34 protein-coding genes, 1 tRNA gene and 3 pseudogenes are annotated in these 44,223 nt (G+C 70.0%); 19 read left to right on the top strand and 19 right to left on the bottom strand.

Translation table 11 applies throughout. The features are described 5' to 3' along the window. The first annotated feature begins 163 nt into the window (after positions 1-163). Positions 164-1,171 (top strand): porphobilinogen synthase, encoded by a 1,008-nt coding sequence (hemB, locus tag CIK81_RS16130; protein WP_096165388.1) that lies wholly within the window; start codon positions 164-166, stop codon positions 1,169-1,171. A gap of 136 nt (positions 1,172-1,307) precedes the next feature. Beyond that, positions 1,308-2,630: a glutamate-1-semialdehyde 2,1-aminomutase gene (gene hemL / locus CIK81_RS16125; RefSeq protein ID WP_114355889.1), complete on the top strand. Its 1,323-nt coding sequence runs from the start codon at positions 1,308-1,310 to the stop codon at positions 2,628-2,630. Positions 2,631-2,792: 162 nt separating this feature from the next. Here hemL and CIK81_RS16120 read toward each other — a convergent pair whose 3' ends face one another. Then, positions 2,793-4,559, bottom strand: a complete 1,767-nt coding sequence (locus CIK81_RS16120; RefSeq protein ID WP_114355888.1) for a DUF222 domain-containing protein — start codon at positions 4,557-4,559, stop codon at positions 2,793-2,795. A 568-nt stretch (positions 4,560-5,127) separates the two neighbouring features. On the opposite strand from CIK81_RS16120, the gene CIK81_RS16115 reads away from it, so the two are divergent. The 4 genes from CIK81_RS16115 (at position 5,128) to CIK81_RS16100 (ending at position 7,393) form a co-directional block, all read left to right on the top strand. Beyond that, a tRNA-Met gene (locus CIK81_RS16115) sits at positions 5,128-5,201 on the top strand. A gap of 103 nt (positions 5,202-5,304) precedes the next feature. Beyond that, on the top strand, positions 5,305-6,198 hold the full coding sequence (locus tag CIK81_RS16110) for an SDR family NAD(P)-dependent oxidoreductase (protein ID WP_096166767.1): 894 nt from the start codon (positions 5,305-5,307) through the stop codon (positions 6,196-6,198). 103 nt (positions 6,199-6,301) lie between these two features. After that, positions 6,302-6,964, top strand: a complete 663-nt coding sequence (locus tag CIK81_RS16105) for a pentapeptide repeat-containing protein (protein ID WP_096166768.1) — start codon at positions 6,302-6,304, stop codon at positions 6,962-6,964. Positions 6,965-7,036: 72 nt separating this feature from the next. Next, complete coding sequence (locus tag CIK81_RS16100; RefSeq protein ID WP_114355887.1) at positions 7,037-7,393, top strand: glyoxalase/bleomycin resistance/extradiol dioxygenase family protein; 357 nt, start codon at positions 7,037-7,039, stop codon at positions 7,391-7,393. Between the two features lie 83 nt (positions 7,394-7,476). Here CIK81_RS16100 and CIK81_RS16095 read toward each other — a convergent pair whose 3' ends face one another. The 4 genes and pseudogenes from CIK81_RS16095 to CIK81_RS16080 all read right to left on the bottom strand — a co-directional run. Continuing rightward, positions 7,477-7,995: a CoA-binding protein gene (locus tag CIK81_RS16095; RefSeq protein ID WP_096166770.1), complete on the bottom strand. Its 519-nt coding sequence runs from the start codon at positions 7,993-7,995 to the stop codon at positions 7,477-7,479. After that, the gene (locus tag CIK81_RS16090) at positions 7,992-9,329 is read right to left on the bottom strand and encodes an O-acetylhomoserine aminocarboxypropyltransferase/cysteine synthase family protein (RefSeq protein ID WP_096197483.1); all 1,338 of its coding nucleotides are present in this window, start codon (positions 9,327-9,329) and stop codon (positions 7,992-7,994) included. Before CIK81_RS16090 ends, CIK81_RS16095 begins: the two co-directional genes overlap by 4 nt. After that, positions 9,326-10,564: a dimethylsulfone monooxygenase SfnG gene (gene sfnG, locus CIK81_RS16085; RefSeq protein WP_114307518.1), complete on the bottom strand. Its 1,239-nt coding sequence runs from the start codon at positions 10,562-10,564 to the stop codon at positions 9,326-9,328. Before sfnG ends, CIK81_RS16090 begins: the two co-directional genes overlap by 4 nt. 34 nt (positions 10,565-10,598) lie before the next feature. Further along, positions 10,599-11,885 (bottom strand): annotated as a pseudogene (locus CIK81_RS16080) (AMP-binding protein); the annotation flags it as partial. Positions 11,886-11,937: 52 nt separating this feature from the next. On the opposite strand from CIK81_RS16080, the gene CIK81_RS16075 reads away from it, so the two are divergent. After that, entirely contained in the window at positions 11,938-12,972 is a 1,035-nt protein-coding gene (locus CIK81_RS16075) for an IS30 family transposase (RefSeq protein WP_096166919.1), read from the top strand. Here the strand turns inward: CIK81_RS16075 and CIK81_RS16070 are convergent. From CIK81_RS16070 to CIK81_RS16055, 4 genes are all read right to left on the bottom strand, one after another. Next, a complete protein-coding gene (locus CIK81_RS16070; protein ID WP_114355886.1) occupies positions 12,908-13,423 on the bottom strand; it encodes an MptD family putative ECF transporter S component in 516 nt (171 codons plus the stop codon). The genes CIK81_RS16075 and CIK81_RS16070 overlap by 65 nt on opposite strands. 237 nt (positions 13,424-13,660) lie before the next feature. Next, on the bottom strand, positions 13,661-14,923 hold the full coding sequence (locus CIK81_RS16065; RefSeq protein ID WP_073884835.1) for an MFS transporter: 1,263 nt from the start codon (positions 14,921-14,923) through the stop codon (positions 13,661-13,663). A gap of 85 nt (positions 14,924-15,008) precedes the next feature. Continuing rightward, positions 15,009-16,748, bottom strand: a complete 1,740-nt coding sequence (locus tag CIK81_RS16060; RefSeq protein WP_073884834.1) for an ABC transporter ATP-binding protein — start codon at positions 16,746-16,748, stop codon at positions 15,009-15,011. Continuing rightward, a complete protein-coding gene (locus CIK81_RS16055) occupies positions 16,745-18,562 on the bottom strand; it encodes an ABC transporter ATP-binding protein (protein ID WP_073884833.1) in 1,818 nt (605 codons plus the stop codon). The genes CIK81_RS16060 and CIK81_RS16055 overlap by 4 nt, the downstream gene beginning before the upstream one ends. A gap of 171 nt (positions 18,563-18,733) precedes the next feature. On the opposite strand from CIK81_RS16055, the gene CIK81_RS16050 reads away from it, so the two are divergent. Next, positions 18,734-19,438 carry a hypothetical protein gene (locus CIK81_RS16050; RefSeq protein ID WP_073884832.1) on the top strand — a complete coding sequence of 235 codons (705 nt, stop codon included), beginning with the start codon at positions 18,734-18,736 and terminating at the stop codon, positions 19,436-19,438. 298 nt (positions 19,439-19,736) lie between these two features. Beyond that, the gene (locus tag CIK81_RS16045; RefSeq protein WP_096166919.1) at positions 19,737-20,771 is read left to right on the top strand and encodes an IS30 family transposase; all 1,035 of its coding nucleotides are present in this window, start codon (positions 19,737-19,739) and stop codon (positions 20,769-20,771) included. A 7-nt stretch (positions 20,772-20,778) separates the two neighbouring features. On the opposite strand, the pseudogene CIK81_RS16040 reads toward CIK81_RS16045, so the two are convergent. The 4 genes and pseudogenes from CIK81_RS16040 to CIK81_RS16025 form a co-directional block, all read right to left on the bottom strand. Next, positions 20,779-21,666: pseudogene (locus CIK81_RS16040) on the bottom strand (AMP-binding protein); the annotation flags it as partial. After that, entirely contained in the window at positions 21,663-22,529 is an 867-nt protein-coding gene (locus CIK81_RS16035) for an ABC transporter permease (protein WP_114307649.1), read from the bottom strand. The pseudogene CIK81_RS16040 and the gene CIK81_RS16035, both read right to left, overlap by 4 nt. Beyond that, the gene (locus tag CIK81_RS16030) at positions 22,526-23,554 is read right to left on the bottom strand and encodes an aliphatic sulfonate ABC transporter substrate-binding protein (RefSeq protein WP_114307650.1); all 1,029 of its coding nucleotides are present in this window, start codon (positions 23,552-23,554) and stop codon (positions 22,526-22,528) included. The genes CIK81_RS16035 and CIK81_RS16030 overlap by 4 nt, the downstream gene beginning before the upstream one ends. Positions 23,555-23,664: 110 nt before the next feature. Further along, entirely contained in the window at positions 23,665-24,510 is an 846-nt protein-coding gene (locus CIK81_RS16025; RefSeq protein ID WP_114307654.1) for an ABC transporter ATP-binding protein, read from the bottom strand. Between the two features lie 568 nt (positions 24,511-25,078). Between CIK81_RS16025 and CIK81_RS16020 the strand changes: the two genes are divergently transcribed. Continuing rightward, positions 25,079-25,957, top strand: a complete 879-nt coding sequence (locus CIK81_RS16020) for a C40 family peptidase (RefSeq protein WP_114355885.1) — start codon at positions 25,079-25,081, stop codon at positions 25,955-25,957. A gap of 147 nt (positions 25,958-26,104) precedes the next feature. Here CIK81_RS16020 and CIK81_RS16015 read toward each other — a convergent pair whose 3' ends face one another. From CIK81_RS16015 to CIK81_RS16005, 3 genes are read right to left on the bottom strand one after another with little or no spacing between them, the layout of a single operon-like run. Continuing rightward, positions 26,105-26,740 carry a GNAT family N-acetyltransferase gene (locus CIK81_RS16015; protein WP_241964225.1) on the bottom strand — a complete coding sequence of 212 codons (636 nt, stop codon included), beginning with the start codon at positions 26,738-26,740 and terminating at the stop codon, positions 26,105-26,107. A gap of 27 nt (positions 26,741-26,767) precedes the next feature. Further along, positions 26,768-27,883: a glycosyltransferase gene (locus tag CIK81_RS16010; RefSeq protein WP_114307652.1), complete on the bottom strand. Its 1,116-nt coding sequence runs from the start codon at positions 27,881-27,883 to the stop codon at positions 26,768-26,770. A gap of 10 nt (positions 27,884-27,893) precedes the next feature. Then, positions 27,894-29,042 carry an NAD-dependent epimerase/dehydratase family protein gene (locus CIK81_RS16005; protein WP_096197477.1) on the bottom strand — a complete coding sequence of 383 codons (1,149 nt, stop codon included), beginning with the start codon at positions 29,040-29,042 and terminating at the stop codon, positions 27,894-27,896. 257 nt (positions 29,043-29,299) lie between these two features. Here CIK81_RS16005 and folP point away from each other — a divergent pair, with 257 nt between their 5' ends. Next, entirely contained in the window at positions 29,300-30,112 is an 813-nt protein-coding gene (gene folP, locus CIK81_RS16000; protein ID WP_241964224.1) for a dihydropteroate synthase, read from the top strand. Positions 30,113-30,423: 311 nt separating this feature from the next. Then, positions 30,424-31,673 (top strand): annotated as a pseudogene (locus CIK81_RS15995) (integrase core domain-containing protein). 246 nt (positions 31,674-31,919) lie between these two features. Here the strand turns inward: CIK81_RS15995 and CIK81_RS15990 are convergent. The 3 genes from CIK81_RS15990 to CIK81_RS15980 all read right to left on the bottom strand — a co-directional run bounded on the left by CIK81_RS15990 (position 31,920) and on the right by CIK81_RS15980 (position 36,301). Next, the gene (locus tag CIK81_RS15990) at positions 31,920-32,981 is read right to left on the bottom strand and encodes a glycoside hydrolase family 38 C-terminal domain-containing protein (RefSeq protein ID WP_241964226.1); all 1,062 of its coding nucleotides are present in this window, start codon (positions 32,979-32,981) and stop codon (positions 31,920-31,922) included. Beyond that, positions 32,875-35,199 carry an alpha-mannosidase gene (locus tag CIK81_RS15985; RefSeq protein ID WP_241964223.1) on the bottom strand — a complete coding sequence of 775 codons (2,325 nt, stop codon included), beginning with the start codon at positions 35,197-35,199 and terminating at the stop codon, positions 32,875-32,877. Before CIK81_RS15985 ends, CIK81_RS15990 begins: the two co-directional genes overlap by 107 nt. 235 nt (positions 35,200-35,434) lie before the next feature. After that, positions 35,435-36,301, bottom strand: a complete 867-nt coding sequence (locus tag CIK81_RS15980; protein WP_241964222.1) for a serine hydrolase — start codon at positions 36,299-36,301, stop codon at positions 35,435-35,437. Between the two features lie 348 nt (positions 36,302-36,649). Between CIK81_RS15980 and CIK81_RS15975 the strand changes: the two genes are divergently transcribed. From CIK81_RS15975 to CIK81_RS15945, 7 genes are all read left to right on the top strand, one after another. After that, positions 36,650-37,387: a L,D-transpeptidase family protein gene (locus CIK81_RS15975; RefSeq protein WP_241964221.1), complete on the top strand. Its 738-nt coding sequence runs from the start codon at positions 36,650-36,652 to the stop codon at positions 37,385-37,387. Positions 37,388-37,711: 324 nt separating this feature from the next. Then, a complete protein-coding gene (locus CIK81_RS15970) occupies positions 37,712-38,434 on the top strand; it encodes a DUF3662 and FHA domain-containing protein (RefSeq protein WP_096166663.1) in 723 nt (240 codons plus the stop codon). 7 nt (positions 38,435-38,441) lie between these two features. Further along, the gene (locus CIK81_RS15965) at positions 38,442-38,969 is read left to right on the top strand and encodes an FHA domain-containing protein (RefSeq protein ID WP_096166662.1); all 528 of its coding nucleotides are present in this window, start codon (positions 38,442-38,444) and stop codon (positions 38,967-38,969) included. Then, complete coding sequence (locus CIK81_RS15960; protein ID WP_096166661.1) at positions 38,966-40,357, top strand: PP2C family serine/threonine-protein phosphatase; 1,392 nt, start codon at positions 38,966-38,968, stop codon at positions 40,355-40,357. Before CIK81_RS15965 ends, CIK81_RS15960 begins: the two co-directional genes overlap by 4 nt. After that, positions 40,357-41,748: an FtsW/RodA/SpoVE family cell cycle protein gene (locus tag CIK81_RS15955; RefSeq protein ID WP_096166660.1), complete on the top strand. Its 1,392-nt coding sequence runs from the start codon at positions 40,357-40,359 to the stop codon at positions 41,746-41,748. Before CIK81_RS15960 ends, CIK81_RS15955 begins: the two co-directional genes overlap by 1 nt. Beyond that, entirely contained in the window at positions 41,745-43,190 is a 1,446-nt protein-coding gene (locus CIK81_RS15950) for a penicillin-binding protein 2 (protein WP_096166659.1), read from the top strand. The genes CIK81_RS15955 and CIK81_RS15950 overlap by 4 nt, the downstream gene beginning before the upstream one ends. Then, on the top strand, positions 43,187-44,223 hold a 1,037-nt coding region (locus tag CIK81_RS15945; RefSeq protein ID WP_147272367.1), incomplete at its 3' end, for a serine/threonine-protein kinase. The genes CIK81_RS15950 and CIK81_RS15945, both read left to right, overlap by 4 nt.

Raw genomic sequence — 44,223 nt, 5'->3', positions numbered from 1 at the left:
GAGCTGCACCGTCGGGCCCGCCGTCGCCACTTCCCTCAGCCGCACCGTCGACCCCGCCGTCGGCCGCACCGTCGACCCCGCCGTCGGGCCCACGCTCGACCCTGCCGTCGACCCCGCCGTCGGCCCCTGACCTTTCCTGAACCGTCTCTCCTGAAGGAGCATCATGACCGCCCCCCTCGACCGTCCCCGTCGCCTGCGCTCCACCTCCGCGATGCGCTCGCTGGTGCGCGAGCACACCCTGCGCCCGGCAGACCTCGTGCTGCCGATGTTCGTGCGCGAGGGCGCCGAGGAGAGCGCGCCGATCAGCTCGATGCCGGGCGTCGTGCAGCACTCGATGGACTCGCTGGTCCGTGCGGCGACCGAGGCCGTCGAGCGCGGGGTGGGCGGCGTGATGCTGTTCGGCGTCCCCGAGCACAAGGACGCCATCGGGTCGGGCGCCACCGATCCCGACGGCATCCTCAACCGTGCCCTCGCCCGCCTGCGCTCCGAGCTGGGCGACGACACCGTGATCATGGCGGACCTCTGCCTGGACGAGTTCACCGATCACGGCCACTGCGGCGTGCTCGATGCGGCCGGCCGAGTGGACAACGACGCGACCCTGCTGCGGTACCGCGAGATGGCCCTCGCCCAGGCCGAGGCCGGTGCGCACTTGCTGGGCCCCTCGGGCATGATGGACGGCCAGATCGCGGCGATCCGCGACGAGCTCGACACCGCCGGCCGCCAGGACACCGCGCTCTACGCCTACACCGCGAAGTACGCCTCGGCGTTCTACGGCCCCTTCCGCGAGGCGGTGGACTCCTCGCTGCAGGGCGATCGCCGCACCTACCAGCAGGATCCGGCGAACAGCCACGAGGCCCTGCGCGAGCTGGAGCTCGACCTGGCCGAGGGCGCCGACCTCGTGATGGTCAAGCCCGGCATGCCCTACCTCGACGTGCTGCGCGACGTCGCCCAGGCCTCGCCCGTCCCGGTGGGCGCCTACCAGGTCTCCGGCGAGTACGCGATGATCGAGGCGGCCTCCGCGAACGGCTGGATCGACCGCGACCGCAGCGTGCTGGAATCACTGCTGGCCTTCCGCCGGGCCGGCGCCTCGACCGTGCTGACGTACTACGCGAGCGAGGTCGCCGGCTGGTACCGCGACGGTCTGCCCGCGCACCTGCGCGAGTTCCTGTGAGCACTGCGGCGCTCTAGTCGGCATCGGCCAGTCGATATCAGATAGTCGGCATGAGCCAGTCGGCATCAGGCGGCCTCGCCCCACCCTCGCCCCCTCGTTCCTCTCGGCCCCTCGTTCCTCTCGAAGGAGTTCCCTCATGACCAGCACTTCCTCTGCAGACCTCTTCGCCCGCGCCCAGCAGGTCATCCCCTCCGGCGTGAACTCGCCGGTGCGTGCCTTCGGCTCGGTGGGCGGCACCCCGCCGTTCCTCACCGATGCCAAGGGCGCCCTGCTGCACGACGCGGACGGCAAGGAGTATGTGGACCTGGTGGGCTCGTGGGGCCCGATGATCCTCGGCCACGCGAACGAGCAGGTCGTGGAGGCCGTGCGGGAGGCCGCCGGCCGCGGACTCTCCTTCGGCGCTCCGCAGGCCGGCGAGGTCACCCTCGTCGAGGAGGTCGTCTCCCGCGTCGGCCCGGTCGAACAGCTGCGCCTGGTGAACTCCGGGACCGAGGCGACGATGAGCGCGCTGCGCGTGGCCCGTGCGGCCACCGAGCGCGAGGTGATCGTGAAGTTCGCCGGTTGCTACCACGGGCACGTCGATGCCCTGCTGGCCGAGGCGGGCAGCGGCGTCGCCACGTTCGCGATGCCGGGTTCGGCCGGCGTGACGGCATCGACCGCGCGGGAAACCGTGGTGCTGCCCTACGGGGATCGGGACGCGGTCGCGGCGCTGTTCGCCGAGCGCGGCTCCGAGATCGCCGCGATCATCACCGAGGCGGCGCCCGCGAACATGGGTGTCGTCCCGCCGCTCGAGGCCGACGGCATCGGCTTCAACCGCTTCCTGTCGGAGACCGCGCATGCCCACGGCGCGCTCCTGATCAGCGACGAGGTGCTCACCGGGTTCCGTGCGAGCCGCGAGGGCTACTACGGCGTGGACGGGCCGACGGGAACCGACGATGCCTGGGCACCCGATCTGATGACGTTCGGCAAGGTCATCGGCGGAGGTCTGCCGGTCGGTGCGTTCGGCGGCCGGAAGGACCTGATGGGCCTGCTCGCCCCGGCCGGCCCCGTCTACCAGGCAGGCACGCTGTCCGGGAACCCGCTGGCCACGGCCGCCGGCATGGCGACCTTCGCCGGGCTCGACGCCGCCGCCTACGAGACCCTCGGCTCGGCCTCGCGCACCCTGCAACAGCTGGTGGCCGACGCGCTCACCACTGCCGGGGTGCCCCACGTGATCCAGACCGCAGGGACGCTGTTCTCGGTGTTCTTCCGCGAGGAGCCCGTGACCGGTTACGAGGACGCGAAGAACCAGGACACGGCGGCCTTCACCCGGTTCTTCCACGCGATGCTCGACGCGGGGGTCTACCTGCCGCCGTCGGCCTTCGAGGCCTGGTTCGTCTCCACCGCGCACACGGAATCGGTGCTGGACCGCATCGCCGCCGCACTGCCCGGCGCCGCGAAGGCTGCCGCGTCGGCGTGAGCTGATCGGCCGCGCCTCGACGGCGCCCTGAGGGCGATGACGACCGCGGCGACCACCAACGTGATCAGCGCGAGCAGGCTGACGAGGAACAGGACCCGCGCCCACGGCGAACGGTCGGCGCCGCTGATCAGGGGGTGAGGGGTCATCCGGAGCTGGGCCTGCTCAGCCGGGTTCGCGACCTGCGTCCGGGGCGATCTCTCCTCGTCCGGAGGAACGTCGGACGATGCGCCGCCGGACCGATCCGGAGTGCCTGCGCGCGTTCCGCAATCGACGCGCGAGGCTGATCCGGTGTTCGGGGGGATCGAAGCGGTGGGCGTCCTCAGCGGGGCCGACATCGTCGGCGGGGGCGCTGTGCTCCGCCCCAGCGGTGTTTTCGAGGCCCCTTGACTCCGGTGACTGCGGTGACTGCGGTGACTGCGGTGACTGCGCATGATCATCAGCCACCCGCTCGTCTGCCTGGTCCGGCAGGGAGAGCGGCTCGGCCGTGGTGGTGCGAGTGACGCCGGTGCTGCTGGTCCAGGTGACGCGGTGCCCGGAGTCGGCAGGGTCGCCGGACCGCTCGACGCTGCGCACCTGGTTCTCCTTGTCGTTGCAGAACGCGCAGGTGCCCTCGCCGTTGTCCGAGCAGGTCGGGCCACCGGCCGCATAGGGCCGGATGTGGTCGGTCTGGCGGATCGGGGCATCGCAGAAGGGGCCACGACACGTGACGTCGCGCCAGAGGATGAACCGGGCGAGAGCCGGTGGGAAGGCGCGGCCAACGGAATCCATCGCCACCAGCTCCCCGGTGGTGGGGTGGGTGTAGAGGCGCCTGAGGTCGGCGCGGGCAGCGGGCCCATCCTGGCCGAGGGCGGAGTCCATCTGCTGCTTCCGCCTGCTCAGCGTGCTGCGCAGCTCTTCACGGAGGGACTCGGAGGGGACGGGTCCATATCCCTCGATCCGCGCGAGGTCTCCGCGGCTGGGTGAGAACAGGGCTCGATCGGTGATGATCACCCCGATGTCGAGGCGGGTGGGGTCCATGCCGTCCTCGCGGCCCAGGAGAGTGTCCATGAAGGTGTCGGCCTGGATCGCCTGGTGTCCTCGTCGATCACCATGGGCGCGCAGGCGCTCCGACTCGAGGGAGAGGCGCTTGCGGATCTTCGCAGCGTCCAGAGCAGGGATGTGCGCGGAGACCGTCGCCATGCCGTGCTCGCCGGGACGCACCGTGACGTGCCGCTTGGTGCGCGCGTGCTGGTGCCGACGCGCCGCGCCGGTGGGGTCCGAGGCCTCGATCTGTGCGGTGACCTCGCGCTTCCAGCGCTTCACGCCGGCGCCGTCGAGGGAGGGCAGCCGACGGGCGAGTCCACGATCGACCTCTTTTCGCTGCGCCGGGGACAGAGGCGCCACGGAAACGGCCGCGCTGCGGACCTTCTCGGGCGCCGCCTGCCCGGTGGCCAGGGCGTGGAGCATCTCGGGCATCGACTCGACCAGTCGGCGGCTCCTGCCGAGGGTGCGCCCAGCACGAGCGGGAGAGGCTCCCGTGATCATGGAGAGTTCGCGCGTCGCGGTGCGCTCGGCCCGCTCGTCGGTCGCCTTCGGTGCCGGAGCGGCCTCGGGCTCCTGCGCCGCGTTCGCCATGGCGTCTGCCCGTGCCTTTAGCCGGATCGCATCGGCGAGGCCGACGACGGCACGCGCTTCGAGTGCCTCCAGGGCCGCCTGCTGTTCGTGCAGACGGCCGACCACCGCGGAATAGTGCTCCGGCGTGTGCGCCTCTTCTCCCCCACCGGCGGCGTCGAACAGGATGCCCGGTTGCGTGGCGAGCTCGATGAGGAGAAAGGCTTGATCACCGAGCAGTTCGGCGAGGGCGAGAGGCCCTCGGCCCCGCACGGCGTCGAGCAGCTGCCGGGTGGGGTCCCCGGCTTCCGCGTCATCGCCCTGCAGTGTCTCCGTCATGCTCCTATTCTCCCGGGCACCCCTGACAAAAGAAGAGCGAAAGAGCGATTGTGGATAACTGCCATTGGGGAGGAAAGGTGGTCGCACAAAGAAGCGGGAGAGGATCGGTGTCGACAGGCCGATCCAGCGGTGGCGGTCACGCTTCAGCGCACCCCACGCTCGTCGCACGTGACCACAGAGCACCCTGGGGGCCCGTCCACTCAATCCACCCCCTCTCGCAAAGTCAGGATCACCGCAGGTTAACGGCACTTCTTACGCACGGGGGCTGCCCCCAGTCCTGTCGGGCGCGCGCTCGCGCGCACCAGATTCCCGCTCCGCAGGACGCGCCATCACACTCGGCCCACAACACCCCACGCACACCCACAGAATTCACCCTCGACAATGACACTCTGCGAATTGTGGATAACCCTCACGCGTGGAGGAAACATCAGCCGACAGCCCCGGCACGAAGAATGCTGATCACGCCCGAAGTCAGCATGCGACGTTTCATGACGAGAAGGTCGACAGCGCGACGTCCGGCCCTTCACCATGGGAGCTCGCCGGCCGCGGAACTCCCCCACCGGCGCATCGCTCCGTAGCTCAGTCCGGTAGAGCAGCTCCCTCATATGGAGCGCGTCGCAGGTTCGAATCCTGCCGGAGCGTCGAGGCGGTCCAGGACCGCACCCGGGCCTGTCGCCCCTGGTTAAGCTGGCCGCGGCGATGCGCTCACCGCCGTGCGCTCACCGCCGCGACCGCAGGAGGATGCATGTCTCGCACAGCCCCGGATCCGTCCCTCGTGCGCGGAGCGACCGTGCTGATCACCGGCGCCGGGCACGGGATGGGCGCTCTCTATGCCCGACGAGCCGCCCGCGAGGGCGCCGCGTCCCTCGCGCTGTGGGACCGGGACACCGTCGCGATCGAGCAGCTCGCCGCCGAGCTCTCCGCGCAGGGGGTGGATGCCCGCGCCTACCCCGTCGACATCTCGCAGCAGCAACAGATCGCGTCGGCCGCCGCAGACACTCGGGCAGACCTCGGCACCCCCACCCTCCTCGTGAACAATGCCGGCATCGTGCGCGGTGCGATGTTCTGGGAGCACGATCCCGAGCGCGACATCGAGCAGACCGTGCGCATCAACTCCCTCGGCCCGATGTGGCTGACCAGGGAGTTCCTCCCTGACATGATGGCCGACGCCTCCCGGCCACGACGCATCCTGAACGTCGCGTCGGCCGCCGGGACGATGCCGAACCCGCGGATGAGCGTCTACGCGGCCTCGAAGTGGGCGCTGTACGGCTGGAGCGAATCGCTGCGGCTCGAGCTCGAGCGTTCAGGGCATCGCCACCTGGCCGTGACCACCTTCTGTCCCAGCTATATCTCCACCGGCATGTTCGACGGAGCCCGCGGCCCACTGCTCACCCCGGTCATGACCCCGGAACGCGCCGTCGAGAAGGCCTGGATGGCAATGCTGCGGGGCACGCCGGTCGTTATGACGCCGTGGACGGTCAAGAGCGCCTCGATGCTGCGCGGAGTGCTGCCCACCCGAGCGTGGGACCTGATCGCCGACAGGATCTTCCACGTCTACTCCTCGATGGACCAGTTCACCGGTCGCCGCACGCCGGATCGGAGCGACCGGCCGACGGAACCCGGCATCGGGCCGTCCTGAGCGGCCTCGCGGGACGGAACCGTCCGTCGCACCCGCCCCGTACTCTCGGACGAGCCGTCCACAGCTGCCCGGACGGCTCCGCCCCCACCTCCTGAGGAGCCCCGTGCGCCGGTCCGCCACCACCAAGAAGCCCGTGCTGGGCCGACTCGTCCTGCCCGGTCTCGAGGACGCCGACGCCGAACAGCTCGAGCCGCACGAGAGCTACGAGGGCTTGCGCATCGAGGGCGGTGACCTCTCCGGGCGCGATCTGACCGGCACGACCTTCACCGAGTGCGAGCTGGTGGGCGTCACCGCGCACACCACGATCCTCCAGCACGGCCGGCTCGTGGAGACCCGCCTGGAACGGCTGAACGCACCGGTGCTGGACGCCACCCGCTCCACCTGGCGCGATGTCGAGCTGCTCGGCTCCCGGATCGGCGCCCTGGACATCTACGACGCGCAGATCCGCTCCACCCACGTCGTGGGCAGCAAGTTCGACTGGATCAACCTGCGCTCCTCGACGCTCGAGGACGTCCTGTTCGAGGACTGCACGATCGACGAGCTGGACCTCGGCGGGGTCACCGCCACGCGGGTCTCCTTCGTGAACTGCCGCGCCGGCAGCGTCTCCCTCGCGCACGCCCGGCTGACGGACGTGGACCTGCGCGGGCTCGAGGTCGGCTCGATCAGCAACCTCGAGGGGATGTCCGGCGCGACGCTCGACGCCCAGCAGGTGACCGCCCTCGCCCCGGCCTTCGCGAGCCATCTCGGCATTCGGGTGGAGGGCTGAGAACGCCTCTCGATCGCGAGGGAAGCCCCATAGGCTGAGACCCGAGCACCCACCCGACGAAGGAGTCGACCGATGACCGGCATCCGCGCTCTCACCCTTGTCCTGGACGACCCATCAGCCGCAGCGACAGCCCTGCGCGACGCCGCCGGCTGGACCCTCGACGCCGACTACGGCAGCTTTGCCTCGCTGACCGCCCCGAACAGCATTCCGCTGTGGCTCAACGCCCCGGCCGACGGCGAGACGACCGCGCAAGGGATCGTCCTCCACTTGGAGTGCACGGACGTCGACGCAGCCTTCGAGCACGCCGTGTCTCGCGGTGCGATCGCCGTCCGGGAGCCGACGGACATGGACTTCGGCGAGCGCTCAGCGTGCGTGCGCCTGGACGCCGCACCGGGAGTGACGATCGACTTCTCCCGCCCTCTCGGGTGAGGCGAGCGGTCTCGGCGCGCCCCCGCACAGCAGAACGCGGGCCGAGGTGATCCCCGACCCGCGCCTGAACGGCCAGCCTAGCCTCAGCCGCGTCCGCTGAGGCGCTGCTTCTTCGAGGTGATCTCGCCGGTGTTGAAGCCCGCGAGGTGCAGCCCGCCGTGGAAGCGCGCATGCTCGATCTTCACGCAGCGGTCCATCACCACGTCGAGCCCCGCGTTCTCCGCGATCGCGGCCGCCTCCTCGTTCCACGAGCCCAGCTGCAGCCACAGGGTCTTCGCGCCCGCGTCGACGGCCTCCTGGGCCACGCCCGGCAGGTCGGCGTCCTTGCGGAACACGTCGACCACGTCCGGCGCCACCGGGAGGTCGGCGAGCGAGGCGTAGGCCGGCTGGCCGAGGATCGTGTCCGCGCGGGGGTTCACGAAGTACACGTCGTACGGAGCGCTGGAGAGCAGGTAGGTCGCCACGAAGTAGCTGGCCCGCGCCGGGTTCGCCGACGCGCCCACGATCGCGATGGACTGAGCCCGGCGCAGGATCGCCAGGCGCTCCGGGGCCGACGGGCCCTGCCAGGTGCGCTGGGGCTGGATCTGGGTCTGGTCGCTCATCGCTCCACTCCTGTCGCGGCCGTGATCGCCTGGTCGAGATCCCACAGGATGTCCTCGACGTCCTCGAGGCCCACCGAGATGCGGATCAGGTCCGCGCGCACGCCGCCCTCGAGCAGCTGCTCGGGGCTGAGCTGCTGGTGGGTGGTCGAGGCCGGATGGATGACCAGCGTGCGGGCATCGCCGATGTTCGCCAGGTGCGAGGCGAGCTGCAGGTTCTCCATGACCTTCTCGCCGGTGGCGCGGGCCGCGGCGGCCTGCTCCTCGGCGGTCTCGAACTCGCCGACGGGCGTGACGCCGAAGGCGAAGACGGCGCCCGGGCCCAGCGGCAGGTACTTCGCGGCCCGCTCGACGTGGGGGTGCGAAGGCAGCCCGGCGTAGGTCACGAAGGAGACGCGCGGATCCGTGTCGAGCCAGTGCGCGACCTCGCGGGCGCCCGCGAGGTGGGCGTCCATCCGCTGAGGGAGCGTCTCGACGCCCTGCAGCAGCTGGAACGCGGCCTGCGCCGAGAGCGACGGGCCGATGTCGCGCAGCTGCTCGGAGCGCAGCTTGGTGAGGAAGCCGTACTCGCCGAAGTTGTCCCACCACTTGATGTCGCCGTAGGACGCGACCGGCTCGGTCATGCTGGGGAACTTGCCGTTGCCCCAGTCGAAGCGGCCGGATTCCACCACCACGCCGCCGAGCGTGGTGCCATGCCCGCCGAGGAACTTCGTGGCGGAGTGGATGACGATGTCCGCCCCGTGCTCGAGCGGACGCACCAGGTACGGGGTAGCGAGCGTCGCGTCGACCACGAGCGGCACACCGTGCTCGTGGGCCACCGCGGCGAGTCCCTCGAGGTCGGCGATCTCCCCGGAGGGGTTGCCGATCATCTCGACGTAGAGCACCTTGGTCTCCTCGCGGAAGGCCGCGCGGAAGTCCTCCGGGTCCGAGGAGGGCACGAAGGTGGTCTCCACGCCGAAGCGGCGCAGGGTCACGTCCAGCTGGGTGACGGTGCCGCCGTACAGCTGGGCCGAGGAGACCACGTGGTCCCCGGCGCCGACCAGGGCGGCGAAGGTGATGAACTCCGCGCTCATCCCGGACGCGGTCGCGACCGCGCCGATCCCGCCCTCGAGCGAGGCGATGCGCTCCTCGAACGCGGCGACCGTGGGGTTGCCGATGCGGGAGTAGATGTTCCCGTACTTCTGCAGCGCGAACAGGTTCGCCGCGTCGGCCGCGTCGTCGAAGACGAATGAGGTGGTCTGATAGATCGGGACCGCGCGGGCGCCGTGCTGCGCGTCGGGCGTGCCGCCCGCGTGCAGGGCGCGGGTGCGGAATCCGAAAGTGCGCTCCGCGCTCATGCCGCTGCCCCCGTCCTGGACGGGTGGTCGGCCGGGAGGGTCTCGGCGGTCGCCGCGGCGGCCTCCTGCGCGCTCACGCCGGGCACGACGGGCAGCAGGTCCGTGTTCAGCTCGGTGCCGCGCGCACGGGCGAGGTCCTTCTCCTTCTCGCGCACGATGGGCAGCACGTCGCGGCCGAAGGCGGCGATCTCCTCCTGGAAGTGGAGGTAGCAGGTCAGCATGAGGTTCACTCCTACCTTCTTGTACTCGATGATGCGATCCGCGATCTCCTCGGGGGTGCCGATGAGGCGGGTCTTGAAGCCGTCGTTGTACTGCACGAGGTCCTCGAAGGAGGAGCCGGCCCACATGCCCTTGCCGTCCTTGGTGGAGGCGCCGGCCTCCTGCACGGACTTCCGGAACCCCTCGACGGCGGGGCGGTGCGCCTTGTCGACGATCTCGCGCAGGGTCTCCTCCGCCTCCTTCCGCGACTCCCGGGCGATGACGAAGCCGTTCAGGCCGAAGCGCGGCGAACGGCCGGCCTGCTGGGCGGAGGCCAGCACGCCGGCGACGTTCTCCTCGTAGCCCTCGAGGGTGCGACCGTTGGAGAAGTACCAGTCCGCGACGCGACCGGCGGTGTCCTGCGCGGCGGTCGAGTTGCCGCCGAAGAAGATCTCCGGATGGGGCCGGCCGGGCACGTCGACCGGCTTCGGGTTCAGGGTGAAGTCGTCGATGGAGTAGTACGAGCCGTCCTGCGAGTAGCCGTTCTCGGTGAGCAGCCCGCGCAGAGCGTTGATGAACTCCTCGGTGCGCACGTAGCGCTCGTCGTGCTCGAGCCAGGGCAGGCCGAACTTCACGAACTCGTCCTTGAGCCAGCCGGAGACGATGTTCACGGCGGCACGGCCCTCGGAGAGATGGTCCGCGGTGATCAGCCACTTCGCGAGCACGCCCGGATGCCACATGCCGGGGTGGAAGGCGGCGATGACCTTGAGCCGCTCGGTCGCGCCGAGCAGCGCCAGGGAGAAGGCGGAGGCCTCGTGCTGCTTGTCTGCGCCGTAGCTGGCGGCGTAGCGGGTCTGCGTGAGCGCGTAGTCGAAGCCGGAGTTCTCGGCGATCTGGGCCAGGCGCGCGTTGTACGGCAGCTGCCAGTCGGTGCGCTGCTCGATGGTGGAGACGACGAGGCCTCCGGAGACGTTCGGCACCCAGTACGCGAACTTCAGCGGCGTCTCGAAGCTCGAGGCGGGAACGGTGGTGGTCATAGGTCCTCCAGGGTCGGATCCGTCGGGGAGTCTGTCAGCTCAGCCCGGCGACGGCCGGGTCGTCCGCGGGCAGGGACGCGAGCGCGGCGGCGACGGCGGCGACCGCCTCCGGGTTCTGCAGGGACGTCGTGTCCCCCAGCGGTGTCGGCTCGCGGCCGGCGCGACGGTCGCGCTCGGCGTGGACCAGCTCGGCGAGCAGGCGGCGCATGATCTTCCCGGAGCGGGTCTTGGGCAGGTCCGGCACCTCGATCACGTGCCGGGGCTTGGCGATCGGTCCGATCTCGCGGGCCACCCGGGCACGCAGCGCGGCGTGGTCGAGCTCGGCGCCCCCGCCGCTGGGCACCTCGGAGTCGCCGCCGCTGGGCATGAGGAACACCGCCACGGCCTGGCCGGTCAGCGGATCGTGCACCCCGGCGGCGCCCGCCTCGGCGACGGTCGGATCCGCGACCAGCGCTGATTCGATCTCGATGGTCGACAGCCGGTGCCCGGAGACATTCACGACGTCGTCGAGGCGGCCGAGGATCCAGAAGCAGCCGTCGGCGTCGACCGTCGCGGAGTCCCCGGCGACGTAGTAGCCGCCGTGCTCGCCGCGGCCGGCGTAGTCCTTCCAGTACGAGTCGCGGTAGCGCGCGGGGTCGCCCCACACGGTGCGGGCCATCCCGGGCCACGGCCGACGGGCCACCAGCGTGCCGGCGACGCCCGCGGGCTGCTCGTTCCCCTCCGCGTCGACGACGGCCATGTCGATGCCGGGCAGCGCCACGGTCGCGGAACCGGGCTTCAGCGTGGTCACGCCCGGCAGCGGGACGAGCATCGAGGCGCCGGTCTCTGACTGCCACCAGGTGTCGATGATCGGCAGCTCACCGCGCCCGAAGGTGCGATGGAACCACACCCAGGCCTCGGGATTGATCGCCTCGCCGACGGTGCCCAGCAGGCGCAGCGAGGAGAGGTCGTGGCCGGTGGGCAGCTCGTCCCCGAACCACGACATGAAGGTGCGGATCAGGGTGGGGGCGGTGTAGTAGACGGTCACGCCGTAGCGCTCGATGATCTCGAGGTGGCGCTCACGGGTGGGCTCACCGGGGGTGCCCTCGTAGATCACCTGGGTGAGGCCGTTGGAGAGCGGCCCGTAGATCTCGTAGGTGTGGGCGGTGACCCAGGCGAGGTCCGCGGTGCACCAGTGGACATCGTCAGCCTTCGCGTCGAAGTGCGCCCAGTGCGACCACGAGGTGTGGGTGAGATAGCCGCCGGAGGTGTGGACCAGGCCCTTGGGCTTCCCGGTGGTGCCGGAGGTGTAGATGATGAACAGCGGGTGGGTGGTGTCATAGCGTCGAAGCAACACTCCCGGTCGGCGGGGGTCTGATCGGTGGAGTGTGCGGATGGCGCGGGTGGGGTTGTCGTTCAGCGACAGGTCGGAGATCTCGACGGCCTCGAAAGCGGGCTGGTCGGTGCGGAGGATCGCCCGTCACCTGGGGCGTTGCCCGTCGGTGATCTCGCGGGAGCTTCACCGGAACTCGACGAAGACCCGCGGCTACCAAGCCGTGACCGCAGACGTCAGAGCGCAGCGTCGGCGGGCTCGCCCGCAGCAGCGGAAGGTCGCGGGGGATCCGGTGCTGCAGGCGAGGGTGGAGGCGGATCTGGCCGCGTCGTGGACGCCGAACGAGATAGCGGGCCGGTTGCGTCTGGAGGCGACAGACCCGACCGTTGAACGCATGGCGAACTCTCCTGACGCACGCGGCCGAACCGTCTCCGGTGAGGCTATCTACCAGTACATCTACGCAATCCCGAAGGGTGAGCTCGCCCGCAAGGGCATCTTCCTGCAGTCCAAGCGGACCAAGCGCCGACCACGTACGACCGGGCGGACGCGCGGTGGCCCAATCGTAGGTATGGTCCCGATCGCGGAGCGAGGTGAGGACGCCGCCCAGCGTCGGGTGCCGGGGCACTGGGAAGGTGACCTGATCATCGGGAAGAACGGCACCTCGTGCGCGGCGACGCTGGTGGAGCGGATGAGCGGGTTCACCGGGCTGCTGGCCCTGCCCTCGAAACACGCCGAGCCAACCGCTGACGCGGTCATCGAGTTTTTCAACGACCTGCCCGAGATGATGAAGGCATCGTTGGCGTGGGACCAGGGCAGCGAGATGGCCCAGCACGCGAAGGTCTCCCTGGCCACGGCGATGCCGGTCTACTTCGCCGATCCCCACTCGCCCTGGCAGAGGCCCAGCAACGAGAACACGAACCGGCTCTACCGGGAGTATCTGCCCAAGGGCACGGTGATCCCCGATCACCAGCCCTACCTCACCACCATCGCCGAGGAGATCAACAATCGACCCCGCCGCCGACTGGGCTATCTCACGCCCACCGAGGCATTCGCTCGACTGCTCGCCGGCGAGCCCCATGTTGCTTCGACGCCTTGACATCGCCGTCGCCGAAGAGGTAGATGGGCAGGTAGGAGCCGATCGAGAACATGATTCCGAAGATCATGTAGGTCACAGCGTTGAGCATGCCGTTGCGGTACGCTCGCGGTCGCCACAGAATGGTCTCGCAGATCAGGCCGGCGGCCAGGTAGAAGGGGATCATGTAGAAGAACCCCGGCAGCGCGGAGATGATCGCGATGATCAGGTAGAACAGCACAGCGGTTCCGCGCTTAGCGACTCGATAGCTCATCAGGACATACACCGGGGCTGAGAACAGCGCGCACAGGCCGCCGACGACAGGGTAAGCGAAGCCATAGATCGGGGTGAGGATCATGCCGATCACGGTGTTAATCACCATCGCGAGGACACCGCAGATGCCAATGGTGACGAGGTCTTTGACCCCCAGCCGCCTTCGCGGCGAGGTGGAATTGTCCCGGGTTGAAGTGTTCATAGCGGTCCTTTCGAGCAGTGTTTAGGCAGGAAGTCACCAGTAGGCATTTGGCGCGAGACCGTACCGTCGAATTGGTGCGTGCCGGCCCTCGACCTCCTCGATCCGTGAGGAGCCAGGCTCATATGGAGGGCGAGTCTAAAGCTGTGATCCACTCCGATCGTGTCCCCAGCGTTCCTGGCTCGGCCACTCACCGAAGCAGGCTCCAGGCTCCCGGTGATGCCTGCCACGACGTTTGCCTCAACGTTCATGGCCGGCGTCCTGCGTTGGCACGTCCGAATTCGTCGCATCGCCTTCGGGCGGAGTCGGGATGCGTCGGAATCGGGGGTGAAGGAGAACGAACACGGAGACGATGGCCATGATGGCCGCGCCGACGATGATCGGCAGAGAGGTCCAGACGCCGTACAGGACGGTACCGGCGGTGGGTGCGACGACGAAGGTGAGACCCATGTTGGCGGCGATGAGCCCGGCCAGGCCTCCTTGTTCCTCGCGGGAGACCAACAGTGTTGGTCCGGCGGTGTAGCCGGGCATGGCGGTACCCAAGCCCAGGCCGATGAGGGCGATCGATCCGAAGAGGGCGACCGGCCCGGCATCGGGGATCAGCACGAGGAATCCGAGCAGCGCAACCACGCCGCCCACACGCAGCAGGGTGGCCGGGCCCCATCCCGTACTAGGAACAACGACTGTCTGGGCGAGGATCATGCCGATACCTGCGGCCAGGAGGGCCGCGCCGGTGAGCACTCCGGCTGTCTTCGCGTCCAGGTGAAGTCGGTCTTGGACTATGAAGCCCGTGACGATCTGGATGAACCCCAGGGCGGTGAACATGCCGAACCCGGCGAGCAGGAACGGCCACACCCGCGAGTCTGTCGGCCGGACGCTCGTAGGCTTCTCGATCAGTGTGGTGCGCGCCTCGGGGCGCAGCCGAAGGGCGACCAGCACGAGGCCGAGGGCGAGGAGCACCGGGACGGAGAGGATCGGGGCCATCAGCCCGAAAGCGGCGAGCAGGCCACCGACAACGGAACCGGCGATCTGAGCCACGCCCTGGACCGCGCCCACACCGGCCATGCCCTTGATCCGGGTGGTCTCATCGGTGGTGACATCAGCGATGTAGGCCTGCGCGGTTGGTTGGATAGCAGCAATGGCGGTGCCGAACCCGATACCGCGCAGCACGACGAACAGCGCGAACAGAACGGTGCCGCTGAGAGCGCCGATCATGCCGACCTGGGAGATCAGCGCGAAGGCTGCCGTCGCGATCGCACCGAGGGCCAGCGCCGCGAGGAGAACGCGTTTGCGTCCCAGCGACTGCGACCGGCGCCCCCATATCTGAGCCGTGAGCACCACCATGATCGCTGCTGTGCTGATGGTCACCCCGACCTGCCATTCGGCCAGGCCGACCTCGCGTGAGAGCGGGGCAATGATGGGGTTCAGCGTCATCTGCGCCAGGTAGGCCAGGAACACCGCCGTTAGCACCAGCTTGATCTGCGCGGGGTTGCTTGTCGTCATCCTCGGGGGTCCTTCAGTGCATCCGGGTCGGTCACGATGACGGCGTAGCATGTGTGCGCACACCGCGCTGTTCTCGCGTGTCGTTTCATGAGGCGTCGGTGGGGTGGGTGACGCGCCAGCCTTGGGCCCGTTCGCGTTCGGCCCAGAAGTCGGCGTACAGACCTGTGCCGGCGACGAGGTCGGTGTGGGTGCCGTGCTCCACGATCGCGCCGTCATCGAGGACGAGGATCTGGTCGGCTCCGGCGATCGTCGTCAGGTCGTGGCTGACGATCAGCATGGTTCGGCCTTCAGACAGTGCGGCCAGGCCGGCGTGGACGGCGATCGCGTTCTCCGGATCGAGCGATGCGGTGATCTCGTCGAGAAGCACGATGGGCGAGTCCTTGAGGAAGGCTCGCGCGATGGAGACGCGCTGACGCTCTCCGCCAGAGAGCGCGACTCCGGCCTCGCCGACCTGCGTGTCGAGGCCGTGGGGCATCCGGTCGATGATCTCGTCGACGCGGGACAGACGGATCGCCTCGCGCAGTTCGTCGTCAGTGGCCTCCGGGTTGCCGAAACGGATGTTGGCCTCGATCGTGTCATCGAGCAGGTAGACGTTCTGTTGGACCACCGAGAGCTGCTCCATCACGGTCTGTACCGGCAGCAGCCTGGCATCGACACCGCCAATGCGCACAGTGCCTGCGTCGGGGTCGAAGAACCTGGCGGCCAGCTGCAGGATCGTGCTCTTGCCCGATCCTGACGGCCCTACCAGAGCGGTAGTGGTTCCCGGGTGCGCCGAGAAAGTCACCTCGTGCAGCACTTGTCGACCCCCGGGATATGTGAAGTCGACGTGGTCGAAGGCGAGTTCTCCGGCCTGTTCGATGCTGTCTGTGCCCTCGGGTTGCGCGGGTTCGTCGAGGACATTGTCGATGCGATCCAGGTCGTGACCGGCGAGCCGGAGCGCGGAGCCGAGGTCGGCGGCGTCGATGAGTGGACCGGTGAAGCGTGCGGCGGCGAACAGCACCACGGCGGCGGTCGCCGCGCTCGCCGCGCCGGTGAGGGACTGCCACACGGCGATGACGATGACGGCGGCGAACATCAGCTGCACGGCGGTCGCGAAGCCGATCAGGCCGGGCAGGCTGGTGCGCAGCGAGCGGCGGGAGGCTTCCTGTTGGGCGCGGTGTGCTCTCGCCAGCATGCCGTTGCCGGCCTGATCGGCCCGGAATGCCCTCATCACCGGCTGGGCGCGAGTGAACTCCACGACGCGGCTGGCCGCCTCAACCGCCGCCTGGTCGATCTGATCGGCCGAGCGCTCAGCGAGCGCGGCCGCCCACCGGTACACCAGATACAGGAGTGGGGCGGCGATCAGCATCGTCAGCGCCACCGGCCAGTCGATGAACAGCAGCCCTAGCGCGATGGTCATGGGCGTAACGACGGCGGTCACCAGCGGCTGGATCAGGGTCGAGGCGGCCGTCCACACGGCGGTCGTGCCCTGGGAGACTGATTGCGAGAGTCTTCCGGTGCGATCGGAGGAGAACCAGCCCACCGGCAGCACGCCGAGGTGGTCGATGATGCTGCGGTGCAGGCCGCGCATCAGGGCGAGCCCGATCCGGGATCCCAGCACGCTCTGGATCGAGAATGCGATGCCCGCGATGACAGCGGCACCGATCACCGAGAGGATCCACGGCCAGCTCGCAGAAGCTTCACCTGCGAGCAGGTGGCGTAGTGCGGGGATCGCCAGCAGCAGCGCGACGCCCTGGAGGATCCCGTAGGCGACGCAGACGGTGAGGAAGGCGCGCATCTTCGCCCGGTCGTCCGATGCGAGGATCGGCAGCAGCTTGCGGATCATGCGGTCGTTCCTTCCTGGGCGTTCCACAGAGCGGCGTAGAGTCGGCCATGGTCCAGCAGTTCGTCATGGCGGCCGGTCTCGACGACCCGGCCGCCCTCGAGAACCACGATCTGGTCCGCGTCGGTGATCGTGCGCAGCCGGTGCGCGATGACGAGGACCGCACGGCCTGCGATCAGCGTTGACAGGGCGTCCTGGACGGCTGCTTCTGATTCGGGATCTGCGAAGGCGGTGGCTTCGTCTAGCACCACGATGGGAGCGTCAGCGAGCATGGCCCGTGCGATGCACAGCCGCTGGGTCTCACCGCCGGACGGAGTCACCTGCTCGTGCACGATCGTGTCGTAGCCATGCGGCATGGACATGATCACGTCGTGGATCTGCGCCGCTCGCGCTGCCGCCTCCACGGTCGCGTCGTCAGCGTCCGGGGCCGCTAGGCGCAGGTTGTCGCGCACGCTCATGCGCAGCAGAACGTTGTCCTGGAACACGAATGCGACTCGCCGGTAGATCTCTTCGGGAGCCGCGTGCCGCAGGTCGACTCCGCCGATCCGGATCGCACCGTCGGTGACGTCCCAGAACCGGGGCAGCAGCCGCGCCAGCGTGGACTTGCCGGAGCCCGATGGGCCCACCAGTGCTGTGACGGTGCCGGGTCGCAGTACGAGGTCGATGTCCGAGAGCACGTCGGTCTGCCCATCGTAGGAGAATCGCACGCCGTCGTACTCCACCACGGCACCCTCCGGGGTGCGTGGATGCGCGACCTGCGGTAGTACCGGGGTGCGGAGCAGGTCGCCCAGCCGCGCCGCTGCCGCGGTGGCGGTGCGCATTGCCTGCGCCCCGATCCCCATGTTCAGCACCGGTGCACCCAGTCCGACCCCGATCATCAACGCCAGCAGCACCTCGGCCGGCGCCCCCCACCCTGAATGGACGAACCAGGCCCCTGTCGCGAGCACCAGGGCGATCACCGTCGGCGGTGCCAGTACCGCACTCGCCAGCGCGTTGACGCGTAGCAGTGGTCCCATCCAGCGTTCGAAGAACACGGCCAGCTCGTCACCGACTGCGTGGTAGCGCTCCTGAGTGCTGCGCGTCCGGCCGAATGTCTTCACGACCGCGATGCCCTGCACGAACTCCACGATCCGGGAGTTCACCCGGCCCAATGCCTCGTCCCAGCGTGCCGCGTTCTCCGTGTTTCCGCGCATCATCACGCTCAGTCCGACGAAGTACAGCAGCACCGGCACCAGGCACACCAGGCCCAATCGCCAGTTGACGACGAACAGCAGTACGAATCCCGCGAGCGGGGCCACTATGGCTCCCACCAGGTCGTTGATCGCGTGTGCCACCAGATGATGCACGTCGTGCACGTCATCTTGCAGGCGGCGCTTCACCTGACCCGAGGAGCGTTCTCCGAACCAGCCCAGCGGCACCCGCCACAGCCGATCGGTCAATCGTTGCCGAAGCGCCTGGCCCACCGTTCCGTCCGCTCCGTGAGTGATGGTGTATGCCGCCCCTGTCGCGGCAGTGCGCACCAACACGCCGATCACGGCGATGACCGCCCACGCCCACACCACGTTCCCGCTCGCGCCTGCCGGCTGCAACAGTTCCTCGACGATCCGATAGATCGCGACATACGGCACCAAGGACGTCAGCGCGCCAAGCGCTTGGAACGCCCCCGCCAGGATCAGCCGCCCACGCACCGGAGCGAGCAGCGAGCCGAGGCTCTTGTCACTACCAGCGGCTCTCGTCTCGGGCTCAAGCGTATCCGGCGCCGACTCGGATTGAGCGTCGGGCAACACAGCCTGAGTAGCGGTCGCATCATCGGGCATGAGCCATCCTTTCAAGCATCCACTCATCGACGGTCTGCACGGTCCCCGATCGCGGGCCCTGTGCAGTGCACAAATCTTTGAAGTGAGTGTACCCTTACCCGGCGCGTTTGTTCAACGGACAACTACGCCGGGTATCGTGGTGGCACGACACTCCGCGGATGGGAGCCGAGCATGACAAAGCCGAAGGCAAAGAAGAGCAAACGCCAGCGCGGACCGCGCACCGCCGCGGACGAAGCCCCCTTGACTACAGAGCAGATCATCGAAGCCGGAGTCCGCCTCACAGCCGCCCGCGGCCTAGCCGGGTGGTCCACTCGGGACCTCGCGAAAGAGGTCGGCTGCTGGCCGACGGCGATTGCGCACCGCGTCGGCCCACGCCACGAGGTCGACCGCGTCATCGTCGACGCCGTCATGTGCTCAGTCGACTTACCGTCACCAGAACTCTCGTGGCGACCGTGGTATCAGCAGCTCCTCACCTCGCTGCACGACACACTGTCTGCGCACCCCGGCGTCGCCCGCTGGCTCGGCATGGCCGCCACGACCGTCCCTGCGGCGGTGCTGATGATCGATACCGGGGTCAGCAAGCTCGCTGAGGCCGGCTTGGGCGACGAAGCACCCGCCGCACACATCATGCTATTGAATACCGCCGTGCACCTGATCGCCTCCGAAGACGAGCGAGATGTCGACCCCAAGCTTCAGGACGCGATCCTCGCAAGCCTCGGCATGTTGTCCGAGGACAGTCAGCATCCAGGGGCGGCAATGTTCGCGGACACGCTCGCCCATGCCTTTGACCTCGATAGGCTCTACAACTACGCAGTCGAGCGTGCACTCGACGGCGTCGCAGCCCGCATTGCGACGAGACAGCCGATGAAACCATAGGCAACATCTCATTAGGGTAGCCTCACCTAAAGGCATCGGGTACACTAGCACCGATCGATAATTTGTGCACTGCACACCTGGCATCGGATTGTCGGTCCTACCCGGCGCGGACACCCTCCCCAGGCGGATCTCCGGTCACCCGCGCTTGCCGAGCCCATCGGAGGTGATTGCCTTGTCCGCGACAGACAGCACTGACGCCTGGCCGCCGGACTCCGATGAGTCCCTTCGGTCAACGGTGGTGTCATAGCGTCGAAGCAACACTCCCGGTCGGCGGGGGTCTGATCGGTGGAGTGTGCGGATGGCGCGGGTGGGGTTGTCGTTCAGCGACAGGTCGGAGATCTCGACGGCCTCGAAAGCGGGCTGGTCGGTGCGGAGGATCGCCCGTCACCTGGGGCGTTGCCCGTCGGTGATCTCGCGGGAGCTTCACCGGAACTCGACGAAGACCCGCGGCTACCAAGCCGTGACCGCAGACGTCAGAGCGCAGCGTCGGCGGGCTCGCCCGCAGCAGCGGAAGGTCGCGGGGGATCCGGTGCTGCAGGCGAGGGTGGAGGCGGATCTGGCCGCGTCGTGGACGCCGAACGAGATAGCGGGCCGGTTGCGTCTGGAGGCGACAGACCCGACCGTTGAACGCATGGCGAACTCTCCTGACGCACGCGGCCGAACCGTCTCCGGTGAGGCTATCTACCAGTACATCTACGCAATCCCGAAGGGTGAGCTCGCCCGCAAGGGCATCTTCCTGCAGTCCAAGCGGACCAAGCGCCGACCACGTACGACCGGGCGGACGCGCGGTGGCCCAATCGTAGGTATGGTCCCGATCGCGGAGCGAGGTGAGGACGCCGCCCAGCGTCGGGTGCCGGGGCACTGGGAAGGTGACCTGATCATCGGGAAGAACGGCACCTCGTGCGCGGCGACGCTGGTGGAGCGGATGAGCGGGTTCACCGGGCTGCTGGCCCTGCCCTCGAAACACGCCGAGCCAACCGCTGACGCGGTCATCGAGTTTTTCAACGACCTGCCCGAGATGATGAAGGCATCGTTGGCGTGGGACCAGGGCAGCGAGATGGCCCAGCACGCGAAGGTCTCCCTGGCCACGGCGATGCCGGTCTACTTCGCCGATCCCCACTCGCCCTGGCAGAGGCCCAGCAACGAGAACACGAACCGGCTCTACCGGGAGTATCTGCCCAAGGGCACGGTGATCCCCGATCACCAGCCCTACCTCACCACCATCGCCGAGGAGATCAACAATCGACCCCGCCGCCGACTGGGCTATCTCACGCCCACCGAGGCATTCGCTCGACTGCTCGCCGGCGAGCCCCATGTTGCTTCGACGCCTTGACATCGCCGTGCTCGGCGTCGAAGCTCCGGGCCTCGTGGTGCTCACTCGCCGTGTCCACGCTCTCGTGCCACCACACGTCGCGGTCCGGGGTCCAGGCGATGTCGAGCCCGGTGCGGCGCACCACCAGCACGTGCTCGAGGTGCTCGAGATCGCGGGCGGCCTCGTCGGCCTGCGACTTCACCTCGACGGCCTTCCCCCGACGGAACTGCCCGTCGGAGGTGACCAGGAGCTTCGCGCGGGTGTCCTCGAGGCGGAAGCGCACCGCCTCGGCGCTGAAGCCGCCGAAGACGAGCGAGTGCACGGCGCCGAGGCGGGCGCAGGCCAGGGCGATGACGACGGTCTCCACGAGCACCGGGAGGTAGACGACGACGCGGTCCCCCGGGCCGATGCCGAGATCGGTCAGGGCGTTGGCCGCCTGGCTCACGCGGCGCTGGAGGTCCTCGTAGGTGACGGACTCGCGATCCCCGGGCTCGCCCTCGAAGTGCAGGGCGACCTTGGTGCCGTTCCCGGCGCGCACGTGGCGGTCCACGCAGTTCTCGGCCACGTTCAGCCGGCCGCCGACGAACCAGCGGGCCGCCGGCACGCTCAGCTCCCCGGTAGCGGCGTCCGGCACGGGCGGCTCCCACTCGTGGGCGGTGTGCCAGGGCTCGGCCCAGTCCAGCCGGCGCGCGGCGTCCTCCCAGAAGGCGACGGGATCGGCCGACGCGGTCGCGTAGATGCTCGCGTCGACGTTCGCCTGCGCGGTGACCGCGGCGGGCGCCGGATAGGTGCGGGACTCGACGAGTCGCGCTTCGGGGGTGCCGATGGCTCCTGCGGTGTCGACGGCTCCGGTGGTCACAGTGCTCTCCGTACTCTCTGTCGTGCTCGGTGCGGTGCTCGTGCCCACGTCGCTCATGCCCACCTCGCCAGCAGCTTCTTCTCGACCAGGCCCAGCAGGGCGTTGGTGAGGCTGCCCAGCAGGGCGAGCAGCACGATCGCCAGCAGGATCCGGTCCACCCGACCGTTCTGCTGGGAGTCGTTGAGGATGAAGCCCAGGCCCATCGACGAGGCGATCAGCTCGGCCGCGACGAGGAACAGCCAGGCCTGGGCGAGCGCCAGGCGCAGACCGGAGACGACCGACGGCACCACAGCGGGCAGCTGGATCGTGCGGAACAGCGACCAGCCGCGCAGGCCGAAGCAGCGCCCGGCCTCCACCAGGTGGGGGTCGATGTGTCGCAGCGCGGAGGCGACGGTCGTGAACACGGGGAAGAAGGCACCGATCGCGATCAGCGTGACCTTCGATTCCTCGCCGATCTGCAGCCACAGGATCAGCAGCGGCACCCAGGCCAGGGACGGCACGGCGCGCAGGGCCGCGAGCGTCGGGTTCAGCAGGGCGTCGCCCGCCCGGGAGAGGCCGACGACGGCGGCCACGGCGAGGCCCGCGAGGGAGCCGATCGCGAAGCCCAGCAGCACGCGCTGCACGGAGATCGCGATGTGCAGGCCCAGCTCGCCGCGCTCGACCAGCTCGGCACCGGCCTGCACGACCGCCAGCGGGCCGGGCAGACGATAGGCCGGGACCAGCCCCGTCGCGGTCACGATCTGCCAGGCGGCGAGGATGACCAGCGGCAGCACGGCGCCCAGGGCCAGGCGCACCCCGGTGCGGTCCCAGAGGGCAGGGCGGCCGGACTCCGTCAGGGCCGATGCCCGGGGACCGGCCGGCGTCGTGTCAGGAGTCGCAGGGTCGGCCGAGGTGGACAGGGGAACGGCCTCGAGGCTCATGACTGCTCCACCGCGGACGTCGCGAAGTTAGCGTGGATGATCTCGCCGCGGGCCTTCTCGACCGCGTCGGCCCCACCCTGGACGTCGCCGGAGTCGGCGAGCATCGGGGATATCGCCTCGAGCACGGCGAGCTGGTCGTCGCCGGGCACGCCGCTGACGTCGAGGTTCGAGCGCTCCTGGATGACGGTGGTCGCGACCTCGAGCTCGATGCCGGCGGCGTCGGCCAGCAGCTGCGCGGTCGCGTCGAGGTTCTCCAGTGCCCAGGCGCGGGCCTCCTCGTAGGCGTCCACGACCACCTGGGCGACGTCCGCGTGGTTGTCGATGAAGTCCTCGGTGGCGTTGAGGAAGCCGTACGTGTTGAAGTCGACGTTGCGGTACACGAGCTGCGCGTCGGACTCGACCTCGGCGGCGCCCATGATCGGGTCCAGCCCCGACCAGGCCTCGACGCTGCCGCCCTCGAGGGCGGAGCGGCCGTCGGCGTGCTGGAGCGGCTGGAGCTCCACGTCGTCGATCGTGAGACCCGCCTCGCCGAGGGCCTGGACGAGGAAGAAGTAGGGGTCGGTGCCGGGAGTCGCGGCGACCGCACGGCCGGCGAGGTCGGCCGGGTCCGCGATGTCGCTGTCCGGGCCGACGACGAGGGCGGACCACTCGGGCTGGGAGTAGATGCCGATGACCTTGATCGGCGAGTTGTTGGCGCGGGCGAGCAGCGCGGCCGAGCCGGCCGTGGAGGCGACGTCGGCCGAGCCGGAGCGCAGGAACTCGTTGGCCTTGTTGGATCCGGCGGACTGCACCCAGGTCACGGTCACCGAGTCGCCGAGGGCCTTCTCGAGCAGCTCCTGATCGCGCACCACCAGGCTGAGCGGGTTGTAGGTGGCCCAGTCGATGCTGAGCGTGCCCGTGCTCCACTCCCCGTCGCCGCCGCCCGTGTCGGAGCCCTCTCCGGCCACGCAGGCGGACAGTCCCATCCCGGCGACCGCGGTGAGTCCGAGGGCGGTGGCGGTGCGGCGGCTGATGCGGTGGGTCATGAGGGAACTCCGTGGTGTGGCAGGGGTGGTGCGGCGGCGTGCGAAGGGGCAGCGCTGTGCGAGGGATCGGGGCAGTGCGAAGGGCGGGCAGTGCGAGGGACGGGGCGTGACTATCCGTGCACGCCGAGACCCTCGAGGAGCTCGACGCGGAGGTCGGCCAGGGTGCGGTCGGCGCGATCACGGGGGCGGGCGCCGGGGACCTCCACGGTGCGGGCGATCGATCCGGAGGAGCTGTCCTCGAGGAGGGAGCGCAGGAGCAGCACACGGTCGGCGAGGTAGAGCGCCTCCTCGACGTCGTGGGTGACGACGAGGACGGTGGTGGGCTCGGCCGCATGGATCTCCAGCAGCAGGTCCTGCATGCGCAGCCGGGTCAGGGCGTCCAGGGCGCCGAAGGGCTCGTCCAGCAGGAGCACCTCGGGGCTGCGGGCGAGCGCCCGGGCCAGGGAGGCGCGCTGAGCCATGCCGCCGGAGACCTCGCGGGGGCGCTGCGTGGCGGCGTGCTCGAGGCCGACGAGCTGCAGCAGCTCGCGCACCCGTTCGCGGCCCTCGCGTTTCCCGGTGCCGCGGGGCAGGCCCAGGGCGACGTTGTGCTCGAGGGTGCGCCAGGGCAGCAGGCGCGGCTCCTGGAAGGCGACCGCGGTGCGGGGGTCGGTGCCGCGGAGCGGGGTGTCCCCGATGCGGATCTCACCAGCGCTGGGCCGGTCCAGGCCCGCGATCAGTCGCAGCAGGGTGGACTTCCCGCAGCCCGAGGGACCCACCACGGCGACGATCTCGCCGGCCGTGAGGTCGAGGTCGACCTCCCGCAGGACGACCTGGCGTGCACCGGCAGCGGGGAACGACCGGCCGACGGCGTCCAGGCGCACCTCGTGCGACTGCGGGCGCGCCGGGGCCGAGGCGGCCTCGCGGTCCCGGAGACCGCCCGCGTTGCTGCTGGGGGCGTCGAGAGTGCTGGTCATGTCCTCGATCATGAACGCCGACGGCGGCCCGACGCCACCAGCGTGTCATAAGCCGTCATAGTCGCGGTGCGAAGAGAACGGCTGGGAGGGTCCGGGCCGCGGTCCGCGCGCGATGCGCGATGCGGATGGGGCCGGGCGGGACGCGGGCGAGACGCGGGTCGGTGGCGTGTCGAGCGAGGGTCGGGGCGAGTGGAGCGCCGGTGCGCGGAGGGGGCGGAGCAGCGGAGCGGGCACTGACGACGCCTCCCCCGCATGTGGCGCAGACCATCCGTGAACGTCAAGTCGCACCAGGTTCCGGGCATCTCGGCCCGTGGCAAGCAAATGGCCGACAAATCCCTCGACCCGGCTCCTTCAAGCCCCTCGAACACGCGCGGGGACGGCTCCTAGCGTGGACGCTTCATCCCCGGGTCCTCCCGTCGGCCGCCCCAGCTGCGGGCGCCGATCCCGGCGCACAGCTCCCGGTCTACGGAATCCGGAGTGTCCTGAGCGTCCGGAGTCCTGAGGACATCGCCTCCGCGCCGCGGGATGAGGCAGACCATCAGCAGCACCGAGAAGGATCAGAACCCCCATGACGCATCAGAACACGCACCGCGCGGTCGGCCGGGCCGTCACGCCTCTCAGCAGCACCCGCCGCGCCGTCCACGCCGTCGGCGGCAGCGCCGTCCTGGGCACCGTCCTAGTCGGCACCGCCTTCGCCGGAGGCTCCTCCGCGATGGCCAACGACGAGGGCCTCGCCGGCTCCGACGAGGCGCCCAGCACCTCCCAGTCCGCTTCTGCCCCGTCCGTTCCGACCGCCAGCGCCTCGCAGGCCTCCTCCTCGGAGGGCTCGCAGACGCTGCGCCAGGGCGACTCCGGCACCGAGGTCGAGGCGCTGCAGGCCTCGCTCAACGCCCAGGGCGCCGAGCTGCCCGAGACGGGCTACTTCGGCTCCATGACCCTCGACGCGGTCACCGACCTCCAGGCCGAGAACGGTCTCCAGGTCGACGGCGTGGTGGGACCCGACACCCACGGCGTGCTCGGCGGCGGATCCGACGGATCCGCCGAGGCCGAGTCCGCCCCCGCCGGCGCCTCCGCCCCGGGCGCCTCCGCGATCCCGGCCAGCACCTCGTCCGCCGGCGGCGACTCGATCGTCGACGCCGCGCGCTCCGCCATCGGCAGCCCCTACTCGTGGGGCGGGGACTCGCTCGGCGGGATGGACTGCTCCGGCCTGATCACCTACGCCTATGAGGCCGCCGGCATCGACGTGCCGCGCACCAGCGGCGAGATCGCCACCCAGGGCCGCAGCATCTCCGAGTCCGAGGCGCAGCCCGGCGACATCGTGGTGTGGCCCGGCCACGTCGCGATCTACGCCGGCGACGGACAGATCATCGATGCCTCCGGCTCCCAGCAGCAGGTCGTCGAGCGCGGGATCTGGGGCAACCCCACCGGGTTCGTCACCTACCGCTGATCGACCCCCTCGGCGACTGCGCCGACTCCCGAGACCCGGCCCCGCATCCAGCGGGGCCGGGTCTCGTCGTTATGGGCTCGAGGCTCGGGGGCGCCGCGCACAGGGCACCGGGCACCGGGCACCGGCTCAAGACTCAGGACTGTGCGCTCAGCGGCGCAGACGGTGTTCCAGGGAGGCCTTCACGCCGGACCACTCGTCGGCGAGGATCGAGTAGACGACCGTGTGCCGCAGGGTGCCGTCGGGCATGATGCGGTGCGCCCGCAGGATGCCGTCCTGCTGGGCGCCGAGGCGCTCGACGGCACGGCGCGAGGCGATGTTGAGGTGGTGCACCCGGAACTCGACACCCAGGCAGCCGAGCTCCTCGAAGGCATGGGTGAGCAGCGCGAGCTTGGTGGCCGCGTTCAGCCCCGTACCGTGGGTGGAGCCCGCCATATAGGTGCTGCCGAGCTCGAGACGACGGTCCCGCAGGGAGATGTTCAGGAAGGTCGTGTGGCCGATGACCCGGCCGCTCCCCCGCTCCACCACAGCCCAGGAGGCCGTGTGCCCCGCCTCGTCGGAGGCGCACTGGTCGGCCACCCGAGCGGCGACCTCCTCGGGCGGGGGCACGTGCGGTGCGTAGGGGATCCGCCAGATCTCCCCGTCGGCCACGACCTCCCGCAGCCCGTCGACATGCTGCGGGCCCAGCGGCTCCAGGCGCACGCGATCGTTCTCCAGCGGCACCGGCCGGGGGTGGTCCATGGGGGCGGTGGAGACGCTCGCGAGGGTCGACCAGTGCGAAATCATCAGTGCCTGTCCATCAGTGCTTGTCCATCAGTGCTTATCGATCGCCATCTCGTAGTAGCGCAGCAGGTCGTCGGACGCATTCTCCCAGGAGAACTTCTCCGCCTCGGCGCGCGCCGCCTCGCGGATCCGGCCGCGCAGAGACGTGTCGCCCAGCCGGGTGAGCGCCGCGTCGAGGCTCGCCTGGTCCCCGGCGTCGAAGAGCAGCCCGTCCTTCCCGTCGGTGACCTGCTCCATCGTCGGTCCCGAGCGGGCGGCGACCACCGGGAGCCCGGAGGCCATGCCCTCGAGGATCACCAGCCCCAGGGTCTCGGTGACCGAGGGGAACACGAAGGCGTCCGCGCTCGCGAACGCGCTCGCGAGCTCCTCGCCCTCCATGAAGCCGGGGAACAGGGTCGCGGTGCCCGCGAACATCCGCTCGAGCTCCCGACGGTAAGGGCCGTCGCCCACGATCGCGAGCGCCACGTCGTCCCGGCGCTCCATCATCGGCCGCAGGGAGTGGATCTCCTTCTCCGCAGCCAGCCGGCCCACGAACACCAGCAGCTTCTTCTCCGGATGCCCCTGCGAGAGGCGCTCGCGCATCGCCTCGGACGCGAAGCGGGGGTGGAAGGTCTGCGTGTCCACCCCGCGACGCACCACGTGGAGGTTCTGCAGGCCCTTCTCGGCGAGCTCGGCCTTCATCGACTCGGAGGTCGCGAGGTTGATGTCGGCCAGAGCGTGGTTGCGCTTGATCTGCCACCACACGGCGGGCTTGCCCCAGCGGTATGCCCGGTAGAGGTCCAGGTAGCGCGGGATGTGCGTGTGATAGCTCGCCACCAGCGGGATCCGCTGCCGGTGCGCGGCGTAGGCCCCCGAGGAGGCCAGCAGGAGCGGCTGCGCGGCATGGACCACGTCAGGATGGAAGCCGCGGATGATGCCGTCCACGGTGGGGTTCGGGAGGGTGAAGCGCCGGTGCTTGTAGAACGGCAGAGTCACCGGTCTGATCCCCACCACCCGGGCCCCATGGTGCTCGGTGACACCCAGCTCCGGGGCGACCACCATGACCTCGTGCCCGAGGTCGGTGAACCGGTCGACGGCGTGGCGGAGCCTGGTCACCACGCCGTCGACTGACGGCAGGAAGGTCTCCGTGACGATCGCGATCTTCACGGACGGATGCTCACTTCCAGGTCACGGTGGGCATGACGAGCTCGCGCCGCACCCGATCGGTGTTGTTCAGGGCGACCTTGATGACCTCGGTGAGGTGCTCCTCGGTGAGCAGGTGCGGTTCCAGGCCCAGCGAGAGGAGGGTGGTGTTGACCGCGTTGTAGTAGTGGTCGTACTTCTCCACGCGCGGGTTCTCGGTGGTGGCGATCTCCACGTCCTGGCCCAGGTCGTGAGCGACCTTCTGCACCTTCTCGGCGAGCTCCTTGACGGAGAACTGCTCGGTGAACTGGTTGTACACCCGGAACTCGCCGCGATCGGCCGGGTTCTCGCAGGCGATCTCGATGCAGCGCACGGTGTCCTGGATGTCCAGGTAGCCGCGGGTCTGGGAGCCGTTGCCGTAGACGGTGAGGTCGTGGCCGATGGCCGCCTGGACGATGAAGCGGTTCAGGGCCGTGCCGAACACCGCGTCGTAGTCGAAGCGGTTGACCAGGCGCGGGTCCAGACGGGTCTCGTCCGTCTCCAGGCCGTAGACGACGCCCTGGTTGAGATCGGTGGCGCGGATGCCCCAGATGCGGCAGGCGAACATGATGTTGTCGCTGTCGTGCACCTTGGTGAGGTGGTAGAAGGAGCCGGGGGCCTTCGGGAACGGCAGACGGTCCTTGCGGCCCTTGTGCTCGATCTCGATCCAGCCCTCCTCGATGTCGATGTTCGGCTGGCCGTACTCGCCCATCGTGCCGAGCTTGACGAGATGGCAGTCGGGGGCGAGGTCCTTGATCGCCCACAGCACGTTCAACGTGCCCTCGACATTGTTGCGATGGTTCTCGATCGCATGCTCGCGATCGATCATCGAGTAGGGCGCGGAGCGGTGCTCGGCGAAATGCACGAACGCCTCCGGCTCGGTCTCCTGGAAGATCGCCGAGACCGCGTCGTAGTCGGTGAGGTCCGCGATCTTCACGGCGATGTCCTTGCCGGAGACCTCCTTCCACGCCGCCACCCGCTCCTCGAGCGGGAGGATCGGCGTCACGGAGTTCGAACCCAGCTCCTCGTCGATGTCCCGACGCACCAGGTTGTCCACGATGGTGACGTCGTGGCCCTTCTGCGAGAGGTACAGGGCTGTGGGCCATCCGCAGAAGCCATCTCCGCCGGCGACGACGATCTTCATCTCGTGGGTCCTCCCATGGGTCCGGATCCCGGCCGATGTGCCGAAGCCGACGGCCGGATTGTGAAAGTGCGTGTCCACTCATAACGTAGTGCAGGTCGCGGGCTGTTCAAAGAGACGGAAAGCCCGCCTTAACTGCGGAGGAACACGCCATGACGAACGTGGACGACGAGGTCTCGACGGCGCGTTCCTCCATGGCGGAATCCACTGTATCCCGCGTTCCGCGTCCGTTTCCGAGCACCTCCTCCAGGGTGCTCGTGATGGCGATCGTCAACCGCACCCAGGACTCGTTCTTCGACGAGGGCCGCACCTGGGGCCTCGAGGACGCCGTCGAGGCCGGGCGCGCGGCCGCCGCAGACGGAGCCGACCTCATCGACGTGGGCGGCGTGAAGTTCGCGCCCGGCGACCCGCTGCCCGTGGACGAGGAGATCGCCCGGGTGGTCCCGGTGATCCGGGCCCTGCGCCACGACCTGCCCGAGCACGTGCTGCTCTCCGTCGACACCTTCCACGCCGCGGTCGCCGAGGCTTGCCTCGAGGTGGGCGCGGACCTCATCAACGACACCACCGGACTCTCCGACCCGCAGATGGCGGCGACCGTCGCCCGCACCGGCGCCTCGCTCGTGCTCACCCATTCCGCGGCCGAGCCCCGCCAGCCGTATCCCCGCCCGCAGTACGACGACGTGGTCCAGGAGGTGCGGGAGTTCCTCGCCGCGCGCCTGACCCGCGCCCGGGAGGCGGGCATCGCTCCCGAGCAGCTCATCGTGGATCCGGGACCGGACCTGAACAAGAGCACCCTGCAGACCCTCGAGGTGCTGCGCGACTGGCGCACCGCCACCGGGTTCGACCTGCCCGTGCTCGCGGCGCTGTCGCGCAAGGACGTGATCGGCGAATCGCTGGGCCTGCCCAAAGAGGACCGGCTAGAGGGCTCCCTGGCCGCGGCGGCCTGGGCCGTGCACCGGGGCGCACGGATCCTCCGGGTCCACGACGTGCAGGCCACGGCGCGCTTCGTGCGGATGCTCGAGGTGCTCGAGGGATGGCGCGACCCCGCCGGCCCGCTGGTCCACAACGCCTGAGGCGCGGGGTGCCGGGTGCGCCGGGTGCCGGGTACGTCGGGTGCGGGGTGCCGGGTGCCTGGTGTGTCGGGTGTCGGGTGCGCCGGGTGCGGGAGCGTCGAGCGAGTTTTGTGCCGCCACGACCGATCGTGCGTCGATGTTATGTCGCAGGACATCGGTGACAGTTCTGTATCAGGACATCGGTGACACTTCCGTGGCTCTTGGTGGTGACACTTCGCCGGTAAAAATGGGCGGTGAGCAGAAACGAGCCCGTCGATCCCACTGTCCGCCTGGCCATCTCGCGGTGGCCTGATGACGCGCCGCGTGGGTCGGTGAGCACGTTCTGCGTCGAGCACGGCATCTCGCGCAAGACGTTCTACGTCCTCCGTGCTCGCGCCCGCGTCGATGGGCCCGCGGCCGTGCTCGAGCCCCGCACCAAACGACCACATACCTCCCCGGGCCAGCTCGATGAAGAGGTCAAGGACCAGGCTGTTCAGGTCCGCGCCGCACTCGAAGCGTCTGGGCTGGATCACGGTCCGATCAGCGTCCACGACCGGATGAAAGCGATGGGACTTGAAGCGCCATCGATCGCGGCCCTGGCACGGATCTTCCGCGAACGAGGCGTGGCTCGACTGGAGCCGAGGAAGCGGCCTCGCGCGTCCTGGCGGCGGTTCGTCTATCCGGCACCGAACGCGTGCTGGCAGCTGGATGCGACCCAGTACGTCCTCACCAACGGCCGGACCTGCGTGATCTTCCAGCTCCAGGACGATCATTCGCGCCTCGCGGTCGCCTCTCACGTGGCGGGCAGCGAGACCGCTGAAGCAGCGATCGCGGTGTTCAACAAGGGCACCGCGCGTTGCGGAACTCCACAGCGTCTGCTCACCGACAACGGAGCCGCGCTGAACCCCACGCGCCGTGGGATGAAGGGCCAGCTCGTCATCCACGTGACCGCGCTGGGAGTCGAGGCGATCACCGGGAAGCCCTACAAGCCGACCACGCAGGGCAAGAACGAACGATTCCACCAGACCTTGTTCCGCTGGCTGGACAAGCAGCCCATCGCGGGAAGCATCGAAGAGCTCCAAGCACAGGTCGACGAGTTCGACGTCATCTATAACGAGCAACGCCCTCACCAGGGACTTCCCGGACGGATCACACCACGCCAAGCCTGGGACGCGACTGAGCCGGCACCGTCTCCCCGGCCTGTCGTGGAGCCCAGCCTGATCATCGAGTCCGTCGGGGACAGCAAGAAGCGTTCCCGGAAGCTCCCCCGGGAGCGGGTCATCCAGACCGGTGAACGAACACGGGTGGTGAACAACAACGGCACGATCACCCTCCACGGCGTCGCGTTCCAGGTCTCCTACCCTCATGCCCAGCAGGAAGTGCACGTCCTCGTCGAACAGGCCAGCGTCACGTTCGTCGACCTTCACGGCGAGATCCTGGCCGAGCACGCTTGGCCCCCGCTCGGCATCCGATACGCCTCCAAGCACACGGGTCAACGGAGCGGCAAACGCCGAGGCCGGCCACCGAAGAACCCCGAACCGTCACCGATGTCCTGAGACATCAACTGTCACCGATGTCCTGATACAGAACTGTCACCGAAGTCCTGAGACATCACACCGATCGTGCGTCGAACATCGGTCGTGGCGGCACAAAACTGGACGCCCGGTCGTGCCCGGTCGTGCGCGTCGTGGTAGTTGCGCCGGCTGCGCCGGTCGCACTGGGCGCCCGGTCGCGCCGGTCGTAGTGGCCGCGCCGGTCACGCCGGTCGTGGCGGCCACGCCGGCCGTGCTGGACGACTAGCGCTGGACGCCCGGCCGCGCCGCGGGGGTCAGCTCTGTCGGCTCACCCGCAGGGTCTTGATCTCGAAGGGGTGGAAGACGAGCCGGACCGCGCCGTCCTCGTCGCGATCCAGCGCGGAGCGGAACGCCGGGGCGTCCTCGGCGAAGGAGCGCTCCAGCAGGTCCACCGCTGTCACCTCTCCCCCGGCGAGCGCCGCATCGAGCTGCACGCGCGCCGGCACCCGGGCACCGGAGGCCTCGTACAGGCGCACCACGAGGTCGCCGGAGCGATCCTCGGCGAGCTTCACCGTCTCCACCAGCACGCGCGGGGAGTCGACCGTGACCAGCGGCGCGGAGGCCGTTGCGGCGACCGCGGCGCTGACCTCGCGCTCGGGCAGGTTCAGGCGGTATCCCTCCTCCATCGCCTCGGCGATGCCCGCCCCGGGGCGCACGGCGACACGGAACGTGTACCGGCCGTGGTCGGCGGCGGGATCGGGGAACTCCGGGGAGCGCACCAGGGTCAGGCGGGCCGTCGTGGTGGTGCCGCCGTCGTCCTCGCGCAGGGTGCGCAGCACGTCGTGGCCGTAGGTGGAGTCGTTGGCGATCGCCACCCCATAGTCGCCCTCGGCGAGATGCACCCAGCGGTGGGCGCAGGTCTCGAAGCGTGCGGCGTCCCAGCTGGTGTTCACGGGGATCGGCCGGTCGAGGTGGCCGAACTGGATCTCGCTGCTCAGGGAGGCGGCGCGCACGTCGAGCCCGAAGCCGAGCTTCAGGACCTTCTTGCGCTCGTGCCAGTCGATGTCGAGGACGATCTCGAGCGACTCGTCCCCCGGGAGCAGCACGAAGGTCTTCACGATCGTCGAGCCCGCTCCGGTCACGCCGGAGCTCTCCGCCCCCTCGGGCACTGAGGTGGAGTAGGTGAAGCGGACCCGGACCCCGGCCCCCTCCTCGCTGACCTCGACGGACGTCGGCTCGTCGAGATCGCGCACCACGTGGCGGTAGAACTCATCGATGTCCCAGGCGTCCCAGGCGTTGGGCGTGTCGCGGTGCAGCTGCAGCAGGGCGCCGCAGGCACCGGGGGCGATGGACTCGCGCCCGCTGACGCGGTCCACGAGCGAGGTGATCGCCCCGGTGGCGTCGATCTCGGCGCGCAGCGCGGCATTCTCCACGCTGATGGTGTCTCCCGCACGGATCACCACGACACCCTCGGCGCTGCGGCGCACGGGCCCGGCGGTGTAGGCGGGCACTCCGCGACGCGGCACCGGTGCAGTGTTCAGCAGCACGCGGGCCCCCGCGGCCCCGCCGGCCCCGCGACGCAGTCCCCGCCGACGCGCCGTCGGCCCCGCCAGCAATCCCGCCGGCCCCGCCAGCCCCGCCAGTCCCGCCAGCCCGCCAGCCCCGCCAGTCCCGCCAGCAGTCCCACCGGTCCCGCCGGCAGTCCCGTCGGCCCCGTGCCCAGCCGCTGCGTCGGCCCCGGCGTCGCGAGGGCGGCGAGCGCCCCGGCGATGACCGCTCGGCGGCGCGCGGCGTCTCGGCGTGATCCTGCTCGGCCTCGCGATGCACCCAGGCGATCGAGGAGCCGGGCAGGATGTCGTGGAACTGACCCAGCAGCACGTTCTCCCACAGTGCCTCGAGCTCGTCGTGCGGATACTCGAAGCCGGCGCGCAGCGCGGCGAGCGCGGAGAGGAACTCGGCCTCGTGCAGCAGATGCTCGCTGCGACGGTTGCCCTGCTTGGTGCCCGGCTGCGCGGAGTAGGTGCCCCGGTGCAGCTCGAGATACAGCTCGCCGTTCCACATCGGGGCGTCCGGGTATTCGGCGCGGGCCCGGTCGAAGAACTCCTGCGGGGTGCCGAACTCGACGCGCGGGGACCCTTCGAGGTCCGCGGCGCGACGGCCGGCGGCCATCATCTCGCGGGTGGGTCCGCCGCCGCCGTCGCCCCAGCCGAACAGGTCCATGCCGATCGAGGAGCGTCCCTTCTCCTTGAAGTTGCGCTCGAAGTAGGCCAGTTCCTCGCCGGTGAGCATCCCGTTGTAGGTGTCCGCGGGCGGGAAGTGGGTGAACACGCTGGTGCCGTCCAGGCCCTCCCAGCGGAAGGTGTGGTGCGGGAAGGTGTTGACCTGGTTCCAGGAGACCTTCTGGGTGAGGAAGTTGTCCTGACCGGCGAGCGCGGCGATCTGAGGGAGCGCGGCGGAGTAGCCGAAGGAGTCCGGCAGCCAGGTCTCTCTCGTCTCGACTCCGAAGTTCTCCAGGAAGAACCGTTTGCCGGCGATGAACTGCCGGGCCATCGCCTCGGAACCGGGCATGTTCGTGTCCGACTCGACCCACATGCCGCCCACCGGGACGAAGCGTCCCGCGGCGACGTGCTCCTGGATCCGGGCGAAGAGCTCCGGATAGCGGTCCTTCAGCCAGCGGTACTGCTGCGCGGAGGACGCGGAGAAGGTGAGGTCAGGATCGGACTCGAGGAGCGCGCACACGTTGGCGAAGGTGCGCGCCACCTTGCGCACGGTCTCGCGCACCGGCCACAGCCAGGCGGAGTCGATGTGGGCGTGCCCGGTGGCCAGGACGGTCAGCGCCGAGCGGTGCGCCGGCCGGGCGAGGGCCGGGGCCAGCACCTCGCGGGCGGCCTCGACGGTGCCGGGCACGTCGTCGGGATCGACGGTGTCGCAGGCGTCCTCCAAGGCGCGCAGGATCTCGTGGCGGCGCTGCGAGGCCTCGGGGAGCTCTGCCATCAGACCGGCGAGCGCCCGGACGTCCTCGGCGAGCTCCCCGATCCGCACGTCACGGCGCGCCAGGTGCAGCTCGCGGAGCGAGTAGAGGTCCTCCTCGGGCACGGTGGCGAGGTCGCCGAGCAGGGTGGGCGCGAAGGTCCACTCCCCGGCCACGTTCGGGTTCGCCGCGCACTCGAGGTAGTAGTCCAGCTGTTCGCCCGGGCGCACCGGCAGGTACCGGTTGTACGGGTTGATCGCCTTGACGGGCACGGCGTCGGGCGTGAACACGAGCGCCTCGGCCTGGAATCCGGGCTGGCCGGTGAAGGCGAGGTCGACGATCAGCTCAGGGTCCGAGCGTTCGTCGTCGGCCCACTGTGCGGGGACGGTCCCGGTCACGTGGAGCCAGGTGGTCGACCAGGCACGGCCCAGCGGTGCGCCGACCTCGAGCGGGGCGTAGTCGCCCGCGTGGTCCACGATCGCTTCGCGCGGAGGGATCGGCTCGCCTTCGACCCGGTACGCGGCGATCGTGACCGGCGCGGTCTCCTGGTGGACCTGGGGCGTCAGGTGGTCCCTGGTGAAGCGGCGGATACGGGACTCGGTGAGCTCCCTGTCATCGAACATGCAGCTGCTCCTCGAGGCGCGCGAGCGCCCGGTAGGTCAGGATCGTCGGGATCGGCGGATCACCCGTCGACTGCTCCCGACTGTATCGAGCGGGAGAGTCGCGCGTCACATTCCGGGCGAACCGAGAGCGGCGACAGCGAGAAGCGGCGATGCGGCGATGCGGCGACAGTGGGAGCGGCGACGGCGGGAAGCGGGCCCCTGCGCTCAGCCCCGTCGCCCTCAAGCCGCGTCGCACTCAGGCCCCGCCGAACCGCGCGAGGATCTCGTCGCTGAGGCCGGGCCAGATCCGGATGTGCGTCTTCCCGAAGGGCTCGGCGCCCAGGAACGCCGCTGTGAGTCCGGCGTCGGGGTCCACCCAGAGGAAGGAGCCCGCCTGGCCGAAGTGGCCGAGAGTGCGTGGGCTCGAGGCAGAGCCCGTCCAGTGCGGCGACTTGCCGTCCCGGATCTCGTATCCCAGCCCCCAGTCGTTCGGCCGTTGCCTGCCGTAGCCGGGCAGGATGCCGTCGAGCCCGGGGAACTGCACGGTGACCGACTCCTGCCACAGCTCGCGGGAGATCAGCGTGGGCTCGAGCAGCTCACGGCCCAGGGCCAGCAGGTCGCGGATGCTGCCGCGGAAGCCGGCCGCCGGGGAGCCCGTCAGCTCGAGGTCGCTCAGACCGAGCCCCTGGACGACGGTCTGCTCGAGCCATTCATCCAGGTCATAGCCCGTGGCCTGCTCGACATGGGCGGCGAGCATCTCGAAACCGGTGTTGGAGTAGATCCGTCGGCCCCCGACCGCACCGACCACCTCGTCGCCGTCGAAGGCGTAGCCGGCGGTGTGGGCGAGGAGGTGGCGCACGGTGGCGCCCTCGGGCCCGGCGGGTTCGTCGAGGTCGACGAGCCCGCGGTCCACCGCGACCAGGGTGCCCAGCGCGGTGATCGGCTTGGACACGCTCGCGAGCTCCCACACGCGGTCCTCGTCCCCCTGCGTGTGCAGGGTGCGTCGGGCGTCGGAGACCCCGAGCGCGTGCTCGAAGTCGGCCTCCACCGGGATCATCCCGGGGCTGGTCTGGGGGCCGGCCTGGGGGTCAGGGGCGGTCTGGGGATCGGTCTCGGGCTCCACCCGATCCAATATGGCACACCCCTTCGCGCACCCCCTCCGCATCCCTTCGCACGCCCCTCCGCACGCCTCGCGGTCGTAGGCACCCCCGCCCGTCGCGGCGTCCGGCTCGACGTGCCCGAACAGTGCCCGCGCAGTACCGAACGGTCATCTCCCACCTGCTCGACGCCGCTGCCTGCACCGTCACACTCTACCCACAAGAAACCTCACGACCTGCACACTTTTGCTGTTGTTTACCTCCGCATGACCGCTACATGATCATGGTGTGCGCCGCGACGACGCCGTGCACGGGGACGGATCCGGACCACGCTCCGGATCCATAGCAAGGGGGAAGACATGAGGATGAGAACGATGACACGAGCCCTGCGACATCTCGAGGTCACCGACCGGCCCCGACCGGCGATCGCCGTGCCCTCGCGCCGCGCCGTCCTGCTCGGAGCGGGCACGATCGGCGCGGGCATGACCCTCGGCATGGGACCGGCCAGCGCGGCGCCGACCTTGCGCAAGGGCTCCAAGGGAGCTGCGGTCACGACGCTGCAGAAGGACCTGGCGGGCCTGAAGTACTGGCTCGGTGCGGCCGACGGCAGCTTCGGCCACCTCACCCAGCAGGCGGTCTACGCCCTGCAGAAGGTCGCGGGCCTCTCCGCCGACGGCGTCGTCGGCCCGAAGACGTACGACGCGATCGCGAGCGGCGCCCGCCCCTCGCGCAAGATCACCTCGGGCGTCGGCTTCGAGGTGGATCTCGCGAGGCAGATCATCGTCGCCACCACGGGAGGGAAGCTCTCCTACATCCTGAACACCTCGACCGGCAGCGGGAAGCGCTACTACTCGGGCGGCCGCTGGAAGACCGCGGCCACGCCGACGGGCGACTTCACGATGTACAGCCTGTACAGCAAGGGCTGGCAGAGCGGTCCCCTGGGCAGTCTGTACCGGCCCGGCTACTACGACCGGGGCTGGGCGATCCACGGGTCGAACTCGATCCCGTCCTCTCCCGCCTCCCACGGCTGCTGCCGCATCTCCGTCGCCGCGAGCGACATGCTGTGGTCACGGAAGTGGTTCGTCAAGGGCCGGCGCGTGCTCATCCACTGAGCCGTTCATGAGCCGTTCCTGAGCCGCTGCCGAGTCGTGCGCCCCTGAGGTGACCAGCATCCTCAGGCGCCGCGTCCCGGAGGGTCCACGGCCGACGTCGACCCTCCAAGGCCCACGCAGGACGAGCCCCACCTCGCGATCCAGGGGCGGCGGCGGGCCTCCGCGCCCGCCCCCGCCCCCTCGGCCTTTACGAACCCTGCACGAATCCCTTGCCGCACCACCGCCCTGCCGGACCACTGATGACCTGGCCACGCGCTACGATCGAGTAGGCGTACAGCCCCGTCTGCCGTCGGGGCACTGGGACAGCAACAGCGAAGGATCACCGTGGGGATCTTGGATCGGATCGAGCGCGGACTCGACCGCGGCGTGACGAGCATGTTCTCGCCCGGCCGCGGGCAGCTGAAACCTCTCGACCTCGCGCAGGGGCTCAAGCGCGAGTGCGACGACCAGATCCAGGTGCTCGACCGCACCCGGACCCTCGCCCCGAACGTGTACACGATCTACCTGCACCCCCAGGACTTCGAGCGCTTCAGCTCCTGGCAGGACACCCTGATCGACGAGCTGCAGCGCGTGCTCATGGAGCACGCCGAGAAGCAGCGCTACATGTTCGTCGGCGGCGTCACCGTGGATCTGGAGGCCGACGACGACGTGCGCGCCGGGCGCTTCGAGACCGAGTCCCGCACCGAGCGCGGCAGCGTGGCCCCGGCCACCACCGCCTCGCGCGCCGAGTCCGGCAGCAGCCCCATCGTCGAGATCGACGGCCAGCAGTACCTGCTCACCGGCCCCGTGACGGTGATCGGGCGCGGCGGCGACTCCGACATCATCCTCGAGGACACGGGCGTCTCCCGGCACCACCTCGAGCTGCGCGCCGAGCCGGGGCCCGACGGCAGCACCCTGGTGGCCACCGACCTCGGCTCGACCAACGGCACCTTCGTCGACGGCGAGCGCATCCGCACCCCTGTCACGCTCCGAGACCGCTCGTTGCTCAAGATCGGCCGCACCCGTCTGACCGTCATCCTGCCCGCGGCCGGGCCGGCGACCTGGTGAGCGCCCGATGAGTGAACTGACCCTGGTCGCCCTCCGTCTGGGCTTCGTCCTGGCGCTGTGGGTGTTCGTGATCGTCGTGGTGCTCGTGCTGCGCAACGACCTGTTCGGGACCACCGTGGTGACCCGTTCGAGCCGTGATCCGCGGCGCGAGCAGCGCCCCGCCTCCGGCCCGGTCGGCGGGGCCGGAGCCCCGGACGGTGGCGATCCGGCCGCGATGCGCACCGACCCGGAGGTCACCGCGACCGCCATGGTGGTCACCGCCGGGCCCCTGCGGGGCACCTCGCTGACGCTGGGATCCACCCCGATCCTCATCGGCCGCGCCCCGGAATGCACCCTGGTGCTCGACGACGACTACGCGTCGAACCGGCATGCCCGCGTGTTCGAGCGCGAGGGCGAGTGGATGGTCGAGGACCTGGGGTCGACCAACGGCACGCTGCTGTCCGGTCGCCGCATCGAGGGCGCCGTGCCGTTCCGTCCCGGTGCCCAGGTGCGGATCGGCCGCACCGAGATCGAGCTGAGACGAGGTCCGCGATGAGCGTCGCCCTGCGATACGCCGCCCGGTCCGACGTCGGCCTGGTCCGCTCCAACAATCAGGACTCCGGCTATGCCGGCAGCCATCTGCTGGTGGTCGCCGACGGCATGGGCGGGCACGCCGGCGGCGACGTGGCCTCCTCGGTCGCGATCGGCCGCCTGGCCCGGTTGGATTCGGAGACCCCGGCCTCGGACATCGTCGCCACCCTCGAGGAGGCGGTGCTCGAGGCCAACCAGGAGATCCTGCGCCGTGCCCGCGACGAACCGCAGCTGCGGGGCCTGGGCACCACGATCACCGCGATGCTGCGCGCCGAAGGCAAGTTCGCCCTCGCCCACATCGGCGATTCCCGCGCCTACCTGCTGCGCAACGACGAGACCTTCCAGGTCACCAAGGACCACACCTTCGTGCAGCGGCTGCTGGACGAAGGGCGCCTCACCGAGGAGGAGGCCGAGCGCCACCCCCAGCGCTCCGTGCTGATGCGCGTGCTCGGCGACGTCGACGCCGACCCCGAGCTGGACCTCTCCCTGCGCCCCGCGCATCCCGGCGACCGCTGGATGCTCTGCTCGGACGGCCTGTCGGGCCTGGTCTCGCTCGACACGATCGACGCGACCCTGAAGGCCTTCGAGGACCCGGGCGAATGCGCCGACGAGCTGATCCAGCTCGCGCTCAAGGGCGGCGGGCCGGACAACATCACCTGCCTCATCGCCGACGTCATCGAGCTCGACGACCTGCCCCGCACCGAGGAGGCCCCCTCCACCGCGCCGCAGATCGTGGGATCGGCCGCCCGCACGCGCCACCAGCCCACGAGCGCCTCCGGCCCGGCCGCGAAGGCCGCCGCCCTCACCCGCGAGGAGCCCGAGGTCCCCTACGAGGACGACGACTTCTCCGAGGACGAGCCCCCGCGCCGCAGCCCCTGGCCCGCACTGGTCGCCGTGTTCCTGCTGGTCGCCGTGCTGGGCGGCGTGCTGTGGGCCGGATACGCCTGGTCGCAGCGCCAGTACTATGTCGCCTCCGACGGCACGAACGTCGTGCTGTACCAGGGCCTGTCCCAGGATCTCGGGCCGATCTCCCTCTCGGAGCCGATCGAGGTCACCGACATCGCCCTGGACGACCTCCCGGAGATCACCCAGGAGCAGGTCGGCAACACCATCACCGCCGGTGACCGCGAGAGCGCGGACCAGATCATCGAGCGCCTCCAGCAGGCGGCGGACGCCAATCAGCCGCTGCTGCCCACCCCGGCACCGTCCGACGGCGGGGGCGAGGTCTCCGACGGCGGCGGCGAGGCGTCCGACGGCGGCGGAGGCCTGACCGAGATGCCCACCGGCAGCCGCTCCCTCCCGGACCGGTCCGACGACGACGCCGTCCAGCCCACCGAGGGCGAGGAGTCGTAGTGGCCACGATCGTCTCCTACACCGCACGACCCCGCCGGCTGATGCACGCCGTGCTGCTGGCCTTCGCGGTGCTGATCGGCGTGGGCTCCTACGCCCTGGTCGGGCTCGGCCGTTTCGACGAGCTCCCGCCGAACCTGCTCGAGTACGGGATCGGCGCGGCTCTGCTCGCCGTGGTCCTGCAGGTCGCGGTCATGTGGCGCGCCCCGTACACGGATCCGGTGATCCTGCCGCTGGTGGTGCTGCTGAACCTGCTGGGCATGGCCCTGATCAAGAGCGTGCACGCCGCGAACCAGATCTACGGGCTGCGCAGCTCGGCGACCGCGGAGCGGCAGATGCTGTGGGCGGTCCTGGGCGTCGGACTGTGCGTGGCCGTGATCGTCCTCCTGCGCGATCACCGGCACCTGCGCCGCTACACCTGGATCAGCGCCGTCGCCGGCGGCGTGCTGCTGCTCCTGCCCCTGCTGCCGGGCATCGGCGACTCCCGCAACGGCTCGCGCATCTGGATCTCCATCGCCGGCAACAGCTTCCAGCCCGCCGAACTCGCCAAGATCGCCTTCGCGCTCTTCTTCGCCGGCTACCTGGTCTCGCGCCGCGACACCCTGGCCCTGGCCGGCCCCAAGGTGCTCGGCATCCATCTGCCGCGGTGGTCCGACTTCGGTCCGATCCTCGTGGCCTGGGGCTTCGCGATGGCCGTACTCGTCTTCCAGACGGACCTGGGCACCTCGCTGATGTTCTTCGGCCTGTTCGTGGTGATGCTCTACGTCGCCACCGACCGGCTGAGCTGGCTCGTGATCGGCGCGGTCATGTTCCTGCCGCCCGCCGTGTTCGCGGCCACCCAGATGAGCCACGTGCGCACGCGCATCACCTGCTGGCTGGATCCGCTCTCGGGCGCGAACTACGGCGGCTGCGAGCAGATCAACCAGGGCCTGTTCGGTCTCGCCAACGGGGGCATCACCGGGGCGGGCCTCGGCGAGGGCCGCCCGGACGTGGTCCCGCACGCCGAATCCGACTTCATCTTCACCTCCTTCGCGGAGGAGCTCGGCATGGTCGGCGCCTTCGCCCTGCTGCTGCTGTACCTGCTGCTCGTCCAGCGCGCGATCCGCGCGGCGGTCGGCATCTCCGACGGCTTCGGCACACTGCTGGCCGGAGGGCTCGGCTTCGCGATGGCCCTGCAGGTGTTCGTCGTCGTCGGCGGCGTCACCCGGGTGATCCCCCTGACGGGCCTGACCCTGCCGTTCCTGGCGGCCGGGGGCAGCTCGCTGGTGTGCAACTGGATCATCGCCGGCATCCTGGTGCGTCTCTCGGACGCCGCCCGTCGGCCCGCCGCCCGCCAGGTCGACGGCCCGGGCGCCGCTCCCGCTGCGCGCACCTCCCCGGAGGTGATGGCATGAACAAGCCCCTGCGACACGTATGGCTCGTGGTCAGCGTGCTCTTCGTGCTGCTGTTCACCTCGACCACCTACTTCCAGGTCGTCGCCCAGGGTCGGCTCAACGCCCACGGCCAGAACCTGCGCACCACCTACAACGAGTACGGACGCCACCGCGGCCCGATCGTGGTGGACGGCGAGGCGATCGCGAGCTCCACCGCCTCGGAGGACACCTACGGGTTCCTGCGCGGCTACGACCCCGGCGCGATGTATGCCCCGGTCACCGGCTACTACTCGGTGGTCTACGGGTTCTCCGGCATCGAGCGCTCGCTGAACGACACCCTCTCGGGCGAGGCCGACGCGCTGTTCTACCACCGCATCTCCGACATCCTCTCGGGCAAGCAGGGCCGCGGCGCGACCGTCGAGCTCACGCTGGACTCCGGGGCGCAGAAGGCCGCCTGGGACGCCCTGGACGGCAAGCGCGGCGCAGCGGTGGCGCTGGATCCGGAGACCGGGGCCGTCCTCGCGATGGTGTCCGCGCCCAGCTACGACCCCAACGATCTGGCCACCCACGACACCGGCGCGGCCCAGCAGTCCTGGTCGGCGCTGAACGATGATCCCGAGCGCCCGCTGACCAACCGCGCCATCGGAGGCGACCTGTACCCACCCGGCTCGGCGTTCAAGCTGGTGGTGGCCTCGGCCGCCCTCGAATCGGGCGAGTACACCTCCGATTCCGTGATCCCCGGGCCCGGCAGCTTCGAGCTGCCGAACTCGTCGTCGGTGATGAACAACTTCTCCGGCGGCCGCACCGAGCCCTGCGGGCCGGACGACGAATCCACGCTCGCCGAGGCGCTGCGGCAGTCCTGCAACACCTCCTTCGCCGAGCTCGGGATTGCCGTGGGCGAGGACGATCTCACCGCCACCGCCGAGGAGTTCGGATTCGGCCAGCGCCTGGAGATCCCGCTCGCGGTCACCCCGTCCACCATCGGCTCTGATCTCGACGACGCGCAGCTCGCGACCACGTCGATCGGGCAGTACGAGGACCGCGTGAGCCCGCTGCAGATGGCGATGGTGGCCGGAGCGTTCGCGAACGACGGCGTGGTGATGGAGCCGCAGCTGGTGGGCGCGGTCCGCACGAGCGACCTCTCGACGGTCTCCGAGCTCTCGCCGAAGGAGCTCGGCCAGCCGCTGAGCGCCTCCAATGCGGCGCAGATGCGCCAGATGATGGTGGGCGTCGTGGAGAACGGCACCGGCACCGCCGCGGCGATCGACGGCGTCGAGGTGGGTGGCAAGACCGGCACCGCCGAGTGGGGCGAGGACCGTGCGGCGCACTCCTGGTACGTCGGGTACGGGCAGAAGGACGATCAGAAGATCGCGGTCGCGGTCGTGGTCGAAGAGGGCGGATACGGGTCGCGCACCGCGGCACCGATCGCCCGGGACGTGATGAAGGCGGTGATCGACCGATGAAGACCGAGGCGGGGCTCGTCCTCGAAGGACGCTATGAGCTGACGTCCCTGATCGCCACTGGCGGCATGGGACAGGTCTGGAAGGGTCGCGACCAGGAGCTGGACCGCGACGTCGCGGTCAAGGTGCTGCGCGAGGAGTACGCGGGGGACGAGGGCTTCCTCAAGCGCTTCCGCGCGGAGGCCCGCCATACCGCCGCGCTCTCGCACGATGCCATCGCCGCGCTGTACGACTACGGCGAGATCGACGGCCGGGCGTACATCGTCATGGAGCTCTGCCCCGGCAGGCCGCTCTCGGACATCATCGAGGAGAACCCCGGCGGTCTGCCCGAGAAGCGGATCGTCTCGGTGCTCATCGAGCTGGCCCGTGCGCTGGACGCCGCCCATTCCAAGGGGGTGGTGCACCGTGACGTGAAGCCGGAGAACGTGCTCGTCGACGAGGGCGACGACTGGTCGATGAAGATCACCGACTTCGGGATCGCCCGCAGCAAGGACCAGGCTCGGCTCACGAAGACGGGGCTGGTGATGGGCACCGCCCAGTACCTCTCCCCCGAGCAGGCGATGGGCAAGCAGGCCACGTCGCTCTCGGACATCTATGCGCTCGGGATCGTGGCCTACGAGATGCTCGTGGGACACCGTCCCTTCACCGGCTCCAGCCAGGTCGAGATCGCGATGGCGCAGGTCAAGCAGCAGCCGCCCGAGCTCCCCGAGGCCATCAACGCCGACCTGCGGACCCTGGTGATGATGACCCTCGCGAAGGCCCCGGCGAACCGTCCCCGCTCGGCGGCGGCGGTGTCGAGGATCCTCGAGGCCATCCAGCGCGGGGTCGAGCCCCGCTTCACCACCGGCGCGATCCCCGTCACCCGTGTCGAGGACCATGACTGGACGGGCGAGAACGCTGTGCGCCCGCCCGGCTCCACGGGTCCCGTCGCCGGGCCCGGCGCCTCGCCGACGGGCACCCGCACGGCCGCCATGCCGCTGCCGCTGTCGGGCCGTGGTCGGGGCGTCCGTCACCGCTCGGCAGCGTCGGCGCCGTC

The sequence above is a fragment of the Brachybacterium sp. JB7 genome (genome assembly GCF_003335205.1).
Classification (GTDB): Bacteria; Actinomycetota; Actinomycetes; order Actinomycetales; family Dermabacteraceae; genus Brachybacterium; species Brachybacterium alimentarium.
This window is presented reverse-complemented; position numbering and strand designations above follow the sequence as displayed.

What these genes read in the sequence shown, in the direction of transcription:
- hemB (WP_096165388.1), top strand. Translation starts at nt 164, where the DNA reads ATGACCGCCCCCCTCGACCGTCCCCGTCGCCTGCGCTCCACCTCCGCG.
- hemL (WP_114355889.1), top strand. Translation starts at nt 1,308, where the DNA reads ATGACCAGCACTTCCTCTGCAGACCTCTTCGCCCGCGCCCAGCAGGTC.
- CIK81_RS16120 (WP_114355888.1), bottom strand. Translation starts at nt 4,559, where the DNA reads ATGACGGAGACACTGCAGGGCGATGACGCGGAAGCCGGGGACCCCACC.
- CIK81_RS16110 (WP_096166767.1), top strand. Translation starts at nt 5,305, where the DNA reads ATGTCTCGCACAGCCCCGGATCCGTCCCTCGTGCGCGGAGCGACCGTG.
- CIK81_RS16100 (WP_114355887.1), top strand. Translation starts at nt 7,037, where the DNA reads ATGACCGGCATCCGCGCTCTCACCCTTGTCCTGGACGACCCATCAGCC.
- CIK81_RS16095 (WP_096166770.1), bottom strand. Translation starts at nt 7,995, where the DNA reads ATGAGCGACCAGACCCAGATCCAGCCCCAGCGCACCTGGCAGGGCCCG.
- CIK81_RS16090 (WP_096197483.1), bottom strand. Translation starts at nt 9,329, where the DNA reads ATGAGCGCGGAGCGCACTTTCGGATTCCGCACCCGCGCCCTGCACGCG.
- sfnG (WP_114307518.1), bottom strand. Translation starts at nt 10,564, where the DNA reads ATGACCACCACCGTTCCCGCCTCGAGCTTCGAGACGCCGCTGAAGTTC.
- CIK81_RS16075 (WP_096166919.1), top strand. Translation starts at nt 11,938, where the DNA reads ATGGCGCGGGTGGGGTTGTCGTTCAGCGACAGGTCGGAGATCTCGACG.
- CIK81_RS16070 (WP_114355886.1), bottom strand. Translation starts at nt 13,423, where the DNA reads ATGAACACTTCAACCCGGGACAATTCCACCTCGCCGCGAAGGCGGCTG.
- CIK81_RS16065 (WP_073884835.1), bottom strand. Translation starts at nt 14,923, where the DNA reads ATGACGACAAGCAACCCCGCGCAGATCAAGCTGGTGCTAACGGCGGTG.
- CIK81_RS16060 (WP_073884834.1), bottom strand. Translation starts at nt 16,748, where the DNA reads ATGATCCGCAAGCTGCTGCCGATCCTCGCATCGGACGACCGGGCGAAG.
- CIK81_RS16055 (WP_073884833.1), bottom strand. Translation starts at nt 18,562, where the DNA reads ATGCCCGATGATGCGACCGCTACTCAGGCTGTGTTGCCCGACGCTCAA.
- CIK81_RS16050 (WP_073884832.1), top strand. Translation starts at nt 18,734, where the DNA reads ATGACAAAGCCGAAGGCAAAGAAGAGCAAACGCCAGCGCGGACCGCGC.
- CIK81_RS16045 (WP_096166919.1), top strand. Translation starts at nt 19,737, where the DNA reads ATGGCGCGGGTGGGGTTGTCGTTCAGCGACAGGTCGGAGATCTCGACG.
- CIK81_RS16035 (WP_114307649.1), bottom strand. Translation starts at nt 22,529, where the DNA reads ATGAGCCTCGAGGCCGTTCCCCTGTCCACCTCGGCCGACCCTGCGACT.
- CIK81_RS16030 (WP_114307650.1), bottom strand. Translation starts at nt 23,554, where the DNA reads ATGACCCACCGCATCAGCCGCCGCACCGCCACCGCCCTCGGACTCACC.
- CIK81_RS16025 (WP_114307654.1), bottom strand. Translation starts at nt 24,510, where the DNA reads ATGACCAGCACTCTCGACGCCCCCAGCAGCAACGCGGGCGGTCTCCGG.
- CIK81_RS16020 (WP_114355885.1), top strand. Translation starts at nt 25,079, where the DNA reads ATGACGCATCAGAACACGCACCGCGCGGTCGGCCGGGCCGTCACGCCT.
- CIK81_RS16015 (WP_241964225.1), bottom strand. Translation starts at nt 26,740, where the DNA reads ATGATTTCGCACTGGTCGACCCTCGCGAGCGTCTCCACCGCCCCCATG.
- CIK81_RS16005 (WP_096197477.1), bottom strand. Translation starts at nt 29,042, where the DNA reads ATGAAGATCGTCGTCGCCGGCGGAGATGGCTTCTGCGGATGGCCCACA.
- folP (WP_241964224.1), top strand. Translation starts at nt 29,300, where the DNA reads ATGGCGATCGTCAACCGCACCCAGGACTCGTTCTTCGACGAGGGCCGC.
- CIK81_RS15985 (WP_241964223.1), bottom strand. Translation starts at nt 35,199, where the DNA reads ATGTTCGATGACAGGGAGCTCACCGAGTCCCGTATCCGCCGCTTCACC.
- CIK81_RS15975 (WP_241964221.1), top strand. Translation starts at nt 36,650, where the DNA reads ATGACACGAGCCCTGCGACATCTCGAGGTCACCGACCGGCCCCGACCG.
- CIK81_RS15965 (WP_096166662.1), top strand. Translation starts at nt 38,442, where the DNA reads ATGAGTGAACTGACCCTGGTCGCCCTCCGTCTGGGCTTCGTCCTGGCG.
- CIK81_RS15960 (WP_096166661.1), top strand. Translation starts at nt 38,966, where the DNA reads ATGAGCGTCGCCCTGCGATACGCCGCCCGGTCCGACGTCGGCCTGGTC.
- CIK81_RS15950 (WP_096166659.1), top strand. Translation starts at nt 41,745, where the DNA reads ATGAACAAGCCCCTGCGACACGTATGGCTCGTGGTCAGCGTGCTCTTC.